Annotated in this window: 66 protein-coding genes (1 of these 66 cut by a window edge); 45 read left to right on the forward strand and 21 right to left on the reverse strand. The window is 61.9% G+C overall.

What is annotated here, in order from left to right; translation table 11 throughout:
• Window positions 1-61: 61 nt before the first annotated feature.
• From AC1Q5B_RS15590 to AC1Q5B_RS15615, 6 genes are all read left to right on the forward strand, one after another.
• Window positions 62-541: a JAB domain-containing protein gene (locus tag AC1Q5B_RS15590; RefSeq protein WP_492632445.1), complete on the forward strand. Its 480-nt coding sequence runs from the start codon at window positions 62-64 to the stop codon at window positions 539-541.
• A gap of 36 nt (window positions 542-577) precedes the next feature.
• Window positions 578-802, forward strand: a complete 225-nt coding sequence (locus tag AC1Q5B_RS15595; RefSeq protein WP_492632446.1) for a hypothetical protein — start codon at window positions 578-580, stop codon at window positions 800-802.
• A 108-nt stretch (window positions 803-910) separates the two neighbouring features.
• Complete coding sequence (locus AC1Q5B_RS15600) at window positions 911-2416, forward strand: site-specific DNA-methyltransferase (protein ID WP_492632447.1); 1506 nt, start codon at window positions 911-913, stop codon at window positions 2414-2416.
• Between the two features lie 2 nt (window positions 2417-2418).
• On the forward strand, window positions 2419-5061 hold the full coding sequence (locus AC1Q5B_RS15605) for a DEAD/DEAH box helicase (protein WP_492632448.1): 2643 nt from the start codon (window positions 2419-2421) through the stop codon (window positions 5059-5061).
• Between the two features lie 191 nt (window positions 5062-5252).
• Window positions 5253-6986: an ATP-dependent nuclease gene (locus AC1Q5B_RS15610; RefSeq protein ID WP_492632449.1), complete on the forward strand. Its 1734-nt coding sequence runs from the start codon at window positions 5253-5255 to the stop codon at window positions 6984-6986.
• A complete protein-coding gene (locus AC1Q5B_RS15615; protein ID WP_492632450.1) occupies window positions 6979-8376 on the forward strand; it encodes a UvrD-helicase domain-containing protein in 1398 nt (465 codons plus the stop codon). The genes AC1Q5B_RS15610 and AC1Q5B_RS15615 overlap by 8 nt, the downstream gene beginning before the upstream one ends.
• Window positions 8377-8415: 39 nt before the next feature.
• On the opposite strand, the gene AC1Q5B_RS15620 is transcribed toward AC1Q5B_RS15615, so the two are convergent.
• From AC1Q5B_RS15620 to AC1Q5B_RS15650, 7 genes are all read right to left on the reverse strand, one after another.
• Window positions 8416-9678: a Y-family DNA polymerase gene (locus AC1Q5B_RS15620; RefSeq protein ID WP_492632451.1), complete on the reverse strand. Its 1263-nt coding sequence runs from the start codon at window positions 9676-9678 to the stop codon at window positions 8416-8418.
• Between the two features lie 39 nt (window positions 9679-9717).
• Window positions 9718-10122, reverse strand: a complete 405-nt coding sequence (locus AC1Q5B_RS15625) for a hypothetical protein (protein WP_435999554.1) — start codon at window positions 10120-10122, stop codon at window positions 9718-9720.
• A gap of 1 nt (window position 10123) precedes the next feature.
• Window positions 10124-10585: a LexA family protein gene (locus tag AC1Q5B_RS15630; RefSeq protein WP_492632452.1), complete on the reverse strand. Its 462-nt coding sequence runs from the start codon at window positions 10583-10585 to the stop codon at window positions 10124-10126.
• Window positions 10586-10699: 114 nt separating this feature from the next.
• Window positions 10700-11272 carry a hypothetical protein gene (locus tag AC1Q5B_RS15635; RefSeq protein ID WP_492632453.1) on the reverse strand — a complete coding sequence of 191 codons (573 nt, stop codon included), beginning with the start codon at window positions 11270-11272 and terminating at the stop codon, window positions 10700-10702.
• Between the two features lie 25 nt (window positions 11273-11297).
• A complete protein-coding gene (locus tag AC1Q5B_RS15640; RefSeq protein WP_435999548.1) occupies window positions 11298-11741 on the reverse strand; it encodes an ankyrin repeat domain-containing protein in 444 nt (147 codons plus the stop codon).
• Window positions 11742-11924: 183 nt separating this feature from the next.
• Window positions 11925-12272 (reverse strand): HNH endonuclease, encoded by a 348-nt coding sequence (locus AC1Q5B_RS15645; protein ID WP_492632454.1) that lies wholly within the window; start codon window positions 12270-12272, stop codon window positions 11925-11927.
• A 147-nt stretch (window positions 12273-12419) separates the two neighbouring features.
• On the reverse strand, window positions 12420-13349 hold the full coding sequence (locus AC1Q5B_RS15650) for an NAD(P)/FAD-dependent oxidoreductase (RefSeq protein WP_435999544.1): 930 nt from the start codon (window positions 13347-13349) through the stop codon (window positions 12420-12422).
• A 149-nt stretch (window positions 13350-13498) separates the two neighbouring features.
• Here AC1Q5B_RS15650 and AC1Q5B_RS15655 point away from each other — a divergent pair, with 149 nt between their 5' ends.
• Window positions 13499-13858 carry a hypothetical protein gene (locus AC1Q5B_RS15655; protein WP_313222305.1) on the forward strand — a complete coding sequence of 120 codons (360 nt, stop codon included), beginning with the start codon at window positions 13499-13501 and terminating at the stop codon, window positions 13856-13858.
• Here the strand turns inward: AC1Q5B_RS15655 and AC1Q5B_RS15660 are convergent.
• Complete coding sequence (locus AC1Q5B_RS15660; RefSeq protein WP_313222303.1) at window positions 13855-14121, reverse strand: hypothetical protein; 267 nt, start codon at window positions 14119-14121, stop codon at window positions 13855-13857. The two genes, AC1Q5B_RS15655 and AC1Q5B_RS15660, sit on opposite strands and share 4 nt — an antisense overlap.
• A gap of 36 nt (window positions 14122-14157) precedes the next feature.
• On the opposite strand from AC1Q5B_RS15660, the gene AC1Q5B_RS15665 reads away from it, so the two are divergent.
• Entirely contained in the window at window positions 14158-15192 is a 1035-nt protein-coding gene (locus tag AC1Q5B_RS15665; protein ID WP_313222301.1) for a magnesium transporter CorA family protein, read from the forward strand.
• A gap of 225 nt (window positions 15193-15417) precedes the next feature.
• On the opposite strand, the gene AC1Q5B_RS15670 is transcribed toward AC1Q5B_RS15665, so the two are convergent.
• Together AC1Q5B_RS15670 and AC1Q5B_RS15675 are read right to left on the reverse strand one after the other, a co-directional pair.
• Complete coding sequence (locus tag AC1Q5B_RS15670) at window positions 15418-15972, reverse strand: cysteine hydrolase family protein (protein ID WP_313222300.1); 555 nt, start codon at window positions 15970-15972, stop codon at window positions 15418-15420.
• A gap of 6 nt (window positions 15973-15978) precedes the next feature.
• On the reverse strand, window positions 15979-16638 hold the full coding sequence (locus AC1Q5B_RS15675) for a DUF6766 family protein (protein WP_313222298.1): 660 nt from the start codon (window positions 16636-16638) through the stop codon (window positions 15979-15981).
• 126 nt (window positions 16639-16764) lie between these two features.
• Here AC1Q5B_RS15675 and AC1Q5B_RS15680 point away from each other — a divergent pair, with 126 nt between their 5' ends.
• The 4 genes from AC1Q5B_RS15680 (at window position 16765) to AC1Q5B_RS15695 (ending at window position 21362) form a co-directional block, all read left to right on the forward strand.
• On the forward strand, window positions 16765-17373 hold the full coding sequence (locus tag AC1Q5B_RS15680; protein WP_313222296.1) for a hypothetical protein: 609 nt from the start codon (window positions 16765-16767) through the stop codon (window positions 17371-17373).
• Between the two features lie 82 nt (window positions 17374-17455).
• A complete protein-coding gene (locus AC1Q5B_RS15685) occupies window positions 17456-19852 on the forward strand; it encodes a catalase (RefSeq protein ID WP_313222294.1) in 2397 nt (798 codons plus the stop codon).
• A gap of 18 nt (window positions 19853-19870) precedes the next feature.
• Window positions 19871-20635, forward strand: coding sequence for a DUF72 domain-containing protein (locus AC1Q5B_RS15690; RefSeq protein ID WP_313222292.1), 765 nt, complete (start codon window positions 19871-19873; stop codon window positions 20633-20635).
• A complete protein-coding gene (locus tag AC1Q5B_RS15695) occupies window positions 20628-21362 on the forward strand; it encodes a DNA-formamidopyrimidine glycosylase family protein (protein WP_492632455.1) in 735 nt (244 codons plus the stop codon). The genes AC1Q5B_RS15690 and AC1Q5B_RS15695 overlap by 8 nt, the downstream gene beginning before the upstream one ends.
• Before the next feature lie 84 nt (window positions 21363-21446).
• Here AC1Q5B_RS15695 and AC1Q5B_RS15700 read toward each other — a convergent pair whose 3' ends face one another.
• Both AC1Q5B_RS15700 and AC1Q5B_RS15705 read right to left on the reverse strand, forming a co-directional pair.
• Complete coding sequence (locus tag AC1Q5B_RS15700; protein ID WP_313222288.1) at window positions 21447-22610, reverse strand: zinc-dependent alcohol dehydrogenase; 1164 nt, start codon at window positions 22608-22610, stop codon at window positions 21447-21449.
• Between the two features lie 9 nt (window positions 22611-22619).
• Window positions 22620-23141 (reverse strand): hemerythrin domain-containing protein, encoded by a 522-nt coding sequence (locus AC1Q5B_RS15705; RefSeq protein WP_313222286.1) that lies wholly within the window; start codon window positions 23139-23141, stop codon window positions 22620-22622.
• Window positions 23142-23324: 183 nt separating this feature from the next.
• On the opposite strand from AC1Q5B_RS15705, the gene AC1Q5B_RS15710 reads away from it, so the two are divergent.
• From AC1Q5B_RS15710 to AC1Q5B_RS15720, 3 genes are all read left to right on the forward strand, one after another.
• Window positions 23325-23564, forward strand: a complete 240-nt coding sequence (locus tag AC1Q5B_RS15710) for a hypothetical protein (protein WP_313222285.1) — start codon at window positions 23325-23327, stop codon at window positions 23562-23564.
• A gap of 62 nt (window positions 23565-23626) precedes the next feature.
• Window positions 23627-24706, forward strand: a complete 1080-nt coding sequence (locus AC1Q5B_RS15715; protein ID WP_492632456.1) for a TolB family protein — start codon at window positions 23627-23629, stop codon at window positions 24704-24706.
• Window positions 24672-25499, forward strand: a complete 828-nt coding sequence (locus AC1Q5B_RS15720) for an alpha/beta hydrolase family protein (RefSeq protein WP_313222283.1) — start codon at window positions 24672-24674, stop codon at window positions 25497-25499. Before AC1Q5B_RS15715 ends, AC1Q5B_RS15720 begins: the two co-directional genes overlap by 35 nt.
• Window positions 25500-25508: 9 nt before the next feature.
• Here the strand turns inward: AC1Q5B_RS15720 and AC1Q5B_RS15725 are convergent, their stop codons facing one another.
• Together AC1Q5B_RS15725 and AC1Q5B_RS15730 are read right to left on the reverse strand one after the other, a co-directional pair.
• Window positions 25509-25862: a response regulator gene (locus AC1Q5B_RS15725; protein WP_313222282.1), complete on the reverse strand. Its 354-nt coding sequence runs from the start codon at window positions 25860-25862 to the stop codon at window positions 25509-25511.
• Complete coding sequence (locus tag AC1Q5B_RS15730) at window positions 25855-27000, reverse strand: ATP-binding protein (RefSeq protein ID WP_492632810.1); 1146 nt, start codon at window positions 26998-27000, stop codon at window positions 25855-25857. The genes AC1Q5B_RS15725 and AC1Q5B_RS15730 overlap by 8 nt, the downstream gene beginning before the upstream one ends.
• Window positions 27001-27111: 111 nt before the next feature.
• Between AC1Q5B_RS15730 and AC1Q5B_RS15735 the strand changes: the two genes are divergently transcribed.
• From AC1Q5B_RS15735 to AC1Q5B_RS15760, 6 genes are all read left to right on the forward strand, one after another.
• Entirely contained in the window at window positions 27112-27351 is a 240-nt protein-coding gene (locus AC1Q5B_RS15735; RefSeq protein ID WP_492632457.1) for a hypothetical protein, read from the forward strand.
• A complete protein-coding gene (locus AC1Q5B_RS15740; RefSeq protein WP_313222279.1) occupies window positions 27348-27785 on the forward strand; it encodes a hypothetical protein in 438 nt (145 codons plus the stop codon). The genes AC1Q5B_RS15735 and AC1Q5B_RS15740 overlap by 4 nt, the downstream gene beginning before the upstream one ends.
• Before the next feature lie 10 nt (window positions 27786-27795).
• Window positions 27796-28770: an SOS response-associated peptidase family protein gene (locus AC1Q5B_RS15745; protein ID WP_313222278.1), complete on the forward strand. Its 975-nt coding sequence runs from the start codon at window positions 27796-27798 to the stop codon at window positions 28768-28770.
• Between the two features lie 74 nt (window positions 28771-28844).
• The gene (locus AC1Q5B_RS15750; protein ID WP_313222277.1) at window positions 28845-29132 is read left to right on the forward strand and encodes a hypothetical protein; all 288 of its coding nucleotides are present in this window, start codon (window positions 28845-28847) and stop codon (window positions 29130-29132) included.
• 98 nt (window positions 29133-29230) lie between these two features.
• A complete protein-coding gene (locus AC1Q5B_RS15755; RefSeq protein WP_407073713.1) occupies window positions 29231-29767 on the forward strand; it encodes an H-NS family nucleoid-associated regulatory protein in 537 nt (178 codons plus the stop codon).
• Complete coding sequence (locus AC1Q5B_RS15760; protein WP_492632458.1) at window positions 29764-30177, forward strand: hypothetical protein; 414 nt, start codon at window positions 29764-29766, stop codon at window positions 30175-30177. Before AC1Q5B_RS15755 ends, AC1Q5B_RS15760 begins: the two co-directional genes overlap by 4 nt.
• A gap of 152 nt (window positions 30178-30329) precedes the next feature.
• On the opposite strand, the gene AC1Q5B_RS15765 is transcribed toward AC1Q5B_RS15760, so the two are convergent.
• On the reverse strand, window positions 30330-31556 hold the full coding sequence (locus AC1Q5B_RS15765) for an HNH endonuclease (protein WP_313222276.1): 1227 nt from the start codon (window positions 31554-31556) through the stop codon (window positions 30330-30332).
• A gap of 398 nt (window positions 31557-31954) precedes the next feature.
• On the opposite strand from AC1Q5B_RS15765, the gene AC1Q5B_RS15770 reads away from it, so the two are divergent.
• Genes AC1Q5B_RS15770 through AC1Q5B_RS15795 form a run of 6 tightly spaced genes read left to right on the forward strand, consistent with a single transcriptional unit; the run spans window position 31955 to window position 36984 of the window.
• On the forward strand, window positions 31955-32161 hold the full coding sequence (locus tag AC1Q5B_RS15770; RefSeq protein WP_254573952.1) for a hypothetical protein: 207 nt from the start codon (window positions 31955-31957) through the stop codon (window positions 32159-32161).
• Window positions 32162-32211: 50 nt separating this feature from the next.
• Complete coding sequence (locus AC1Q5B_RS15775; RefSeq protein WP_313222261.1) at window positions 32212-32442, forward strand: hypothetical protein; 231 nt, start codon at window positions 32212-32214, stop codon at window positions 32440-32442.
• Between the two features lie 56 nt (window positions 32443-32498).
• Window positions 32499-33404 (forward strand): non-homologous end joining protein Ku, encoded by a 906-nt coding sequence (gene ku, locus AC1Q5B_RS15780; protein ID WP_313222259.1) that lies wholly within the window; start codon window positions 32499-32501, stop codon window positions 33402-33404.
• Window positions 33405-33429: 25 nt separating this feature from the next.
• Entirely contained in the window at window positions 33430-33606 is a 177-nt protein-coding gene (locus AC1Q5B_RS15785) for a DUF3606 domain-containing protein (RefSeq protein ID WP_313222258.1), read from the forward strand.
• Window positions 33607-33615: 9 nt separating this feature from the next.
• A complete protein-coding gene (gene ligD, locus AC1Q5B_RS15790) occupies window positions 33616-36180 on the forward strand; it encodes a DNA ligase D (RefSeq protein ID WP_492632459.1) in 2565 nt (854 codons plus the stop codon).
• 9 nt (window positions 36181-36189) lie between these two features.
• Complete coding sequence (locus AC1Q5B_RS15795) at window positions 36190-36984, forward strand: OBAP family protein (protein ID WP_313222255.1); 795 nt, start codon at window positions 36190-36192, stop codon at window positions 36982-36984.
• 2 nt (window positions 36985-36986) lie between these two features.
• Here AC1Q5B_RS15795 and AC1Q5B_RS15800 read toward each other — a convergent pair whose 3' ends face one another.
• On the reverse strand, window positions 36987-37589 hold the full coding sequence (locus tag AC1Q5B_RS15800; RefSeq protein WP_313222560.1) for a DNA-3-methyladenine glycosylase: 603 nt from the start codon (window positions 37587-37589) through the stop codon (window positions 36987-36989).
• Window positions 37582-37782, reverse strand: coding sequence for a hypothetical protein (locus AC1Q5B_RS15805; RefSeq protein ID WP_313222253.1), 201 nt, complete (start codon window positions 37780-37782; stop codon window positions 37582-37584). The genes AC1Q5B_RS15800 and AC1Q5B_RS15805 overlap by 8 nt, the downstream gene beginning before the upstream one ends.
• A 245-nt stretch (window positions 37783-38027) precedes the next feature.
• Here AC1Q5B_RS15805 and AC1Q5B_RS15810 point away from each other — a divergent pair, with 245 nt between their 5' ends.
• Together AC1Q5B_RS15810 and AC1Q5B_RS15815 are read left to right on the forward strand one after the other, a co-directional pair.
• The gene (locus AC1Q5B_RS15810; RefSeq protein ID WP_492632460.1) at window positions 38028-38420 is read left to right on the forward strand and encodes a hypothetical protein; all 393 of its coding nucleotides are present in this window, start codon (window positions 38028-38030) and stop codon (window positions 38418-38420) included.
• 195 nt (window positions 38421-38615) lie between these two features.
• Window positions 38616-38807 (forward strand): hypothetical protein, encoded by a 192-nt coding sequence (locus AC1Q5B_RS15815; protein ID WP_313222249.1) that lies wholly within the window; start codon window positions 38616-38618, stop codon window positions 38805-38807.
• A 263-nt stretch (window positions 38808-39070) separates the two neighbouring features.
• On the opposite strand, the gene AC1Q5B_RS15820 is transcribed toward AC1Q5B_RS15815, so the two are convergent.
• Window positions 39071-39421 (reverse strand): hypothetical protein, encoded by a 351-nt coding sequence (locus AC1Q5B_RS15820; RefSeq protein ID WP_492632461.1) that lies wholly within the window; start codon window positions 39419-39421, stop codon window positions 39071-39073.
• A gap of 15 nt (window positions 39422-39436) precedes the next feature.
• Window positions 39437-39820, reverse strand: coding sequence for a helix-turn-helix domain-containing protein (locus tag AC1Q5B_RS15825; protein ID WP_492632462.1), 384 nt, complete (start codon window positions 39818-39820; stop codon window positions 39437-39439).
• A 110-nt stretch (window positions 39821-39930) separates the two neighbouring features.
• Here AC1Q5B_RS15825 and AC1Q5B_RS15830 point away from each other — a divergent pair, with 110 nt between their 5' ends.
• From AC1Q5B_RS15830 to AC1Q5B_RS15870, 9 genes are all read left to right on the forward strand, one after another.
• Complete coding sequence (locus tag AC1Q5B_RS15830) at window positions 39931-40788, forward strand: hypothetical protein (RefSeq protein WP_313222244.1); 858 nt, start codon at window positions 39931-39933, stop codon at window positions 40786-40788.
• The gene (locus AC1Q5B_RS15835) at window positions 40785-41147 is read left to right on the forward strand and encodes a hypothetical protein (RefSeq protein WP_313222242.1); all 363 of its coding nucleotides are present in this window, start codon (window positions 40785-40787) and stop codon (window positions 41145-41147) included. The genes AC1Q5B_RS15830 and AC1Q5B_RS15835 overlap by 4 nt, the downstream gene beginning before the upstream one ends.
• A 60-nt stretch (window positions 41148-41207) precedes the next feature.
• Window positions 41208-41675, forward strand: coding sequence for a hypothetical protein (locus tag AC1Q5B_RS15840; protein WP_492632463.1), 468 nt, complete (start codon window positions 41208-41210; stop codon window positions 41673-41675).
• Window positions 41676-41943: 268 nt separating this feature from the next.
• Window positions 41944-42177, forward strand: a complete 234-nt coding sequence (locus AC1Q5B_RS15845; RefSeq protein ID WP_492632464.1) for a hypothetical protein — start codon at window positions 41944-41946, stop codon at window positions 42175-42177.
• 45 nt (window positions 42178-42222) lie between these two features.
• Complete coding sequence (locus tag AC1Q5B_RS15850; RefSeq protein ID WP_313222238.1) at window positions 42223-42528, forward strand: hypothetical protein; 306 nt, start codon at window positions 42223-42225, stop codon at window positions 42526-42528.
• Entirely contained in the window at window positions 42519-43016 is a 498-nt protein-coding gene (locus AC1Q5B_RS15855) for an ankyrin repeat domain-containing protein (protein WP_313222237.1), read from the forward strand. The genes AC1Q5B_RS15850 and AC1Q5B_RS15855 overlap by 10 nt, the downstream gene beginning before the upstream one ends.
• A 356-nt stretch (window positions 43017-43372) precedes the next feature.
• Window positions 43373-43603 carry a hypothetical protein gene (locus tag AC1Q5B_RS15860; protein WP_313222235.1) on the forward strand — a complete coding sequence of 77 codons (231 nt, stop codon included), beginning with the start codon at window positions 43373-43375 and terminating at the stop codon, window positions 43601-43603.
• 43 nt (window positions 43604-43646) lie between these two features.
• Window positions 43647-44132, forward strand: a complete 486-nt coding sequence (locus AC1Q5B_RS15865) for a hypothetical protein (RefSeq protein WP_492632465.1) — start codon at window positions 43647-43649, stop codon at window positions 44130-44132.
• A 260-nt stretch (window positions 44133-44392) separates the two neighbouring features.
• Window positions 44393-44833 (forward strand): DUF6573 family protein, encoded by a 441-nt coding sequence (locus AC1Q5B_RS15870; RefSeq protein ID WP_492632466.1) that lies wholly within the window; start codon window positions 44393-44395, stop codon window positions 44831-44833.
• A 207-nt stretch (window positions 44834-45040) separates the two neighbouring features.
• On the opposite strand, the gene AC1Q5B_RS15875 is transcribed toward AC1Q5B_RS15870, so the two are convergent.
• Window positions 45041-46810 (reverse strand): type 4 pilus major pilin, encoded by a 1770-nt coding sequence (locus tag AC1Q5B_RS15875; protein ID WP_492632467.1) that lies wholly within the window; start codon window positions 46808-46810, stop codon window positions 45041-45043.
• A gap of 163 nt (window positions 46811-46973) precedes the next feature.
• On the opposite strand from AC1Q5B_RS15875, the gene AC1Q5B_RS15880 reads away from it, so the two are divergent.
• From AC1Q5B_RS15880 to AC1Q5B_RS15900, 5 genes are all read left to right on the forward strand, one after another.
• A complete protein-coding gene (locus AC1Q5B_RS15880) occupies window positions 46974-47162 on the forward strand; it encodes a hypothetical protein (RefSeq protein WP_313222228.1) in 189 nt (62 codons plus the stop codon).
• The gene (locus tag AC1Q5B_RS15885) at window positions 47159-47677 is read left to right on the forward strand and encodes a hypothetical protein (protein WP_313222225.1); all 519 of its coding nucleotides are present in this window, start codon (window positions 47159-47161) and stop codon (window positions 47675-47677) included. Before AC1Q5B_RS15880 ends, AC1Q5B_RS15885 begins: the two co-directional genes overlap by 4 nt.
• Window positions 47678-47773: 96 nt before the next feature.
• A complete protein-coding gene (locus AC1Q5B_RS15890; protein ID WP_313222223.1) occupies window positions 47774-48370 on the forward strand; it encodes a nucleotide-binding protein in 597 nt (198 codons plus the stop codon).
• A gap of 35 nt (window positions 48371-48405) precedes the next feature.
• Window positions 48406-48975, forward strand: a complete 570-nt coding sequence (locus AC1Q5B_RS15895) for a hypothetical protein (protein ID WP_313222221.1) — start codon at window positions 48406-48408, stop codon at window positions 48973-48975.
• 28 nt (window positions 48976-49003) lie between these two features.
• A complete protein-coding gene (locus tag AC1Q5B_RS15900) occupies window positions 49004-50149 on the forward strand; it encodes an AlbA family DNA-binding domain-containing protein (RefSeq protein ID WP_492632468.1) in 1146 nt (381 codons plus the stop codon).
• Between the two features lie 18 nt (window positions 50150-50167).
• On the opposite strand, the gene AC1Q5B_RS15905 is transcribed toward AC1Q5B_RS15900, so the two are convergent.
• Window positions 50168-51235 carry a hypothetical protein gene (locus tag AC1Q5B_RS15905; protein WP_492632469.1) on the reverse strand — a complete coding sequence of 356 codons (1068 nt, stop codon included), beginning with the start codon at window positions 51233-51235 and terminating at the stop codon, window positions 50168-50170.
• A 767-nt stretch (window positions 51236-52002) separates the two neighbouring features.
• Between AC1Q5B_RS15905 and AC1Q5B_RS15910 the strand changes: the two genes are divergently transcribed.
• Complete coding sequence (locus AC1Q5B_RS15910) at window positions 52003-52401, forward strand: hypothetical protein (protein WP_492632470.1); 399 nt, start codon at window positions 52003-52005, stop codon at window positions 52399-52401.
• A 30-nt stretch (window positions 52402-52431) separates the two neighbouring features.
• Window positions 52432-52923, forward strand: the 5' portion of a protein-coding gene (locus AC1Q5B_RS15915) for a hypothetical protein (protein ID WP_313229671.1). Its footprint extends 153 nt past the window's final position; the window shows 492 of its 645 coding nt (coding positions 1-492); the start codon lies at window positions 52432-52434; the stop codon falls past the right edge of the window.

The raw sequence follows: 52923 nt of genomic DNA on the forward strand, positions 1-52923 counted from the left end.
GGTGCTGATCGCTTCGCCCATCCGTTCCCAGAGGCGCATCCCGCGCCGGTGGAGAAAGCAGATGAAGCGAGCGAACGACATCCGGGCCCAGTATCAACTGACGATGGACGAGGAAGGCATCCTCCTGGCCGCCTCGCAAATCCTGGAGCGCCGCCTGCAGCGCCAAGGCGCCATCACCGACCCCAGCGACGCCGCCGACTTCCTCAAGGCCCGCTGCGCCGGCCTTCCGCACGAGGTGTTCGGCGTGGTCTTCCTGGACACCCGCCATCGGATCATCGCGACCGAGCACCTCTTCCAGGGCACCATCGATGGCTGTGAAGTTCACCCCCGCATCGTGGCCAAGCAGGCCTTGGACCACAACGCCGCGGCGGTCATCTTCTTTCACAACCATCCCAGCGGAAACTCGGAGCCCAGCGCGGCCGACCGCGCCCTGACGGCCCGTCTGAAACAGTCACTGGCACTGCTCGACGTCCGAGTCCTGGACCACCTGGTAGTCGCGGGCACCTCGCACGTGTCGATGGCCTCACGGGGGTGGGTGTGACCGCCCCCTTCACCGAGGAGCGGCTCGAAGCCAGCGTTGGCCGCAGAGATGGCGCGCTCCTACACCCTGACCGGCGCTGCCATCCGGCCCGGCACGGTTGCCACCACCCCGCGGGAGACCACCCAGGTGGGCTTCGATGGGGCGCTCTACCTGCAGCACCCCGAGCCGGGGCAGGTGGTGGAGGTGGCGGGGGTCTGCAAGGCCCAGCTGCCGAAAGACCTTGGCTCTGCGCAAACGGTGGTATCGCTGGCTTGCCAGTGATCCGCCAACCCTTGGAAAACAAAGGGTTGGGCCGTCTCAGGCCTTGCGAAACTGGCCCTGCATCCTTTGGCTGAACGATACTGGGGGCCTGTCTTAGGGGATCACTGGATGCCACTGCTTTCTTGGTTCAACCGCGACGCTGACCTGACACGCGCCGCCCTGGCTCCCTACCGGCTGCTGGAGCCGGTCGCCAAGCTTTCCTATGGGGACGAAGACTCCCCCAACATGCTCATTGAGGGGGACAACCTCGATGCGCTCAAGGCGCTGCTGCCTTACTACGCCGGGCAGGTGAAGTGCATCTTCATCGATCCGCCATATAACACTCAAACGGCGGTAAGCGTTCACTACGAGGACAACATTGGTCATTCGCAGTGGTTGTCCATCATCTATCCGCGTCTTCAGCTGCTAAAAGAGCTGTTGGCGCCGAATGGCTGTATCTGGACCACGTTAGACGACAATGAATCCCACTACTTCAAGGTCATTGCTGATGAAGTGTTTGGGCGCAAAAACTTCATCGGCAACGTCGTCTGGAACCATAGCGTTCAGTCGAAGGGATACAGTGGAAAGCTATCTATCCACCATAACCATTTGCTGGGTTACAAGAAGTCGGATGCATTTGAGCTCTTGAATTTCCCACGAAAAGAAGAGCACAACGTTAACTATTCCAATCCAGATGATGATCCCCGAGGTCCGTGGCGATCGGGAGATGTCAGAAACTCCCTGGTTCGAAAGAACCTGATGTATGACATCAAGACTCCTGGTGGAAAAATCATCAAGCATCCTCCAAAAGGGTGGCGCTTTAGTCGGGATACGTTTGAAGCCGAGTTGAAAGCGGGAAAGATTATGTTCTCCGCGGATGAGACTCGAATTATTCGGAAGATCTATCTAGAGGATCAAGCGGGTCGGGTGCCAGAGTCGCTCTGGTTTCCGCAGGATGCGGGCACCACTCGAGATGCAAAGAAAGAGGTGAGAGCTTTCGTTGAGAGCGATGAGTTTGAAACCCCGAAGCCCGAGAAATTGATAGAGAGGGTGCTCCAGATTTCTACTAAAAGTGGGGATTTGGTGCTGGACAGTTTTTTGGGGTCTGGCACCACGGCCGCGGTGGCTCACAAAATGGGGCGACGCTGGATTGGCATTGAGCTTGGAGAGCATGCCCGAACAATCGCCCAGCCTCGATTGGTGCAAGTTGTGGACGGAGAACAGGGTGGGATATCAGAAGACGTCGAATGGAAAGGCGGCGGAGGGTTTCGCTATTACAAGCTTGGCGTTCCCGTGTTCGATGAAAACGGCCACATCAGAGACGGCATTCGCTTTGAGCACCTGGCCGCGCACGTGTGGTTCGCCGAGACCGGCACCGCGCGTTCGACCCGTGCAGCCAAGAAGCCTTTCTTGGGCGAGCACCACGGTGTGGGCTACTACCTTTTGTTCAATGGGATCTTGGGCGACGAGAGTAAGACCGGCGGTAACGTGCTGACCAAGCGCGTGTTGCGGGGACTGGAGCCGTTCGACGGACCCAAGGTGATTTACGGCGAGTCGTGCGACTTGCCGAAGGAGCGGCTGGAAGAACTCCAGATCACGTTCAAGCAGACCCCCTACGACATCAAGGCGCGTTGAAGATGGCTCTCTCCCTGAAGGTATATCAGCAGCGGGCCCTGTCCAGCTTGGCCCAGTTCCTCGAAGACGCGCGGCTGACTGGTCCCGAATCTGCGTTTGAGAAGAACGTGGATCCGGGCCTGGTTACGACCTACAAGCCCATGCCGGGCATGGAAGCCACACCCTATGTGTGCCTGCGCATCCCCACGGGCGGCGGCAAGACCGTGATGGGCGCGCATATCATCCAAGCTTCGGGTGATGCTTACCTAGAGCGCACGTATCCGTTGGTCATGTGGATGGTGCCCACCACCCAGATCAAGACCCAGACGCTGGAAGCGTTCAAGGATCCCCGGCATCCCTACCGCCAGGAACTGGACGACGCGTTCGGGGGCAAGGTAGCCGTCTTCGATGTGGAAGACTTTACTCACATTAGGCCCGCTGATTTGGGCACCAAAGTGTGCGTGGTGATTTCGACCATGGCCGCGTTGCGCGTGGAGAACCAAGACGGCCGCAAGGTTTACGAGCACCACGAGGATCTTGAATCGCATTTCGCCGGGAGTGTGTCCGATCTGCCTTACTTGGAGCAGAACCCGTCGGGCAAGGCGATCGCCTCGTTCGCCAACCTGCTTAAGCTTCATGGGCCGCTGGTCATCACCGACGAGGCGCACAACGCCAACACCCCTCTGTCCTACGAAGTCTACCAACGCCTGGGTGCAAAGCTGGTGGTGGAGTTGACCGCCACACCAGAAGCCACCAAGAGCAACGTGCTGGTCAGCGTCAGCGCCTTCGAGCTGAAGGTGGCCAACATGATCAAGTTCCCCGTCGTGCTCAAGGAGCACGTGGGGCAGTGGGAGGCGGCGGTGGGCAGCGCTGTGGCCCGTCGCAACGAGCTGGGAAAGACCGCGCTCAATGAACCGGACTACATCCGTCCCATCCTGCTGATCCAGGCGGAGAACGCCAAGGGCACGGCCACGGTGGAGGAGGTCAAACGCCACCTCATCGATAACGAGAAGGTCCCAGAGAAGGCCATCGCCATCGCCACCGGTGACCAGCGGGAAATCGACGGCGTCGACCTGTTCGCCAAGGACTGCCCCATCGAGGTGATCATCACCAAGCAGGCTCTCAAGGAGGGCTGGGACTGTTCTTTTGCCTACGTGTTCTGCTCGGTGGCCCAGGTCAAGAGCGATAAGGACATCCAGCAGCTGCTGGGCCGCGTGCTCCGGATGCCGTATGCCACCCGGCGCAAGCAGGGGACCATGAACAAGGCCTATGCCCACGTCACCACCACCCACTTCAACCTGGCGGCGGCAGAGCTGACCAAGTCGCTCATTGACATTGGCTTCAATCCGTTGGAAGCCGTGGGCGCCGTCCAGCGTGAACCGACACCTGGGCCTGGCTTGGGCCTGCAAGGCGGAGCGAATCCTGTCCCCACACCGCCCAAGACCACCGTGGCGGTCAGCAAGCAACCGGACCTGACCAACGTGCCCGAGCGCGACCAGGGCAACGTGGTGTTCGTGCCCAACGGGGAAGGCAAGGGCGGCACGGTCGAGATCACGGGGGAGGTGGACGATTCCACGGTGGAGGCGATTACCCTTGCCGCACCCGCAAAGGAGCGCGAGGACGTTGCGGCCACCATCGAGCGTCACCAGATCGCCTCCAAGGCCGTCAAGGCTCCCAGCCAGAACGGGGCCGTTTTCAGTGTTCCCCGCCTCTGCGTCATGGAGCAGGGCGAACTGGAGTTCATCGAAAGCGGCGCGGTGCCGCCCGGGTTCACGTGGGATCTGCTGGCGTATCCGCCGGACCTGTCCAGCCTCAAGTTCAACGCCGACAGCCAGACCTTCGAGGTCGATCTGGTGGATGAAAAGGTCACCTACACCAAGATCGACGACGACGTGAACACCTACCTTCCGGGCTTTGCCAAGGACCGGACCGAGGCAGACCTGGTGGGGTGGTTGGACCAGAAGATCCGCGACCCGGCCGTGAAGCAACCCGTATTGCGGGAGTGGGTGCGCCGGGCCATCAGCGGTCTGTCCCAGGACCGGGGCTTCTCCCTGTCGCAACTGCTCAATGGCCAGTTCGTCCTCCGGCGCAAACTGAGTGAGCAGCTCCAGCTCGCCAAGGTCGAGGCACTGAAGGACGGCTTCCAGCAGGCCCTGTTCGGCGATGCCGCCGACGTCGTAGTCAGCGACGAGCCCGACGCGATGTTCACCTATCCGGCGGATATGACGTTGTATCCGGCGCACTCCTACTACCAGGGCGGCACCTACCGATTCCGCAAGCATTACTACCCCTTCGTGGGCGACCTTCAATGGAAGACCGCTGGCGGCAAGGTGGGCGAGGAGTTCCTCTGCGCCCAGGCCATCGACCAGCTGGACGAGGTGGAGTTCTGGGTGCGCAACCTGGTGGATCGCAGCCAGTTCTGGATGCCCACGGCCAAGCAGCGCACCTATCCGGACTTTGTCGCTCGTCTCAAGGACGGGCGCCTGCTGGTGGTGGAATACAAGGGCGGGGATCGTTACTCATCCGACACCGAGAAGGAAAAGCGCATGGTGGGCGAGCTCTGGGCGACCAAGAGCAAGGGCAAGGGGATCTACCTCATGGCCCAGCTGAAGGACGAGAAGGGAAACAGCGTCACCGAGCAGTTGAAGGCGGCAATTGACAAATAGGTTGCGGGCCACAAGCGGAGGCAAAGGAATGGCTGTCTACATTTCGGATTTGGACATCAGGAACTTTCGGTTGTGTGTAGCTGCCAACTTGCAGCTGACCCATTTCACTCCGCTGGTTGGCTTGAACAACCCCGTTAAGAGTAATTGCCCCACTGCACACCCATGGCTCGTTCGTAAGAGAGGATGATGTTATGAGAATCATCAAGCTATGCGTCGAGAACTTTCGTGGGATCGGAAATCTAGAATGGCTGACCGATCGACAGCCGATGTGCTGTCTGATTGGCCCAGGTGACTCGCTGAAATCCACAGTTCTTGACGCGGTTGAGGTAGCGCTCTCTTCTCGATGGTTCTCGTTTGGCGAAGCTGACTTCACGCAATGCGATACGACTCAGGATCTCAAGATTGAGGTCACAGTCGGCGAGCTGTCTAAGCAGCTCCTTTCCGACGACAAGTTCGGCCTCTATATCCGGGGTCTGTCACCGGAGGGCGAGCTGCGTGATGAGCCCGAAGACGGGGACGAGCCAGTGCTTACTGTCCGCCTTTCTGTGGATGCCACGATGGAGCCACTGTGGGAGGTGATTAATGATCGCGCCCAGTATCCAAGGACGATGTCTAATCGCGATCGTGCTCTGTTCCGAGTCGTTCGGCTCACTGGTGATGACGCGCGCCACCTGACATGGGGACAAGGCTCTATCCTGGCCAAACTCACTGAGTCAGGTGACGAAGCGGCTCAACAGCTGGCAGAAGCGTATCGGGCTGCAAAGTCGAGTGCCAATCTCGACGGGATCAAGAGTCTGGTCGATGTTGCGACCGAGGCCCAAAAGCGCGCAGTTGAAGTCGGTGCTCAAGTAGGTGACAAATATACACCTGGGCTTGAGCTCGGCAGAGGTGGGTTCTCCGCAGGTTCTATCGCGCTCCACGATGGCAAGGTTCCGCTTCGGCTTGCAGGAACTGGCACGAGAAGGCTAGCGACGCTTGCTATTCAACGCGCCGCTATCGACGATGGCGCCATCGTGCTCGTCGATGAGATTGAGCAAGGACTTGAGCCGCACCGAATTCTTGGTGCGATTTCGCATCTCAAACGATCTCAAGCGCAGGACCTCGGGGCTGGAAGCCCGACTGGTCAGATCCTTATGACGACGCATTCCGAAATCGCATTGTCGGAGGTCGAGCCGGAGTCCTTGTTCGTGTGCCGTCGTGGCGCTGCGGGACGCCTGAATATCCTGCACCCCTCAGATCAGGTTTCATTAAAGCGCGTGTTAAAGCACTCGCCGCGGGCTTTGTTCGCTCGCCGAATCCTCGTGTGTGAGGGCGACACTGAGCTTGGACTGGCGCTAGGTCTGCGTGAACTGTATCCAGAGCGGCATGGCGGCACATCAATTGAGCAGCGCGGCGCGTCGATAATTGATGGAGGCGGAAGCTTCGCACCTCAGCTCGCCGCTGCCTTGGGAGGTTTGGGCTTTCATGTCGCGCTCTTTAGGGATTCCGATGTGCGGGTGCCCATTGCGCAGCAGAAGGATCTCGATGATGTGCTGGTGACAACGATCACCTACACCTCGGACATCGCTATTGACCAGGCCATCTTCATGGCCGTCTCTGACGATGCCATGATCGACACGCTGTTGATTGTTGCGGAAGACTTCAAGGGCTCCGCTACCGTGATCGATCAGATCAACAAAGCACTTCCCGAGGTTGGGAGCGATGGGGTCAGTGATGTGACATTTGCAGACTGGGAGTTCGACCCAACGCTGACGCGCGCAGAGGTGATTGGTCGGCTCGGTCTTCTGGCGAAGAATAACGGGTGGTTCAAGAACCGATACATATCCCGTGGACTCGCGCCGACGGTAGACATGGCCGTCCAGAAGGCTCCACAAACGGAGATGGCTTCAGCACTTCGTCGCATCGAGGCGTGGTTGTATGCCTAACCCTGAGAACTTGCTTGGTGTTCGACGAGGAAGCGTTGTTGCGCCGGCGGGTCACGGGAAGACAGAGCTCATCGCCAGAGTAGCTGCGCTAGGTCGTAGGACATTGGTCTTGACCCATACGCACGCCGGCGTGCATGCGCTTCGGGCGCGTATAAAGCGCCTTGGGGTCGATCCGAAGGCTGCCGCGATCGACACCATCGCGAGCTGGTCGTCTCGGTATGCGTCGGCGTTTCCCGGAGTGGGTAGGCCGCTCGGCCGTATGCCAAGGGGAGGTGAGTGGTCGGACGTCTACAAGGGCGGTGTTGATGTTCTGACAATTTCAGGTGTCAGATCAGTTCTGCATGCTTCTTACGACAGGGTTCTAGTCGATGAGTATCAGGACTGCGATCTCTTTCAGCATGCGCTTGTCTGTGCCTTGTCTGAGGAGTTGCCAACGATTGTTTTTGGCGACCGTATGCAAGGAATATTTGGATTCCGTGGGAACCCAAGTGTTTCCTGGGCCGACGACGTCTTTCCTCGGTTCCCCTTGGTCGGAACTTTGCTGGAGCCCATGCGATGGCGAGATGTGAATCCTGAGCTTGGGAAGTGGATTGCTGAGGTTCGCTTAAAGCTAGAAAGGGGCGAGGAGATCGACCTTTCCACGGCTCCTGCATCCATTGTTGAGTGCGAAAACTCGTTTGAAGTTAGTCCACTTTTTCACGAGCTTGATAGCGTGGAGGGCACGGTTGCCGCCATACACTGCCGAAGAGATGCGTGTAATCAGCTCGCTAAGTCAACGCGAGGCTCTTACCAAGCGATCGAAGACATCGCCTGCGTGGCGCTTCAGAACTTCGCCGCAGAGTGGGATGCAGGGGCTCCGACAGATCGAGTCGCTAGTCTGCGTTCCTTAGTGAAGTCGGCAGTGACGACCAAGGCCTTAGGAGAAGGAGAAGTTGATAGCCAGGATGATGTAAATATCATTTCGCGAGTTAAGGCAGCATACGATGATCTGGGTGCAACAGGTGACGCTATCCACGCGATCGCAGTGCTTGAGAGCATACGAAAGCACTCGCGTGCTCGGACATTTCGGGGCGAGCTTGTCCGCGATACCTCAAGAGCATTAGCGGGTCTTGTTGATGGGAAGTTCAAGAATCTCTCGCAGAGTGCCTTCGTCGTTCGGCAGCGAGTGAGTCACAGTGGCCGCTTCCTTCCGAAGCGAACCGTCTCAACGCCGCTACTTCTCAAGGGGCTAGAGTTCGACCATGTTGTTGTGCCTGACGCGACGCACTTCCATTCAGAAAGTAACCCCGGCGTGCGAGCGAAACTCTTCTATGTAGCCCTGTCGCGTGCGAGATCATCGCTTGTAATTGCGTCGTCTTCGCCAATAGTCCAATTCCCGGTGCCCGACTAGTCGGCAGGTGAGGGTCGCTCAAGCCGGATCCTTGATCCCTTACTTCACCCGCACCAGCTGATCCCACCGGGTGGTGTAAGCCGGCGACAAGTTTTTCTGGTTCATGGCCCACACGGGCTTGGCCAGCGCCGGCCCCTTAGACCGCCACGCCGACGACGCCATGCCCATGGTGCCCCGGCCGAACTTCGCGTTGGCCTGGTCCATGACCTTCATGAGCGCTTGCGAGCGGGGGTCGATGCCGGCGAACAGGTCGCCCTGGTGGACGTCGCCGTGCGTGAGGTCGAGCAACCCCACGCCAGCTTTCTTGTAGCGGTAGCCGGTCTTCCACATGGCCTTGGCCAACCCTTGGGCGACCAGCAGCACTTCGCGGGTGTCACTCGTCGGCCCGATGAAGTTGAATGCCTTGCTGGGGTGATACTGCGCCGCGCCGGGTTTGAAGGGGTTGGTGTTGAGCCACACCCACACCCCGCTGGCCTGCAGCGAGCGCGACCGCAGCTTCTCGCACGCCCGCTGGGCGAACGTGGACACGGCTTGCTGAAGGTCTTCCAGCGAAGTGACCTCCTGGCCGAATGAGCGGCTCACGACGATCTGCTGCCGCTCCGGTTCCACTTCCTCCAGGTCGCTGCACACCACCCCCTGCAACTCCCGCTGGGTGCGCGCCAGGGTAACCCCGTAACGGGCCCGCAGCGTGTCGGGAACGGCACGTGCTAGGTCGGCCGCGGTGAGGATGCCTTCGGCGCCCAGCTTGGCCGTCAGCTTGCGCCCCACGCCCCACACGTCTTCGACCGGATAGGTTTCAAGCTCGGGCGAACCGGGCAGGGCGGTGACCACCCCGTGCGGCGTCTTCTTCGCCAGCTTGTTCGCGAGCTTGGCCAAGGTCTTCGTGGGACCGATGCCAACGCAACAAGGGATGCCCACCCACTGGAGGATCTGGGCACGCGCTTGGCGGGCCATCGCTTCCCTCTGTTCGTCCGGCACACCGTCGAATGTTACGAACGATTCGTCAATGGAGTAGACCTCCACGCGCGGGAACCACTCCCGCAGCACCGACACCACGCGCCCCGACAGATCGCCGTAGAGACCGAAGTTGGCCGAGAAGATTCGCAGCTGCCGCCGGATGTGGGGCGGCACCTCGTGGATGGGCTGGCCCATCTTCACGCCCAGCTGCTTGCACTCCTGACTGCGGGCGATCGCGCAGCCGTCGTTGTTAGACAAGATGCACACCGGCTGGCCGCGCAACGACGGGTTGAAAACCCGCTCGCAAGACGCGTAGAAGTTGTTCCCGTCCACCAAGCCGAACACGTCAACGTTCCCTCTGATCCATGGAGTGCGGACGGCGCATCACGCCTCCTGGATGATCGATACCCCAGCCAGGGTGTCGCCGTCGTTTTCGCGGCGCCGCACTTGCGACAACACGCCCTCGAACCGTTCCAGTTCGCCTTCATCGGTGGCGGCCCGCCGGTAGGTGTCCCCGTCGTCGTCGAGCACCTCCAGCACGCCGGCCACCCCCGTGCCGTCAGCGGCCATGGTGATTCGGGTTTCGTAGATGCAGGTGCCCGTCCAGGAGAGCCAGCAGCGCAACGTGTCGCCATCCAGATGCAACGCCCAGCGGTCATCCACGCTGCGCGGCCAGAGGCCCTCGCGCAGGCGCACCACATCCTCGGCGGTGAAGACATGGCCACACCGGATGGGCCAGCGCGGGCCCTCCATTGGTTTGAGCTGGCTCCAGCGGCTTGCGTCGTCCATGTCAGCGCCTCAACTGTTTGCGGAAGGACCAGGTCACCACGCCCCACACGTCGAGCTCCACGTCTTCCGGCACGACGATGGGGGCGTTGGCAGGATTGCCCGAGTGGAGCTCGTAGCGCCCGGCGCGCAGCCGCAATTGCTTGACCGTGAAGCCGCCTTCCCAACACACCATGACGATGTCCCCATGGCGGGCGGTCAGGGAGCGATCCACCACCAGGGTGTCGCCCGGGAAGATCCCGAACTCCACCATCGAGGTGCCTGTGTCCGCTTCCACGTAGAACGTCGCTACCGGGTTTCGCACCACGTGCTGGTTGATGTCCAGCACGTCCTGCGAGCCGTAGAAGTCTTCAGCAGGCGAGGGGAAGCCACACGTGGCCCGCACTGGCAGCAACGCCAGGTGCAGCGGCAGGGGATGGAGATGGGCGGCGCCCAGGTAACCGGGCGGAAGCGTGGTGTCGAGCATGGCGGAAGTCTCTACAAGCCAGAATCACCCGGTGAGACGGCACCGGGGAGACAGGCTAGACCGGCCCGAACGGAGCCGCCAATTAGTATTTCGCTGAACGGGCCCAACCCCTTGTCACTGCGAGGGTGGGCGGGGCCGTGAAACCGAGGGGGCGGGGCGCAGCGTCGGTTCCACGCGCAAACGCTCAGGGACGATCGGGTGGTCCGAATGCTCTTTGGTCCAGGAGGTCGAGCAATGTCCGCGCCACGTCGAGGGCGGCACGACCCCATTCGTCGTCGTCGCCATCGAAAGGCTGCTCGCCCGGATCTTCTTTGCCGCCATGGAAGAGGTCTTGCGCACGCGCTTGGTCGCTTCCACTAAGGCGCGGGCGTCGGATTGAACTTCGTTGGGTGGCTGAAGAGGGCGAGGCTCGAAGGTTGCCTCGCGCTGGCCCCCCGCATTGACGACCACCTGAACTTTCGGTCGATCACGGGCTCCCCCAAGCATCTTCTGACGAGTAACAGGCTCCACCCGAAGGACGAAGTCGGCAGGTGGAAACCTGTCCACCTGCGCCTTCACTTCGGACCAGTCCACCATCGCATTGCCGAACCGATCCGCTTTCAGAAATGCATGACGGCGCTTGAGCTGGTATTCGAGCAAGGCGAATGCGCGAAACAATGGGATGGCGAGGTTGTCAGAGACGGGCATGACCACATCGTAGCCCAGCCTCCTGTTACCCCGCAGCCTTCCACGGACGCCCCTGGCGGGCAGCTATATCCGCCGCGTCCTCGACCCCTTTCATCCACCAGTGGGTGTCGTCCAGGTGCGGCAGCGCGCCGCGCTCATCCAGCAGGAGGTCCAGTGCTTCGCACACGGCGAACTCGGCATCCCGCTCTCGGCTGCCCGGTGGGTGCGCGTGCGCCCGACCGTGGCGATATGCGGCCAGGGTCTTGGCGCCCATGTTCCGGCCCTGGGCCAGGTTCGTGCGCACCAACGGATCAGCTCCGTTGTCCAGCAACGCGCGAACGGTCGGCGCGTCCGCGGTGAGCAGGGCGACGTGGAACGGCGAGTAGCCACGGGCGTCGTGCGCGTTGGGTTGGGCCCCTCGTCCGATCGCCGCGGCCACCTGATTGGGGTCGCGCTGTTGGATTGCAGCGAGCAACTCGGTGTTGGCCATGCGTCCTCCTTTTCTTCTGGTTTACCGCAGAAGCGGAAACGCGCAAGGGGGGCAGGAGTTTGAAAAACTGTCGTGCAACCCCAGCAGTTTTTCAGTTTAGTCAGATCGCACGCTTGAATACGAAGCGGCAACGAAGGAAGAGCTGTCACGCTCCCTTCGTTCTTCATTGCGGTGTCTGAGAGCCTATCGGGGTCGCAGCTTGGCCACCCCCGGCGGGTGCCATTTCCCCTTGGCCAGGCGCTTCTGCACGAAGGCGCGGTAGTCCTCTGGAGAGGGGGGGGACTTCCGTTTGTGGCGGCGTTGGTTGCACAACCAACAAGCCGCGGCGATGTTGCCGGCCACGTCCTTGCCGCCGTCCTGTTGGGCCACCAGGTGTTCGGCGGTGCAACGAAGCGGGTTGGCCGTTCGGGCGGGCAGGCCGAAGGGTTTCAGTTCTTCGGGTGAGGCGTTCCACATGGGCAGGCTGCAGTAGCAGCAGCGGCCCTTCTGGGCGTGGAAAGCATCGGTTCTTAGGCGTTGGAGTTTGGGCATGCTTAGTCTCAGGAAATGACAGGAAATAGCTTCCCGACGTCTCTAGGCGAGAACGCTTCGGGCACCTGTTGCCAGAGCTAAGCAGGCAATACACCGGGGGTAAGTCCCCACGCGGCAGGGCTGTTATCGCGCGGGGCGAGTGGGGAGTCAAGCCTGTGCGATGCGCGGATGGTCTTCCGATCCGCGGGCAGGACGTGGAGCCGGCGGTAAGGCGCGATGTATGGCGCTGGCAGCAATGGCGGCATGGCCAAAAGCAACCGCGATCTGGTTGAGATCGGTGACCACATCACCAATGGCGTAAAGGCCATGGCGAGAGGTTTCCATGTGCTCGTTTGTCAGCACGGCGCCTTCGTCGTTGAGTTCGGCCCATGCTTGCCGCGCCAACTCTCCGCGCGCAGGCGCTCCCATGGCCGCGTAAACGAAATCGAAGCGGTGCGTGTCGCCGTAGGCGTCGATAAGGTCCCAGCCGTCATCCCGGCACGCCAGAGAGCGGAGAGACGGCAGGACGACCAAGCCCTCGGTGTCGGTCTGGGAGCCGCTGTCGCCTCGGTCCGGAATTGGCACCACGCTGACGTTGGCCGAGAACGTGCTCAGGTAGCGGGCGTTGGCCGCTGCTCTGGTGAGTGGCCCCACCACGGCGAGGCGGTGATCGGTGGCCTCGAATCCATCGCAAAGCGCGCAAGAGCGGAGCAGCCCGCTCTTAAGCGCTGCTTCGGGGTCTCCCGAAGCGAGCTCTGGGAGTCGATCGACGACCCCCGTGGCCAGCAGGACGGTGGGCGCAGAGAAGACACCGTCCTTTGCCTCCACCTCCCATCCTCCCGGGATGGGGCGCAAGTCACTGACTCGGGTGGGGCGGAACGTTGCGCCGTAGTTGGCGGCTTGGTCCCTCAGGCGCTGGAGGAGTTCAGTCCCCGACACGCCCAGCGGGAAGCCGGGGCAGTTGTGGCTTTCCGGAATCCAACGCGCGCGGCTGCGACCATCATCGAACACGACCACGCGTCGGTGAAAGCGCCTAAGGTAAGTAGCGGCGGTGAGGCCGGCGGGGCCGCCCCCTACGATGATGCAGTCCAGTTCCATGGGTTTTGCCGGATCGGGATGTGTGCAAAGCCTGCCACGAACGATCCCTCCGCGCACGCACGCGCCCTCAATGACGTCGCCATAACGGGCGCCATGTCGTCATAGGGGCCGGGCTGGTCGGACGCGCCAGCCGCCGCTCAGGAGCTCCCATGGGACGTTTCGATTCAGACCACTTCCACCGCTTGGTGGATTATCTCAGCCGATCGGGAGGCGTGGAAAAGTGCCTGCCCTACCCAGGCATGACCCCAGTGCCCGCCGGTTTCGATGAGTTCGCCAACCGCGATTCCCAAGCGACGGAATCGAATTGGTCGGACGTATGCCCTGCTTACGCCTTGGCGTTGTTGACCTCGGGCGGCTACGCGCTGCCCCAAGACGACGCCGACATGGAAGTGCTCTGGGACGAGTTGAGCGGGAACTCAACCCTCCTCTGGCCGGACGTGCGCGACATCGTGGAGCGGGGTTGGGCGTGGCTGGACGCTCACCCCGTGGACACGTCCACGCAGCACTAGGCCTGTGTGCGCTTTCGCTTCCGCCACACCACCCACTGGCCGACCAAGGCGGTGAGCAAGATGAGGCTGTTGGTGGTGATGAACACCCAGTTGTCCAGCAGCCAGCTGTAAATAACGAAGCCCACGGACGCGGCCGTCTGGCCGAGAAAAAGCCATTTGGATACACCGGCCGAGTTGTCTTCCGTGGCGTGCTTGTGAATCTGCCTGATCAAAGTGGCTATCAAGATGGCCGAAGCGGCCCAGCCGATCACATCGGGTGACATAAAAGATCCTTGGGAGCGGATTGGATGAGCAATGGAATGGATACAACGCAAGGCAGAGGGAATGATTTAAGCGGCGGTTCTGCGCCTGATGAAGGCCCGGCGCGGGTTCGGGCGATGCTATTCGATGCAGCCAGCGCTACCCGTGAAATCACGGGCTTGGATGCGGCCTTGGTGATGGATCCATCCAAGGATCAATTGCTGTGGATCGATCTCCACGCGCCCGATGAAACCGAGTTGGCTCGGGTGGCCGAACGCCTTTCCCTGCCCATGGGCGCGGTAGACGGCTACGCGGGCACTGACACCAATCCCGCGTTGGAGAACTGTGGCAAGTGTTTCTGGGTCAGGGTGGTTGCTGTCGCTGACTCACCCAGTCCAGCGTTCAGCGGCACCGTGCTGACCATTGTGGCGGGCAAGAACGTGGTGGCCACCCTTCACCGCCAACCCGTCGAGTTCCTGGACAATTTTCGAGACGGGCAAGGGGGCAGGTCGGGCGTTGGGGCCCTGACGTCGGGCAGCTTTGTTTCAGCCCTGTTGGAATGGCACCTGGGCACCTACTTCAGCGCGGTTTCCCGGTTCGAGCTGGCGGTCGAACGGCTGGAGGTGGACGTGTTGTCCACGGCGCCTCGGGATTGCCTGGAGGAACTTCGGTCGCTGCGAAAGGGGGCGTCCCGCCTGAGGCGAATGCTCGCTCCCCATCGCGGAGTCTTCACGGCGTTGGGTCGCCCAGATTTCCGCCCGGAGGAGGATGAGCAAACCGAGCGGCACTTTCGTGCGTTGGACACCCACTACGAACGCGCCATGGACATGGTGGAGAACGCCCGCGATCTCGTGGTGGGAACGTTCGAATTGTTCAGCAGCCAGACCGCGTTGTCCGCCAACGAAACGATGAAGGTGCTGACCTTTGTCACGGTGGTCGTCGGCGTGCTGGCCGTCATCGGCGGCATTCTGGGCATGAACTTCGAAGCCCCGTTCTTCAAGACCGGAGTGGCTGGATTTTCCGTCGCCGTCGTGTTGATGCTTGTGCTGGCCGCCGGCTCCATCCTCTGGGGCAAACACAAGCGGTGGTTCTAGTTACTCAGGCGCTTTGGCTGGGACGAAAGGCGACACCGGGTCGCTGGCCGGGAACGTCTCTTCCAGCGCCTGGTCCTGGTTGTCACTCTCGTGTTTCTTGCGTTCCCGTCGTTGCGCATGGGTCTCTTCGCACTCGACAGGCTCGCCTGGGGCGGGGGTATCTTTTCGGTCTCTCATGCGTGACTCCTGGTGGGTGGAACGGCCCTCTGTTGGGAAAGTAGAGAGTCATGACGAGGCAAGGCTTCGGGACGCGGTTGCGGTAGGGCGCGTGTCAATTTCCATGGATTCCGACATCAACGCTAACGCCCTCTTGGAGCGTGCAGCGGTCTGAGCGGCGACCGCGTCGGATGGGACCCGAACCTTGTAGCCGCGCATGTGGGCGTCTTGTGCCGTGGCCAGCACGCACGAGTCGGTTGCGACGCCGGTGATGACCAATTCGGACACGCTCAGGTCGCCCAGGATGGCTGGCAATGTGGTGCATAGGAAAGCGGAGTGCCGTGGTTTGAGGACGTAATAATCCTTGGGTCCTGGTTCCAGGATGGTCGCAATGGAGCTGGTCTCACCTCCCCGCTGCCGACATGTGGCGACCAGGTCTGAAAACTCGCGGTTCCAGTCCATGAAGTTGTCGTTGACGTAGAGCACCGGCCAATCGCGTTCAGTAAATGTGGCGCGCAGTGCCGCGATGTTCTTGCAAACCTTCACTGCTTGCGCCGCCAACCGGTCACCCCCGTCGAAATCGAAGAGGTTGATCATGTCCAAGACGATGAGTGCGGGCCGCATGCCAAGTCAGGTGCCGGTCTGACTGTGGGGAGCTTCCACCGGCTTGGACTGGGGTGAGCCCTTCTGGCGAAGCACGATGGTCAACAGGACCAATGAGGCAACGGCGAGAAATTCGCTCTGCCAGTTCTGGAACGACTCGAACCAGAACTGGGCACTGGCCAAGTGTTCCCACACTCCCACCGGTGGCTCGCCCTCCAGCTGGCGCGACGCCACCTCGTGTCTCCAACTTCCGTCCAGGTGGAGGACGAAGGAGAGCAGAAACAGCGCCGTGAACGCGATGGCCAAGGAGTGCTCGTAGAGCTTGAGCCACACACCGCCGACCCGCACGGGCCACGGCTTGGGACCCTTTTCGATGCGCTCCTCTTCTTTCGATGGATCCAGTGGCCGGGATTCCGCGGAGCCCTTTTGACGAAGGGACACGCTCAGCAACACATACATGCCCATCTGTAAGAATTCACTTTCCCAGTTTTCGAACGTGGCCGAAACGAAGTGGCCGCTGGCCAAGTATTCCCAGAGGGATAAGGCGGGCGCAGCGAGGTCCGAGAGCTCGTCGTTGTAAACGACGTGGCCGGTCAGGATTTGCCCTAGCCATGTTCCCAGCATGAACAGGAGAACGACGATCGACAGGCCATTCCGTTTTAGGAATCCGGGATGTGTGCTGGTCATGAAGTCATCCTTTTGCACATTGAAGGCGTGACTTCGTAGAAACGCGGTGAAGAAACTGGTTTTCACAAGGTCTTTGCGGGGTGGGACTGAATAATCAAATTTCTTCCCCAGCTAACGGAGTCAGCAATGGCAAGCAAGGGCTACGATCAAAGCGGCGTCAAGGAGCTGCTGCTCCAGGCGCTGGAAACCGAGCGCGGTGGTATCAAGATCTACACGGCCGCCATCGCCGTGGCCGTCAACGAAGACCTGCGCAAGGAGTGGCAGGAATACCTTGACGAGACCAAGCACCACGAGGAAGTGCTGACCCAGGTGTTCGGGGAACTGGGCATGGACACCGAAGAAATGAGCCCGGGGCGAGAGGTGTGCGCACACAACGGCGCCTCGCTGGTTGCGGCCATCGAGATGGCACAAGCCAACGCTGGTCCAGCGGCTGCCGAATTGGTGGCCTGCGAATGCGTCGTCCTTGCCGAGACCAAGGATCACTCCAACTGGGAGTTGATCGGCAAAGTCGCCGAGGCGGGCAAGGACAAGGTAGCCGAGGTCCTGAAGGCTGCCTACGACGAGGTGGAAGAAGACGAAGACCATCACCTCTACCACACCAAGGGCTGGTGCCGGGAGCTGTGGATCCAGAGCTTGGGCATGCCGGCCGTGCTGCCGCCCCCGGAGGAGGTCAAGAAGGTCGAAACCGCGATCGGTGCGGCCCGCGCAGAGCAGGCCCGCGAAGACATGTTGTAACCGATGAAAGCCCGCCTCCGGCGGGCTTTTCTTCAAGCGTCACTGTTTCCAATCCGTCTGTGATTTTCGATCAGGAAAAGCTATGGCCACCTCGCGCAAGCCCACCAATCCCAAGACCAAGAAAAACGTTGCCGGCGCCTCCGCCGCGAGGAATTCCGACAGCGCCGCGTCCAAAGCACCGCCTCTGGGCTCGGGCGATCTCATCGCCGAGCAGGCGGCAGAAGTGGAAGCCACGGCCGCTGCCATGCCATTCAATGAGAACAAGTCCGCTGAGCATGGCCGAGCAGGAGCCGTGGATCCCCCGGAGGGCACCGAAGTCATTCCGCCTTCCCCCTTGGTCACGGCCAGCACGTTGGCTGAAGGCAACGGTTCGACCAAGCTGGGCACCCAGGCAGCCCCGGGGACGAATCCCACGGTGGGTTCGCTGGACCGCGTGCGCGTGGACAGCTCGGGGCAACGCCTGACGACCAACCAGGGCGTTCCCATCGCTGACAATCAGAATTCCTTGAAAGCTGGCCTTCGTGGACCGGCGCTGCTCAAAGACTTCATCCTGCGGGAGAAGATCACCCACTTCGATCACGAACGCATTCCCGAGCGCATCGTCCACGCCCGCGGGTCAGCGGCTCACGGCTTCTTCGAGAGTTACAAGCGGCACAACAAACTTACCCGGGCCGCTCCGTTCCAGGAGGCCGGGAAGATCACCCCAGTGTTCGTCCGCTTCTCCACGGTGGCGGGTGAGCGGGGCAGCAAGGACACCGCGCGCGATGTGCGCGGCTTCGCGGTCAAGTTCTACACCGACGAGGGCAATTGGGACCTGGTGGGCAACAACATGCCGGTGTTCTTCATCCAGGACGCGATGAAGTTCCCGGATCTGGTGCACGCGGTGAAGCCCGAGCCCCATCATCAAATGCCGCAAGCCGCCTCGGCGCACGACACGTTCTGGGATTTCGTCTCCCTGATGCCCGAATCCACCCACATGCTGATGTGGCTGATGTCCGACCGGGCCATCCCGCGCAGCTACCGGATGATGCAGGGGTTCGGTGTTCACACCTTCCGCTTCGTCAACGACCAGGGACAGTCTCGCTTCGTCAAGTTCCACTGGACGCCCCTCCAGGGCACCCACGCACTGCTGTGGGACGAGGCCGTCAAGATCGCCGGCGCCGACCCGGACTTCCACCGGCGCGATCTGTGGGAAGCCATCGAATCAGGCGCTTATCCTGAGTGGGAACTGGGCGTGCAGGTGTTCACGGAAGAAGAGGCCGAACGCTTCTCCTTCGACATCTTGGATTCGACCAAGATCATCCCTGAAGAGCTTGTGCCCATCACGCCGTTGGGCCGGATGGTGCTCAACCGCAACCCGGACAACTTCTTCGCCGAAACCGAGCAGGTGGCCTTCTGCACCGCGCACGTCATCCCCGGCATCGACTTCACCAACGACCCCCTGCTGGCGGGCCGCATCCACTCCTACGTGGACACCCAGCTCTCCCGCCTGGGCGGACCAAACTTCCACGAGATCCCGATCAACGCGCCCGTCGCCCCGGTCCACAACAACCAGCGCGACGGCTTCCATCGCCAGGCCATTCACCGCGGCAAGGTCTCCTACGAACCCAATTCCCTGGGCGGGGGTTGCCCGTTCCAGGCCGGGGCAGCAGGCTTCGTGTCTTTCCCCGAGCCGGTGGAGCAAGACGAGGTCCGGGGCAAGCCCGAGAAGTTTGCTGAGCATTACAACCAAGCTGCTTTGTTCTACAACAGCCAGTCTCCGATCGAGCAAGCCCACATCGCCGCTGCGTTCCGGTTCGAGCTGTCCAAGCTGACGGTTCCAGCCATACGTCGCCGTGTGGTGTCCATGCTGCGCAATGCGTCCGAGGAGCTGGCAGCACAGGTCGCCGAAGGGCTGGGCATGCCCTTGCCCGATCCGATGCCGCGTGCGTTGCCGAAACCTCCCAAGCCGGAAGTGACAACTTCTGAACCCCTGTCGATGTTTGCCCGACCGGGCGTGACTGGGATCTCCACGCGCAAGGTGGCGATCTTCGTAGGGGACGGCGTCGACGGCGATCAGGTCGCGGTAGCGCAAGCTGCCTTGCTGGAGGCTGGCGCGGTGGGGCGCCTGGTGGGACACCGGGTGGGCGTGTTCACGGCGAAAGATGGCAGTGAAATCGACGCCGACGCGTCGTTCGAAAACGAGCCTTCTGTCCTGTTCGACGGGGTGATCATTCCCGATGGGGAGGGCACCGCCAAGGTGTGGGCGAGGGATGGCCGGGCCGCGGAGTTCGTGAAGGATCAGTTCCGGCACCTCAAGACCATTCTCGCATTGGGTGAGGCCGTCGCGTTCGTAGAAGGGACGGGCGTGCTGCGGGATGAGAACGATCCGGGGTTGCTCCTCCAGAGCGAACCCGAGGAGGATGCGATCAGCCAATTCATGGGTGCCTTGGCCAAGCACAAGCACTTCGGGCGCGAAACCGACCCGCCCTTGCTGTGAGTGCGCGGGGCGCTTGGAATGGCGGCCCCTAAGCCAAGCCTGCGGATAGGGTGTGCGGGGTGGAGCATCCCCTCCGCGCAGCGCAGTCTCTTCGGCGAGGGGGAGACTGCCCTGGAACGCTACGCCACGGTGTTCAACGGGGTGGAAATCAACTCCTCGTTCTACCGGCGCCACGGGGTCAATACCTACGAGCGGTGGGCGCATTCAGTCCCTCGCGATTTCCTGTTCTCTGTCAAATTGCCCAAGTCCATCAGCCACGAAGCGCGACTGCGTGGATGCGGATCACTTTTGGATAAATTCATGGAGGAAACCGCGGGGCTCGGCGAAAAACTGGGCGCCATTCTGGTGCAGTTGCCGCCTTCCTTAATGTTTGAGACAAGGGCGGCATCCACCTTCTTTACGATGCTTCGAAGACGAAGCGCTGTGCCGGTCGTCTGTGAGCCGCGCCATCCCAGCTGGTTTGAGCCATCCGCAGAAGCCACTTTCGAGTCGCATGACATCAGCCGAGTCGCGGCCGATCCCCCGATCACTGACCTTTCTGCAGCGCCGGGAGAAGCGGGTCCCCTGCACTACTGGAGGTGGCATGGGTCGCCGCGCATGTATTACAGCAGCTACAGTGAGGAAGCGCTCGCAGCGCTGGCCAGTGATGTGCGCGCACAACTAAAGAGGCGGGTAAGTGCATGGGTCGTGTTCGATAACACCGCTCATGGACAGGCCGCGGCGAATGCGGCGCGACTGAAGGCGATATTGCAGCCCACTACAAAGGGGGGCTCAGATGCCTGAAGGGCCTTCCATTCTTATCCTCCGGGAGGAGGTTGCTCGGTTTCGCGGAAAAACGGTTCGGTCGGTGAGCGGGAACAGCAAGCTGGCCATTGCGCGCATGGAGGGTCGGCGGATCCTCTCAGTGCGCAGTTGGGGAAAGCATTTCCTGCTAGAGTTCTCGGGATTCAGCCTGCGCATCCACCTGATGATGTTTGGGTCCTACCGCATCGATGAACAAAAAGCTGGGGCGACGCCAAGACTATCTCTTCGCTTTGACACTGGAGAAGTCAATTTCTACACCTGTTCCTTGAAATATATCGAAGATCCCCTCGATGAGGCCTACGACTGGAGCGGGGATGTGTTGTCGGATTCATGGAGCCCCAGAAAGGCAAGGGCCAAACTGAAGGGCGCGCCGGACATGCTGGTGTGCGATGCTTTGTTGGACCAGAACATCTTTGCGGGCGTTGGAAACATCATCAAAAACGAAGTGTTGTATCGCATTCGCGTTCAGCCCAGTTCCCGGGTGGGTTGCCTCCCACCGCGCAAGCTTGGAGAGTTGATCAAGGAGGCGCGCCAATACAGCTTCGACTTCCTGGAGTGGAAGAGAGCGTTTGTCCTCAAGAAGCACTGGCTGGTCCACACCAAGCGGAAATGTCCAAGTTGTGGGGGGACATTGACGAAAGCCTATCTGGGCGCCACGCAGCGCCGCAGCTTCTTCTGTGAACGCTGCCAGCAGCTTTACGTTTGACACTCAATGCTAATGGTCCTGTATAGAGAAAGCGCCCCCAGGAGATGCGTAGGGGCGCTGGATAGGTCGAGGACAACAGGGGAGCTACGGCGTCAAGACAACCTTTCTACAGTCCTCTTCAGCCTGGTCAAAAATAGAATACCCGTGCGCTGCATCGGCCAAGCTCATGCGGTGGGAGATGATGATCTCAGGCTTGAGCAAGCCGTTGCCCACGTGCTCTAGCAGTTCAGGCATGAACGCCTGAGCATGGGTCTGACCCATCTTGAAGCTCAGGCCCTTATCGAACGCGTCACCGAACATGAAGGCGTGGATGAAGCCGGCGTAGACACCCGGCACGCTCACCGTCCCGCAGCGGCGGGTGGCGGCAATGGCTTGGCGGAGAGCGGCGCCACTGCTTCCTTCGATCTTCAAGTTGGTCAGGATGGTTTCGGTCGTGCTGCCCTTGGCTTCGAAACCCACCGCATCCACCGTAGCGTCCACGCCACGCCCATTGGTTTGCTGCATGATCAACTCGGCCGGATCATCGACGTCTTTCATGCTGATCGGAATGACGCCGTAGGCCTGGACAGCGAAGTCCAGGCGATACTGCAACTCGTCCACCATGAAGATCTGCTCTGCGCCGAGCATGCGAGCGCATGCGGCGGACATCAGGCCCACTGGCCCCGCACCAAAGATGGCCAAAGAAGATCCCTTGCCCACACCCGCGTTCAGGACAGCTTGGTAGCCAGTGGGTAGGATATCCGACAAGAACAAGACCTGTTCGTCGGTCAGCGCGTCGGGGATTTTCAACGGGCCGACGTTGGCCTTCGGGACCCGCACGAGTTCTGCCTGTCCACCCGGCACCCCACCGTAGAGGTGGGTGTAGCCAAACAGTGCAGCAGGCGGCTTGATGCCCTTCTGGTTGAGCGCGGCGCCCTTGCCGGTGTTGGTGGTCTCGCAAGCCGAAAACTCGTCCAAGAGACAGTGAAAACACTTGCCGCATGCGATCACGAAGGGAATGACGACGCGGTCGCCCTTGGCGACCTCCGTCACATCCCTGCCGACGTCCTCCACAATGCCCATGAACTCGTGACCCAGGATGTCGCCTTCCTTCAGGGCGGGCATCTTGCCGCGGTAGAGATGCAGGTCAGAGCCACAGATGGCAGTGGCAGTGACACGCAGGATGATGTCGTCCGCCTGGACAAGCGTAGGGTCCGGGACGTCTTCAACGCGAACGTCTTTTGATCCATGGTAGGTCAGGGCTTTCATGGGAATCCTCTAGGGGGTGATCTTTTTGATGGCAGCCTTGAGGCCGGTCTTGATTTCTGCGTGGGTCGTCACGGCTTTTGAAGCCAGCGAAGCCTTCCATTCCTCGTAATGCACATCGAGCTCGGCGCGTTCCTTCGGGGTGAAGAGCTTGCGTGCCATCTTGAACATGGTGGTTTCTTCTTCCGTGGCGTGGTGATCGACCATTTCGCCCAACACCTTGGCTGCCCCCGCAAACTTCGGAGATTCGATGTCACTAGCCTTGACCTCAGGCAGCACTGTCAGCTCTACGGCTTGGTGCTCAATAACAGCCTCGGCATGGGTTTTCAGACCGTCGCGATCAGCCCGCTCCTTGAACGCAGGGTAGAAATGCAGTTCTTCCCATTTCGCATGCGGAATAAGGGCGGCTTCGATGTCCTTGAACAGCTGTTGTCGCTTCTTCTTTGCGCGATCGGTTGTGGTCTCCATTTCCTGGAAAAGTGCGCGCAGGGAGTCGTGCTCGGCTTGGAGGGTGACGAGAATATCGCGTTGCATGGCTGGCTCTCCGGGGTGAGAAAACTACGTTCTACGACTCCCACGTCAATGCAGTGTGATATTCCAGATAAATGATTGCCAACAGAATGGTGTTGACTGTATTACGTAGACGTTGTGATCACGTCGTCGGGAATACGGTTCTAGGCACGACAAGTCCGTCGTAACTCACAAAGGAACGATGACATGGGTAACAACAACCAAAACCAGCAGGGCCAGGGTGGTCAGGAGCGCGACCAGCAGAACCAGCAGCAGGGTGGTCAAGGCGGCCAGAATCGCGACCAGCAGAACCAGCAGCAGGGCGGTCAGGGTGGCCAGAACCGTGACCAGCAGAACCAACAACAGAATCGCGATGAGCAGAACCGCCAGGAGCAACAGAACCGCGACCAGCAGAATCGTGAGCAGCAGAACCGCGAGCAGCGCTGATAGCGTCTGCCGGACGATGTGCCCCGCTCCGGCGGGGCATTTTTTTACGTGGAGGGCATGAAATGGACGCGCTGGACCGCATGTTCGAACGGAAGAACTTATCCAAATTGGTCGGATGTCCCGATGGGAAAGCAGTCGGCTTTCAAGTCGGTTGGATCGATGAGGAGGGGGACAGCAGCCATACGCAGGTCTGCATCTCCTCTGAGCACGGGGTGTTCGCCGTCACGGGCAGTGGTGATGACGCCTCCGGACCCGTCTGGCGATCTGACGGCAGCAAATTTGCCTACTTGCAGGGCCACGACGGGCTGCTACAGGTGTTCGCGCGCGATGCCGACGGCGGCAACCCCCGCAAGCTCTCAGATCTTCCCCACGGCGTCGTGGCCGTCCAACAGTGGTGTGTCAAGCGGCGCCAGCTGTTGGTGGTGGCGTTCCAGGCCAGGCCCGACACGAGCAAGCCGATCGTCAGCGACTACTTGCCCTACAAGATGGACGGCACCGGTTACATCGCCGGCGAAGAAATTTCTCTCTACGTGCTGGGAGAGGATGACGGGTCCATCCAGCGGGTGGAGACACCGGGGGCTGACGTCAAAGAAGCCCGGTGGGCGCCAACCGGTGACCAGCTGGCGATCGTGGTCGAGCGCTGTGAGCGGCAGCGGCACCTGACCGATCTCTGGATACGCTCGAACGATGATGCCGAGTTCGTGCAGGTCACCTCCCAGTTCCCCACCGTCAGTTCCGTTGCGTGGGCGCCGGACGGCAAGGCGGTGGCGTTCGCCGGCTCGTCCATCGAAGGCGATTCACGGATTCGGTTGCAAGGCTGGGACTTGGTGGGTGAGAAGGCCCTCCTGTTCTCGCCCCTGGAGCTGGCCTCTCCCAGTGGCCTACAGTGGCGCGAGGACGGGCAAGCCGTAGTGGCCATCGAAGCGCATCGCTCCACTCAGCGGATCGTTGCATGCGAGAGGGAAGGCGGTTTCAGCGTAGTGGTGGACAAACCCCGAGAGATCACGGAGTTCTGGATGAGCCCCGATGCCCCGATGCCTGCACTGGATCGGCGTGGACATTCGGCAGGGTCCGCGGTTGAGACGGGATTCGTTGGACGGCACTCCGGTGGAAGTGCTGGGAGACTTCAACCAGGGCGATGAGACCAAACGCAACGCCCACTGGCGCAGCTTCACGGTGCCCAACGGCGAGGGGTCCACCGAAGAAGTGGAGGGTTGGTTGCTCACCCCCGACGGGGAGGGCCCTCATCCCTTGCTGGTCGAGATGCACGGGGGACCGCATAGCTACATCATGGTCGATCCCAATGTCCATGAGCATTGGGATCCACTGCTGGAAGCGGGATGGGCCATCTTGGCGCTGAACACCGTGGGCTCGAGCAGCTACAGCGAGGAGTTTGGCAGCCGGCTGATTGGCCGTTGGGGAGAGCTGGATCTCCCGCAATACCTCAGCGCGATCGACCAACTGAAGCAAGAAGGCACCGTAAGCGATGAGGTGGTGTGCTTCGGTCACTCATACGGAGGCTTCTTGGCGGCGTGGGCGTTGGGAGAGCCTGGGCCTTGGAAGGCAGGCATCGTCTCGGCTGGGGTCATCAATCAGATCTCTCACGAGGGAACCTCGGACAGCGGCTACTACGTGGGCTCTTATGCGATGGGCAGGGAGCCGAGCGAAGGGTGGGAGCTGCACACCCGTCTGTCGCCCCTGAGCCGCGCGTCTCGCATCACCGTCCCCACTTTGATATTGCAGGGCTCGGACGATCACCGATGCCCTGTTGGCCAGGGCGAGGAGTTGCACGCAGCACTGGTTCGGGCGGGAAAGGCGCGCAGTCGCCTGATCGTTTATCCGGGCGGCAGCCACCACGTGTCATCCACGGGCAAGCCGAGTCAGCGCAAGGACTACTACGAACGGCTCATCGCGTGGACGGCCTCAATGGGCTAATCGTGCTGATCAAGTTCTGACGTCACCAATCATGTCCAGCAGTTGCTTGGCACGGTAAGGCTTGGACAAGAACTCAACGGCTTTCGGAATGGGCGGGAAATGTGACAATGGATGTCCGGATGTGAGGATCACGCGCACCCCTGGGTGCTGGCCCACGACGGCTTGCGCCACGTCAATTCCGGTGAGGGCTCCGGGCATGGCAATGTCTGACACAACGACGTCGAACGGGCCATGGTCTCTCAAGGCGTCAAGGGCCTCACTGCCCGAGCTCGCGCTGGAAACGGTGTAACCGTGGATCTCCAACGACTCTGAAATTAGAAGGAGGAGGTCTTTCTCGTCCTCCACCAAAAGAACCTTAGGCATGTTGAACACTCAGCGGAAGGCAAATGACGACGGTTGTTCCCTGGCCGGGGGTGCTGCTAAGGGTCGCATGACCTCCGGACTGTTTGGCGAAGCCGAAGATCTGGCTTAGACCCAACCCGCTGCCTTTGCCGATCTCCTTGGTGGTGAAGAACGGCTCGAACACACGCTCCTGGATCTCCAACGGAATGCCACTGCCGTTGTCCGCCACGCTTACGCAAACCATGTCCTTTTTGGATGCGCCCGTATCGGTAGGGTCGGCCACCTTTCGTAGAGCGGATGTGATCACGATTCTTCCGCCGCTGGGCATCGCGTCCCGGCTGTTGACCACCGCGTTGAGCACGGCAGCTTCGAACTGGGGCTTGTCCACCTCCACGAACGGCAAGTTGGGCGCCAAGTCGAATGCCAGTTCGACATTCTCGGGGCAACTGCGTCTCATCAAATCATTCAGGTCCTGAATCGACCGGTTGACGTCCAGAGGCTGGGCGACCAAGTTCTGGCCACGGCCGAACGTTAGGAGCTGACGTGTGAGGAGCGCGCCACGCTCAGCGGCACGCAAGGCGGCTTCCACGTTCCGGGTAACCCGGGGGTCGTCGTTCACACGAATGGCGATAAGATCCAGGGCGTTGATCACCACCGCAAGCAAGTTGTTGAAATCGTGGGCTAAACCCAAAGTCAGCTTGCCCACCGCCTCCAACTTCTGCGCCTGGAGCAGGGAAGCTTGGGCCTCTTCCAACTGACGCTGGGCATTTCGTTTGTCGGTGACGTCTCGCGTGACCTTGGCAAACCCAACGAGTTTTCCATCCGACCAGATGGGGTCAATGGCCACGCTGGCAAAAAACCGGCTCCCGTCTTTTCGCACCCGCCAACCTTCAGACGAATACCGACCCTGCTGCTTTGCAGCGTCCAGCTCGCGCTGCGGCAGCCCCGCCTCAACATCTGCAGGTTCGTAGAACCGCGAAAAGTGAGAGCCTATGACCTCGTCGCGTGTGTAGCCCTTGACGCGCTCTCCCCCATGATTCCAGGTCTGGATGTGCCCGGTCGCGTCAAGCATGTAGATGGCGTAGTCGGTTACGCTGTTCAGCAACAAGCGAAACTGCTTTGATTCGCTCATCCAGGCGTCGTCTATGGAGTCGTGCATAGTGGAGGACTGATCGCTCATCGCTGTTTCCCAGGTCGATCGGTTAACTTAATGATGGGTGCGTGAAGACCGTATTCATTTGTGCGCAGCAGCATCCAAAGAGGAGCTAGCATGGTCAAAAATTTACAAGAACTCGACGACGCGTTGAATGGCCTCCAGCAATCGATCAAGACTGTGCTGAGCAGGTGCGATCCGGAGCACCATAGCGATGCTTTCGCTGGGCTCGCGGACGCGATCATGGATGACACCCCGCCGAACCATCACGACCATGTCTGGAGCCGGTTGCAATGCATCCAGCGTGACGCCGGCCTCATCCCCGGGGACGACGAACCTTGCAGTGAAGAACCATGACCGCGCCGCTTGATATCCCGCACTACGTGAAGCAGATCGAACTCCTGGACGGATGGGTCAGCACCTATCCCTTGACCAAAGAGTTTCGGGAGAAGACCACCTACAGACAGTTCCATGAGCTACTCAAAGCGAAGCAGGCAGAGCTCGGTCTAACGCGCGAGGTGTGGTTGCAGCTGAGCGAGATCGAGGGTGACTCGGATCTGGACAGCGCGTGGATGGAATACGGCATGACCCTGGACCATCGGGAGCTCGTCTGCCCTACCTACATGCTCGATCTGCCGCTCAACGCCTACTGGATGGACGAGTATGAGCCGACGCTCAAGGCAGTGGACGACTACATCGAGCAGCAGCCGCAGGGTCCGATCAGCGACGAAGCGCTTCTGGAAGTGGTTCGAAAGAACATGCCAGTGTCCACCAATATGACCGCCAATTGAGGAGCTGTGCATGTGTTATAGCGCAGAGGCATGGACTCTATATTCGAACTATGTGGATGAGTTCGGTGCCGACATCGACATCCGCGAGTTCTGGGAGGTCTACCTCAAGCGAGACGAGGCTTACCGCGTCCGCAAGCCGGCGAAGTTCACGCCCAAGATCCCCAAGGGCATGGACCTGAATTTCCTGCCGCCGAAGTCCGACCTGGAGCGGCAGATCCAGGAACTCATCTCGGAGTGGAACGGCCGCAAGCTCGCTGAAAGCGAGGCCGAGCTGGATGCGCAGAAGGCGCGCCTGGCCGCTGCCGAAGCGAAGCTGGCGAAGAAGGAGACCAAGGCCGCCCTCAACGATCAGCGAATCGCCGGGAACAAGATCAAACAGATGGAGCGCTGGATCGCCGATGCGAAGCGCACCAAGCTGGAGCCCGCCAAGGACAACCGCATCTTCCCCGACTGGTATGTCCCCGTCCTGATCTCGGAGAACGGGCGCAAGGTCGTGCGGCCCATGCGCTACCACTGCCGCCCCGCCGGCATGGATCCCTCGATCGACTGGACCAAGGATGGGCGCGTGTCGGGCACCTACAACGCCCGGCGCGACAACCTTCAGCGGTTCTGGCGCCATCAGTTCGGTTACACCCACGGCCTGATGCTGGCCGAGACGTTCTACGAGAACGTGGACGACGGGAAGGGCGGATCGAAAGAAATCCAGTTCCGCCCCCGCACCGGCGAGACCATGTATATCGCCTGCCTCTACTCCCACTGGGTGGACCCGAAGGGGGAGGAGCCCGACCTGTGGTCGTTCGCCGCTATCACCGACGAGCCCGAGCCGGAGGTGGCCGCGGCCGGGCATGACCGCACGATCATCAACATTAAGCCCGAGCACGTGGACGCCTGGCTCAACCCGGATCCCAACAACTTGGGCGCGCTGTTCGCCATCTTCGACGACAAGCGCCACCCCTACTACGAGTTGGTCAAGGAAGCCGCGTAGGCCTGATTCATGGCCAAGCCATTTGTTGCTATCGTTTAGAGGCCGCCAGGAAGGCGGTCTACAGGGGATTGCCTATGCACCTGAAAAAGCTGGGTCTGGCCGCCGTGCTGCTGGCCGTGTCCACCACCGTTCTCGCCAAGCAAGGAGAGGTCTGCTCTTCGAAGCCCGTGCTCAAGGACGGAACCCTCACCAACGACACCGTGTTCGAGTGCAAGACCGCCGGCTCGCTCACCATCCCGCAGCTCTACGCCCAGGGGTGGCGGGTCATCAGCGTCCTGCCGCAAGCCAACATGGGGACGGATCCGAACACCGGGTTGCCGCAGGCCAGTTTCGCGTGGACGGTGGTGGTGGAGCGCGACTGATCGGAGGGGCCGGGGACTACTCTAGATTGCGGCCACTATGTGGCCGAAATCTATAGTTATGGGCTATAACCCATGGTTCCCCGTAACGGAGATATCCTTTGGCCCTGACCACCCTGCAGTCGATCAACGCCGAGATCAAGAACTTGGAAGCCCAGCGCAAGCTGGTCGAGAAGCGCGACGGCGAAGTGCCCAAGGCCTTGGCCGTGCTCCAGAAGTTCGCCAAGGTGTTGAGCCCCGCCCAACGTCGCCAGGTGGCCAAGCTCATCGGAGAAACGCTTGACGACAAGCCGGCGCGCGAGCCCAAAGCCGCTCCTGCTTCCCGTAAGGGCCGCAAGCTTGGCAAGGTGGCGCCGAAGTATCGATTGCCGACCGGGGAAACCTGGGCGGGCCGCGGGCTGACCCCCAAGGCGTTTGCCGCGTGGGCGAAGTCCGCCGAGGGCAAGGCCTGGGCCCAGGCCAACCCGGGCGCGAAGTTCCCGCCAGCCAGTGGGGCGGTGAAGAAAGCTTCGGCAAAGGCGGTCAAGAAGGTGGCCAAGGGGGCGAAGAAGGCAACCGGCAAGGCGGTGAGGCCGACCAAGAAGGTGCCAAAGAATACGGGCAAAAAGGCCGTCAAAAAGGCCGCCAAGAAGGCTTGAACGTGCGCGGATTGTTTCCGAAGAAGAAAAGTCGGCTCTCCGCGCAGGGAAAAGCCGTGGTGGCGGCCAACGTGCTTCTCGATGCCGTGGAAGGGAAGATCGACGAGAAGATGGCCGGTGTTCGCCTGCGCGAAGCGATCGGCCTCCAGTGGTCGTTTCTGACCTGTATCCAATACCTGTCAGGGCAAGAAGCCCTGGTGGCACTCAAAGCGTTGCCCAACGACTGGGCCGAAGAAGGACGCCAAAAGCGTCACGTGTTGGCTGCTGCCATCCTTGCGGCACACATGGTGGCCAACTTCCGCTCGAAGGGCCCGATGTTGTGTGCCAGTCACCTGGCGGAGGAACTCAAGGGCAAGACCGTGGAGCAATGGCTGGCGGAAAAGTCCGAAGGGGAGCGGGGAGAAGTCTGACCCCACTTAGCTTGGGCAGCTGATGGCAGGTGGCCACGCGCTGTTGGACCATGGCCCCGTCGTCCTGGCCACTTCACCCGGCAATGGGGGACGGGGGCGAAAATCCCCACTCAAGCGCCGACGACCGAAGCCCCCGTAAGGGGGCTTTGTTGTTAGGTGGCAGCTCGTTCCTTGCAGCGCTTGGCGTGCTCGGCCAGGTGAGCCGGGTTGGGGTGATTCGCTCGGGACGCCGGCAGACGAAGCGCTTGGCCTTGAAGGGACGCGTAGTCGGTGGCCAGGAGAGCGGGGGCGATGGCCACCGTGTTGTCGGCCGTGATCCAGAGCAGTTGGCAGTCGAACAGGGTGTGGAGATCAGCGCGAAGGAGCAGGCCGTTGTCCACACGGTTGGTGTGGTCCCCGCGGTAGGGAAGCACATGGGCCGCCTCCAACACTTCCAGGGCAGAACACCCGGTGATGGCGCACTTGCCATCGTAAGCGTCGAGCAGGCGGGCGCGGAACAGCGGCTGGCCGCGGCGTTGTGCAACGGCGCGCATGGCCCACACGCGGGCGTCGTGCTCGTTGTCGAGCGGTGGCGCATGGTCGAACGCGTCGGCCTGGCCTTGCGCTTCCGCCCGCGTTTGATCGTCCTGAGGCAACGGCACGACCACCCACTTTCCATCGTCACCTTTCTGCAGGTCCAGGTGACCGTGGACCGCTGGGTTGAACGGCACGTAGCGGGTGCTCCGGGGCGGACCTGCGTCCACGATCTTGAACAGCCGGTCGTGGGGATGGCCGCGGTCGGTGCGCCAATCGGATCGGCTGTAGTTGTAGTGGGGCCGGCTGGCGGAGTTCACCGTCAGGTGCTCCAGGTTGGCGCGCAAGTCGGCGATGGGGTCTGAAGGGAAGTGGATTTCCAGCCAATCGCCCACCTCGGCAAGCGTTCCACCGCCCATTGCCTCCACCGCTTCGGCAACCCGCCAATACTTGGCACCGGTCGGGGCGGTCGCCAGCTCGCCGACGTGCTCGAACACCAATACGAAGTTGTCGCCTTCCAGCAACTCCACACGGCCCACCCAGTCGGGGCTGGCCTTGAACGTGTTGCGCGGGGCCTTGTCCGGATTTCGCTCGCGTTCGGCCCGGTTGTGTTGGGTGGCGACGACGGCGCGCAACCGCAGCCCTTCGCGGTAGGCCACACCGAGGTGCTCCTTGAGCAAGTTCTTGCCCGCGCCGTTCCACCGCGCGAGGGAGTCATCGTAGATCCACCGGCCATCGCGCTCGGCGATGTTGTGCTGCCAAATGCTCACCACCACTTCGCGTGGATCGTCGGTGATCGCGGAAACCGCCCATGCGCGATTGACGAGCTGCGCGCCGTAGCTCTGAAACTCCCGTTCGATACCCATGTGTTCCCCCATCCTGTCACCCAAGTATCGCAATGTCCCGGGGTGTCTTCCATCGGCAAGGCGCAGGCCAAACCGTGTGCGAACCGCGGGGCCAATGCAGCCCTTGTCTGGTTCGGGCATCCCGATTTCGAACGCTGATTCGCCAGGACTTTCCTCGACAGCTGAGCGAGGCGAGGGCGGGTGGGAGGGGCCATTGCATGGCTCCGTTGGGCGCGGTTGCTTCATCGCGACAGGATCGGTCGCCTCGTCCCTGCGCAAGTGCGTCGCACTCCTCCTCTGCGTTGCGGCCCCTCTGGGCTCCTGCGCTGCCGCTGCGTCGCTGCCGGGGTGCTGCAAGGCCTGGACGGCTTCCTTCACCGGTCCGCGAGCAATCCGCTCGAACCCCACGGAGAAAGACCATGGCCAAGAAGAATCAGCCCGCCAACGACCGCCTCGACGCCTTCCTGGTCGAGGAATACGAAGTCCAGGGCGACAAGCGCAGCAACTGGTCGAAGATCGGCGCGGCCTGGCCGCACCAGGACGGCAAGGGCTACCGCCTCGTCCTCAACGCGGTGCCGGTGAACGGCGTTGTGGTCCTGCGCCTGCCCGAACCCAAGGAAGACTGACCGCCACGGGGCCCTTCGGGGCCCCTTTCTCTTCCTCAAGGAGAACACCCATGACGACCATCACCGCGACCTGGCGTGACGCCTTCAACGCTGCTCTTCAAGCGCACTTCGCCATCACCATCGGCGACGCTGGAATGACCGATACCGAGCTGTCCCGCTACGCGGATCTGGAACCGAAAGAAGCCGCCCTGCAGTTCGGCGACGACTACGACCTGGACCGGGTCGACCGGGGGTGGGCTGAGCGCCGCCCGCCTTCGGGCCCCCTAAGCCGTGGGAGGTGACATCAATTTCACACTCGCGGCACTACAAAAGAGAATCGCAACCGCTGGAGCCTGCCATGGCCCGCCCGATCTGGACCGGATCGCTGTCGTTCGGTCTGCTCAACATCCCCGTGTCCCTCATGTCCGGCGAGCGCAGAACGGACCTTAGCTTTCGCATGCTCGACTCCCGGGACAAGAAGCCCATCCGGTTCGAGCGGGTGAACGCCGACACGGGCGAAGAGGTGCCCTGGAAGGACATCGTCAAGGCCTTCGAGTATGACAAGGGCAGCTACGTCGTCATCGAGAAAGAGGACATCGCCGCCGCGGCACCCGAGTCCCACGAGTCGGTGGACGTGGAAACGTTCGTGGATGCGTCCAGCATCAACCTGCGCTATTTCGAAAAGCCCTACGTCCTTGTGCCCGGCAAGAAGGCTGAGAAGGGTTACGTGCTGCTGCGCGAGACTTTGAAGAAGTCAGGGAAGGTCGGCATCGCCCGTGTAGTCATTCGCACCCGGGAATACATCTGCGCGGTCATGCCAGACGGTGACGCGTTGGTGCTGATTCTGCTGCGCTACCCGCAGGAGTTGGTCGAGTTCGACGAATACAAGCTGCCCGAGGGCAAGCCGTCGGACTACCGCCTGGCGCCCAAGGAGCTGGAAATGGCCGAGCAGCTCATCGACTCCATGACGTCCGAATGGAACCCGGCCGACTACCACGACGAGTTCCGCGCGCGGCTGTCCGACATCATCAAGAAGCGGATCAAGTCCGCCGGTGCCACCACCAAGTTCGAAGAGCCCGAGCCGCGCGAAGACGCCGCCACCAACGTGGTGGACTTCATGTCTTTGCTCCAGCAGAGCCTGGACACGAAGAAGCGCACGCCGGCCAAGGGCGCGGCCAAGAAGGCATCTGCCAAGGCAGCAAAGTCGCCCGCTAAGAAGGCCAGTAAAGCCACGAAGAAATCCACGGCCCGAAAGGCCTCTTGAGTCACCCAAGCAAAGGAGCACTCCCATGTCTGACGACAAGAGCAAGACCGGTTCCCCCGACCGTGATCGCATCAACCTGAGCGAGGACTACGAGGTCCAATACTGGACCAAGGAATTGGGTGTGTCGGAGAAGGAACTCCGTGACATCGTGCAGGCCGTGGGCAACACGTCCAAGGCCGTGCGCGAGCATCTGGGCAAGTAACGCGTTGCCATGAGCCTGACGGACTACCGCCGCAAGCGCAGCTTCGACAAGACGCGTGAACCGGAACCAGGCAAGGCAGTCCCGAAAGGGCAGCGGGCCATCTTCGTGGTTCAGCTCCACCACGCCAGCCGCCGGCACTACGACTTCCGGCTGCAGGTGGGCGACGCCCTCAAGAGCTGGGCGGTCCCCAAGGGCCCCAGCTACGACCCCAGCGTGAAGCGCATGGCGGTGGAAGTGGAAGACCACCCCGTGGACTACGCCACCTTCGAGGGCGAGATCCCGAAGGGCCAATACGGGGGAGGGCACGTGGCCCAGTTCGACCACGGCGTGTGGGCCACCGACGGCGATCCAGAGGAACAGCTGGTCAAAGGCCACCTTCGCTTCGAGCTGTTCGGCACGAAGCTCAAGGGCGGCTGGCACCTGGTCCGCTCCGGCAAACCTGCCAAGCAACCCCAGTGGCTGCTTTTCAAGGACAAGGACGACTACGCCGGCACACTGGAAGCCGATGATCTGCTCGCCGACGTGGCCCAAGCCCCGGCCGCGGATCTCAAGCGCGCGGGCTCCGGCAAGACAAACAAAATGAAGCTGACGGCGGTGCCGGCGAAGAAAGGACGCAAGAAGGACTGGGCGAAGAAAGCCTCGGCCTTGCCCAAGGCCAAGAAGGGCAAGACCCCCACCGGGCCGTTCGAACCCCAGCTGGCCAAGCTCGGCGAGAGCCCGCCGCAGGGCGAACAGTGGATCCACGAGCTCAAGTGGGACGGCTACCGCATCCTGGCCACCATTGCGAAGGGCGAAGTGAGGTTGTGGTCGCGCAACGCGCTGGAATGGACGGCGAAGATTCCTGACATCCGCGACGCAGTGGCCGCGTTGGGCCTGGAATCGGGTGCGCTGGACGGGGAGCTCATCGCCGGCACCGGCACCAAGCAGGACTTCAACCTGCTCCAATCCACGCTGTCGGGGGAACGCCAAGGCAAGCTGGCCTACGCGCTGTTCGATGTGCTCCACCTCAATGGGGTGGACGTCTCGGGCGCACCGCTCCTCGAGCGCAAAGCGTTGCTCCAGGAGCTCCTGGAAGGCGCGCCAGCCCACTTGGCGTTCAGTTCTCACATTGAGGGCGACGGGGAGGCGGCGTTCAAGCTCGCCGGGGATCGCCACTTCGAGGGCATCATCTCCAAGCGTGCCGACCGTCCTTACCACGGTGGCCGGAGCGAAGACTGGCGCAAGACCAAGCAACTGGCCAGTGACGAATTCGCGGTGGTGGGCTACACGGAGCCCAAAGGCAGCCGCACGGGGTTCGGATCCCTACTCTTAGCCAAGCCTGACCCCGAACACGGTTGGCGCTACGTGGGCCGTGTGGGCACGGGCTTCAACGACGAGCTGATGCGCGAGGTCACCAAGAAGCTGGCCAAGGGCGGGGGCAAGAAGCCCACCGCCCATGTGGGCACCACCGATACCGACCTGCGCACTGCCACTTGGTTCGCTCCGCGCTTCGTGGTGGAGGTCTTCTTCCGCGGCATCGGCCGGCAGGACCTGTTGCGTCAGCCCTCGCTCAAGGCCATTCGTCCCGACAAGGACGTGGCAGATCTGGCCGACAGCGATCGGGCAGAAAAGCCCGCCAAGGCGCCGAGCCTGGCGAAGGCGGCCAAGGCCACCACGGCCAGCAAGAAAGTCACCAAGAGGGGCAAGAAGAGCGCCCCAGCCACTGATCTGCCCAAGCTTTCCAGCCCCACGAAGATCCTGTTTCCCGACAGCCGCGTCACCAAGCAGGACGTGTGGGATTACTACATGGCGGTGGCAGACCACCTCCTGCCCGAAATCGCCGGCCGGCCGTTGTCCATCATCCGCTGCCCGGCGGGCATCGAGCGGCCATGCTTCTTCCAGAAACACCTGACCGCAGGGCTGGAGCGGGTGGACACCGTCAAGCTCAAGGAGGAATCGGGCACCAACGCCGATTACTTGGTGGTGGAAGACCTGCCGGGGTTGATGGAGCTCGTGCAATTCAACGCGCTGGAATTCCACCCGTGGGGCTCGCACGCCAATGAACCCGATAGGGCTGACCGCGTCGTGTTCGACCTGGACCCGGGCGAGGGCGTGCCGTTCTCGGAGATCAAGAAGGCAGCCACGGACATCCGCAAGCTGCTGGAACAGCTGGAGCTGGAATCGTTCCTGCGCGTGTCGGGCGGTAAGGGCCTCCACGTGGTGGTGCCACTGAATCCTGGGTGCGACTGGGATCTGACGAAGCGCTTCGCTCATGGATTCGCCGACGCGTTGGCCCGCTCAGAGCCGGACCGCTTCCTGTCCACGGCCACCAAGAGCAAGCGGAACAAACGAATTTTCGTGGATTATCTGCGCAACGGGCGGGGCGCCACGGCCGTGGCCTCCTATTCCATGCGCGGGCGTGCTGGCGCTCCCGTGGCGATGCCGTTGGCCTGGAGCGAGCTGAGCAAGCTCACCAAGGCGAATGCGTTCACCATCAAAGACGTGCCGGCCAAGCTGAAGCGCCGTCGAAAGGACCCGTGGGAAGGCATCGATCGGGTGAAACAGAACCTGGCGCGTTGGGCGCAGGACGAGTAGGAGAGCCCCGTGGCGAAGACCTCAAGTTGGACAGCTGCATCCATGGTCGCTTTCCTGGTCGGAGGTTGTGGAGGCGGCAAGACGGAATCAGGCGTAGAGCCGCCCGGGGCAGGTGAGAGCGCCAAGACCCAGGTGCTCGATGCAGGCGCTGCCGTTCTCCAGGACAAGCCGCCGATCGATGCGTTGAACGCCTACTTGGAAGGCTTTCACTTCTACAACGGGGACATGGCGGCGCAGATGGAGGCACACCATTACTGCTCGGTCCTCAACGATGACGTCATCCAGTGCGTGATCTTCGACGGCAGTGTGCGCGAAGCGAAAATCATGGGCGTGGAATACATTGTGAGTGCTGAGCTGTTTGCCGGGCTGCCCGATGACGAGAAGGCGCTCTGGCACAGCCATGTCCACGAGGTGAAGTCTGGCACCCTGGTCGCTCCCGGTCTGCCGGAGGCGGCCGAGCACGCACTGATGGAAAATCTGGTGGGCACCTACGGCAAGACGTGGCACACCTGGCACACCGACCAGGATCTTGAGCTCCCCCTGGGGGTTCCTCAGCTGATGATGGGGTTTACCCAGGACGGTCAAGCGGACCCGGCCATGATTGCGCAGCGCGATGAGCGGCTGGGCATCGACAGCTCGGATAAGCGTGCCAAACGAGAAGACATTCCCGCACCTCCCATCGTTCCAGGGGCGGACTCATGGCAGCAAGGCAAGATCATCCAGATCGTGGATCCCACGGGGCAGGTCCACGACCATGCCCAACCCCAGGATCAGACTAAGGACGAGAACGCGACTTCGAAGTAGCGTCAGCGCTTGCTCGGCCTGGGAGGGCGAACCGACACGTGCGCGTGGTCAGGCACGTGCCAGCGCCAAGGGAAGTCCATCGCCTTTGAAATGCCAACGCGGGGTCCAATGATGGGATGGTCGGGTGGTGGTGTCCCATCGCTCACGATGAGCATGCCCCGATCGCCCGTCACGAGGTCGGATCCATCCAGCTCACGGGTGATCCCCATCGCTTGCGACAGCTTGCCGGGGCCACTGGCCACGTCCCGATCGCGCTTGGCCGCGGGCCTGGCTTGCAGCATGGACTGAAGGCCCTGGAGGGGCTCCCCGGCGCGCAGCAGCACGCCCATCCCGTTTCCACACACGGCGTTGCTGCCCCAATGCATCCCGTAGGTGAAGTAGACATACAGGTGACCGGGCGGCCCGAACATCGTGGCATTCCGCGCGGTCTGCCCACGGTAGGAGTGGGCGGCGGGATCTTCGTGGCCAGCATAGGCCTCCACCTCGACGATGCGCAGGGCACGGCCATCGTCCCGGACCAACACTTTGTTCAACAGCTCGGGCGCCACCAGGGTGGGGTGCCGATCGTAGAACGTCCTAGGGAGCGCGGCCCACTCGTTAAGCATTGATGCCAGCACGCTCGATCATCGCGTTGAGCTCGTCGAGCACGTAGTCCTGGCACGCAGGATCCACTTCGCAGCACAAACGATCTGCCCGGTCCTCGAAGGCGCGGTAGAACGTGTTCATGTTCTTTCGCAGGCGAGGGATCTCTGCCTCGATTGCCTTTAGGCGGGCGTCGATTTCTGACTTGTGCAGCATGGTCGAGACCTCCGGGGAGGAGGCCTATTGTGCGTGAGGACGTGTAGTCAAGCGATGAAAAATCCCGAGGGAAAACAGTGGATTCACGCCCTTACCTAACTAAGAACTTGGCGAGATTTCAAAGTAATGAATTTTAGTCTGCATCACCCCCTGGCGTCTTTGTCGTGCAGGTGTATCCCAAAGGTATGACGAACGGGATACGAGCGTCATACACCGACAAACGAAACGGGTGGGGAGGAAAAGACATGTTCATAGGTTTCAGAGTGACGCGCCGATTGGTCGTTAACTTTATCGTTGCAGCCATCTTGGCCCGTCTGTTTTTCATGGGCATGGACGGGGTCGATCGATTCTCCAGCGACTGGAATCGCGTGACGGGAGCCAGCATGCCTGGTTCAAGTGGGGTGCTCGGTTCCGTCTCCGACATGCGCTCCGCCTTGCCCAGCGAGCTGGACGAATTCCTGGCGCGAGCAGAGGCCGATGCGAATAGAAGCCGGTCGCTGTTGGACGTGCTCAAGAACTTGCCCGGAGTGCCCGGCTTGCCCGGCTTCGGCATCGACGCGTCCACCACCCCTGATCAACCCTTGCCTTACGGCGACGCCCAGCAATTGGAGAGCCCTTATGACCGTTATGCCGAATGAACTCAAGCCTTCAGCCAGGCCGTGGTGGTCCATTCCATTGGAAGGCTGGGCACTGCTAACTTGGTGTGGGCACACCGTTGCAAACAAGCACGCCCCATTTTCCCAGCGGCGTGACGCATCGCTGGGTCTGGTTGGTGCTTACGTGGTCCTCGCCTCCTGGATTGTGTTCCCGACAATGATTCTAGCAAGTGCCGCATGATCACCTTCGGTGCCATCGTCACCACCGCCTGGGTGGTCCTCTTCCTCTTCATCGTCTTCTGCATCGCTGGCATTCATTGGAAGAGCGCGAAGCGACAGAGGGGCGTTGCCCGCCGCCGTTCGCTCCTGAAAGCCGCGATCATTGCGGGCCTGGCCGTGGCGGTGGTGCTGTCCTTGGCGATGCCATGACCCGGCCGGCTTACGTTCAAATGGCCGTGCGCGTGCCCAAGGACCTGAGAGCGCGGATGGAGCAGCTGGCAGCCGAGCAGAGCAAGCACGTCAGCGAACTCGTCCGTGAGCTGCTAACGGAGGGCATGAAGGACAGGGGAGCCCCCATCAAGTCGCAGGTGACTTCACGATCCGGTGGTTGAGCAGGGGGCGAACGAAGTTCGCGGGACCCGACTTGTCCAACGGCTGCGCCCTGACCTGGTATTGCCCGGCTTCGCTGGCCGCTAGAAAGTGGGTTGTCTAAGGGAGCGGTTAAGATCGCTTCGAAGAAGCTCAAACTCGCCGTTGAGTAAGCGGGCTGTTCGCCGAATGGCCTCCCAGTCGGGGGGCTGCGCAGGGATCGTCCGTGCTTGATCCAGGAGCGCGTCAGCGGTGCTTGAAAACACAACGAGGCGCTGACGGAGCCGGTCCGGCAACGCGAGGTCCTGGGCGAGCAATGCCCGGGCTTCGGCCGCATTGAGCTCGACCATGTTCAGATCAACGAGTGCGGCGAGTTCGACCCTGGGGGAGGGTTGCGCCTGATCGGTGGGGGTGGGGCTCAGCAGACGGGAAATCCATTTCCACATCGGGATCATTCCTTGTTGTGACTGCTATTCCTCGGTGAGATGTGACAACTGCTCAATGAGCACGTTGCGCTTTTTCGGTGGCAACTCTGAAAGCTTCTTCAAAACCTCCGCCAACCGGACTTGCTGGGCCTCGTTGTGCTCGCCCAGGGCCAGGATGGCGTTGGCCATGGCCGGAGAACTGGCCAACAGGTAGGCGGGTGGGACGTCCAAGGCCAAGGCCAGCTCGAACAGCGATTCCAGGCTGATGGCCATGCTCTCGCTTTCATAACGGCTGATCCGCGCGGACGCGGTGTCCTTGTCCAACCCCATGCGCACCCCGACCTCGCGTTGGCTCAGGCCTCGCAGCTGGCGGGCCTGGCGCAGGCGCGCCGCCACAACAGCCCGAGGGACAGGTGGGGGAGTGCTCACGGGCTGAACGGATGCAATGCAGGCATGCCGACAGGATGACCCAGGCCCTACGCCCCGGGTAGACTCTACGCACCACGTAAGTTCGTGGCAAGGAGCCAACAGGGGGTTCTATGGCAAGCAAAGGGTGGGCCAGCGCGCTGATGCTGGCCTTGACGTTCCAGGCCCAGGCCGGGGACGGGAAGGGGTTACTGGAGACCCTCGGCAGGGCGCTGGGCAACACCCCCCGGGTGACTGCTGAGAAGGCACGCAGTCCCTACCTGGATCCTGCGGGAACCTACTGGGATCTGGACAAGGAGAAGCTGGAGGGGGCCCAGCACCTGCGGGTGGGCCCGACAGCGACCGGAGGGGCGGGTTCGGACATGTGCGATATGGATCTGCTTGCGATGGCGCACTCCAACTACCGCCAGGACGCCAAGCGGCGGCAATGGTGTCTGTATCAGTGGTGGGTGGCCGACACCAAGATCAACGGCCCCAACGGGATCGAGAAGACGCAGAAGGACGCGATTGAACGCCGGTATGGGCCGGCCTTCGATGCACGGCTGGAGAAGTTCAAGACCACGCGCCGGTTTGCCGTCCGCCCCCAGTTCGGGGCGCTGGGAGGCATCGAATACAACGCTGGCCGAGGTGTCATGGAGGTCTACGTCCCCATGCCGCAGATCTCCGCCTCCGGGTTGTCGGTGACGGGCAAAGGCTTCGTGCCCTGGCATCGGGTCACCCCCACGGGTGTCTCCAGTCCACCCCACGCTGGGCGCTACGAGCTCTTGATCCGCATGGACTCGGCGGAGGCCGCCAACCTCGCCCGGCAAGGCCGCGACGCGCGTGATGACCTGGTGGTGTTCACCGTCAACCGGGTGTGGGTCGAGAACACCGTGCCGAAGATGGACGTGACTGTCGAGCGGGTGCGCATCGGCTACCGCAACGAAACGATCGAAGTGGACCTCACTCACAAGCAGGGAGCAGGCGCATGAAGAACGCAGCAATCGCAGTGGCACTACTGACGCTGCCGCTGGCAGCGTGCGGGAGCAAGGCAGACATGCCCACGGAAGAACAGGTGGCCAAGGCCTACGAAACACATCTGAATGCAAACCTGATCGCCCAGTTGGGGCAGCGGATGGAGGTTCGCGGCTGGGACGACTTGACCGTGAATTGCGCGAGCAGTGGCCCCGAACGGGTGACCTGCGTGACGGGTGGCACGCTGGACCTGGTGGGGTTCCATGGCGGCGTGCAGTTGAAGCGCGAGCCCGTTCCGGTGCCGGCGGAGTTCGACATCACCTTCGCGAAGCAGAACGACGCGTGGGTGCCTATCAGCGCGCAGAAGAAGAACTGACCTTGCCAGTTCGCCAGGACGCGGTATGAGTAGTGGAAGCAACCCATCACGGAGGTCCACATGAATATGAAATCGACGTCGCAGCAAATGAACTGGGGCGCCTTGTTGCCCGCCTACGTCATCCTGGGCGGTGCCGCCTTGCTGATGCTGGGTGGGGCGCAGGAGATCAGCCAGAACAATGGGCACCCCTTCGGTGTGGCCCTTGCGCTGCTCGCGAGCGCTGCCCTTTTCGGTGTGCTGGCCGTTCTGACCTGGATGAACTGGCGGGCGGCACGCTTCCGCGCCTCGCGCTGGGGCCTGTATGACCAGACCGGCCAGAAGGGCGGCTTTCTCAAGGGGTTCCTGTTTGGGCTGCTGGGTGTCTTCGGGGTCCACGTGGCGCTGTTCTTCGCTGCGTTCTCGCCTGCAGCACCAGAAGCGGTGAAGGCCATCGCGTCCATCGCGCTGCTCCCGTTTGCGGTCCTCTACACAGTGGTGCCCGTCGTGACCGGCTACCTGACACGCTTCGTGCGGGCCACGCGCATCTGAGAGAAGAAGAGCCAGTGAGCAAGTTGAAGCCCCCGAAAGGGGGCTTTTTTGTGCCCAGCAAAAAGCATCTGAAAAGCACCACCTGGCCGTGGAAAGCACATCGCCTTCGGTGCGGGTTCGATGTTAGGAATATTTGCTTCCCAAGGCCGCAGATTTGCACTTTAGTCGAGAAAAGATCCGTGAATCGCATGGACAAAATCGCATGGCGATCTACCTTGAAATTATAGGGAGGCAATCGCGCCGGCCTAGATCTCACAAGGAAATCGCAATGTTGAATCAAACTTCACTTCGTCGTTCTTCGTTGGAAAACCGTGCACATCGGCTTGGTCTCACCCTTTCCGAAGCTGGGCGTCACACTCGTGCTGCGGCCGCTGGACAGAACGAGCCACTGCCACGATGGGAGTTGTCTGACGGGAAATACCAAGACAGCATTCGCGGGTATCGCTCTCTCAAGGAAGTGGCTCATGCGCTGCTGGAACATGAGATCAACGCTGAAACCTGAGAGTGCGAGATGCTGCCTCTACGCAACCCCCGCCTGGACAACCCCATGGGGCGCCTGCCGACGTCCTTCGTCAACGCCGGCGATGCCGACGAGATCCGGCGGTTGGCCGAGAAGCACGGCATTCCGTTCAACGAAGCCGTGCGACAGATTGTGGCGCTCTACTTCCGTCAGCCGTTCCCACTTTCAAGTAAGCGGATGGGCGACAGCAAGACGGATCGGCTGCCCGAAATGGTGGCCCCGCGCCACGTTGTCGAAGGCATCGGTGTTCTGGCGTCGTCGTTGGGCCACACCCGCGGAGAAGTGTTGCGTCAGATCATCCGGGGGCACGCTGAGGAAACGGCGTGGCCGTGATTGATCGCTCTCCGCCACCGCCCGGCAGCCCCAGCGCGGAACTGATTCACGCGTGCATCGAGGGCAACCTGGTGGGGGTGCTTGAGGCGCTCCGCAATGGAGCGAACCCCAACGCATGGCGGGAGAACGAAGGTCCGGCCATCCATTCCGCGCTGGCCTGGCCTCGCATCGTTGAAGCCCTGATTGAGGCGGGAGCGGAACCTCACGCGCGCAACTTCTGGAGCGAAAGGCCGCTGGAGAAGCTCGCAGCCGACTACCAGTCCAGCGAGCATCCGGTGGAGCGGGGGCGCATGGAGCAGACCGCGCGTCTGCTGATGAGGCTTGGCGGCAACGCCTACCGCGCCAGCCCTTTCTGGCGAACAGGAACCCTGCGCGATGCGATGCCCCAGGTGGTGGCGAAAGTGGAAGCCGAACTGCGGCAGGAGCTGCTGCAGGAAAGGCTGGTGACCGTGGCCGACACGCCGACGGTAAGCCGGCCGCGTCTCTAAGCAAGAGCAACAGCACAACGCCGCCACCGGCCGCTGCGCGACCGGCGATCTGGAAGCACTCAATGGAAGAATGGCAGCAACGCCTTCGGCGCATATTCGATGTTAGGAATATTTGCGTGAAATTACGCAGTTTTTGATTTTAGTCTTGAAAAGATCCATTGCAGCCATGGACATTTTCATGTGGCGATCTACCTTGAATGTATGGAAGGCGCAGTGCTTTCCACTCACTGGACCGACAGCCATGACCCTCTCCACTCTTGCCACTCTCTCTCCATTCATGCTCCCCTTGAGCATTCTGATCGGGGCTCGCATCTCAGACGCGAACGAAAACGCCACCTGGGCGTCCTGAGGCCGCCATGGCAGCACGGCACTACTACTACGCTTACGAGCGCACAGACGGCGAGGTGTGCTACCTACCGAAGCTTCTGCACGAAGGCATTCAGCGCTACCCCCACACCATTGGCCATTACCACTTAAGGCAATGGCTGGGCGTGAGCAAGCTCCTGACACCCGAGCAATACAAGGCCATGGGGTGGATGGGCACGAACCGCCCGATGGCCAAGCGTGCCGCCGCAACAACGGCCTGATGTCGTCTCACCGACTGAAACACGCGCAAGGCAAAATGGCGGCATGAATCAGTCTTCCTCTCCCGACACCGATCACACCTTCCTCCACGCCCCGGCCTACGGCCTCCTGCTCGGGCAGACCACTTGCCATTTCTGCCATGCCAGCACGCACGCGGCGGCGGTGTGGGTTCCCTCGTTCGAGGAGCGCGACGAAGAAGGAGTGGTGGACCAGGGGGAGGGTGCCTTGCTGCGCTACATCGAGCACCTCGACGAGAGCGCCATCGCTTTCGTAACCGGGCACGCTCCCTGGCTCCGCTTCGCATCCACCCGCACCTCTGGCCAGACCTACTTGGCCCACCACTGCACCACCTGCGGGGCCCTCCAGGGCGACCACTTCGTCTTTTCCCCAGATGGCCCGTATTGGCCCGAGGGCGACGTCCAACTGGCCTCCCTTCGGTTCATCCGCGGCCTGGGCCAGCTCACCGCGCAGGCCTCCGCTGAGCAAAGCGCCTGGATGGACCGGGTGCCTTTGATCTGCACCCAGGTCTGACGTCTTTCGCATTCCAACCGCGTATCGGTGTGCCGTTCGGCACGCAATTGGGGCCCTTTGCGCTTCGCGCGGCCCCATCGCCCGGCTTCTCCGGTCAAGGGCCATTCCAGGGCCCGTGTCCTCGCTTCACTGCGGGCCGCGCCAGCCCTTCCATTTCCTCCCTTGACCGCTCCGAGCGGTGGGGCAGTGGGTTTCCCATTCCAAGTCATCCGGACCGGATGCCCTGGACCGGGCCATTACTCACCAGCGAGGAGCAGCGCATGTTCGAACCTTCCGATCTCATCCATTCCTACACCCGCGCCCAAGCGATTGAGGACGGCGTCCTGGTGGACGTCTCCGACGTGGCCAAGGAAGCAGGCTTCAAGCTGCCCGTGGCCATCACCCACGCCGCGTGGGCACGCTACGTCGAAGTGCCCGCGGGGCTGGAGATGCGTGGGCAGTCCGTGGAGGGCCGGCTCTGGGACGTGCTCTTCATGCTCCATCTGGCAATCCAGCGGGAGAGCGGCAACACGACTGAGATCCACTACCAACTCTTGGTGGCCATGCCCGATGTGGGCGACTGGCAGGCGAACGAAGCCTTGCCGGATGATCGGTCAGGCCTGACCCGGTCGACGCACCGGCTGGTCACCCTGAAAGCGGTGTGCGGGCCAGGGGATGACCCTGCACCAGTGGTCACGATCATTCTGCCGAACGAGGATTGACGAGGGGGGCCGGGCAACCGGCCCTCATCTATTTCCCGCCAAGGTCCCGCGGCTAACATGGCGGGACGACAAGGGAGGGGTTGGGGATGGAGAAATTCGATTGGTCGAAGGTTGAGTTCGCGCGCACACCCTGGCGAAGCCGGGTCATCCCGGACGCGCTGCCCATCCTGATTGAAAAGGGCATCGGCTTGAACGGCAAAGAGCTCTTCACTGGTTGGAAAAATCGATCTCGACCACGTTGTCGTGTAGCAAGGCGTTGTCCGAGCGGCGATACACTCTGACCCGCGTCCTTGAACGGCCATCGCCGGTGGACATGTTGGGGTAGACCACGCAGGCCGACGCCGAGCAGTTCACGCCATCCCATAACGACGTCATCTCCACCCGATACAACGTGATATCAAGCACCGGATATCCGTTCGAATCGAATGTGTTGCCCACCATGACCGTTGCCAGATCCTGCCAATAGGGGCTTGGATCCCAATCGCAGTAGGTGTCCTGAAATCCGGTGCGGCCGTAGTAGTAATGGCTGAAATCGCAACCGGACACGAAGGGGGCAGAAGGAGGCGTCACACACGTGTCGCTGGTCGTCGCCCACCCCGTGGTGGGCGTCCATGCCGTCCATGCCGACCACCCACCCCAGGTGTAGGACCCGGTTGGGGCGGGGCAGGAGGCCGTGCGGGTGCGCGTGCGTTGTTCTTGTCGAGATTGGTAAATGTCGCCTGCCTGGCCCACCGGACAATCCAGTCGTTGCGTGGCGGTCTGAAACTCATCCTCGGTCTGAGAGCTGGGGGTGGGCAACACGCACGCGGGCGCGCAGGTGTTGCTTGTCAGTGTCCACGCGCCCCAGCTTCCTAAACCTGCGCACACATACGAGCGTTGCTCCTCGAGCGCGCCGAGTTGCCCGACGGGGCAGGCCAAGGTGCGGCTTTCAGGCCCTGGGCAAGGCGAACACGTGTTGCTGGTCTCCGTCCACGGGCCCGCCGTCGTCGCTCCAGCCCACGCTTCGTAAACCGAGGGGTCGGGACCGCAATGGTGCCGGCGCGTTTGGAAGACCTGGCCCACCGATCCAGAAGGGCAGCTCACCGTGCGGTTCTCCGAACTCTCCACGCACGCTGCCACGGTGGTGGGCGGAGGGAGTGGAGGTGTCGCCGGAGGCGGAGGGGTGGTGATCGGAACAACGGGGGGAGGCGTCGGTGGCACCACGGGTGCCGGCGGCGGTGGGGAGAGGGAAGGAGCGGGGTTGATGGGGCCCACGGGAGCAGCGGGGCCCACTGGCCCAGCAGGACCCACGGGGCCGCCCACAGGAGGAGAGGCGGGAGGAGTGATTGAGGTCGGGGTGGGGGGAAGCTGCAGCGGAGAAGCCGTTACAGCAGCCCCCGCCACCAACCCGGTGTGGTAGACGAATGCCACGCGGCCATCGCCATTGGCGCACGCATCCGTCAATGTTTGAAGATCGAGGCGCCCGCCGTGGTTGCGGATCACGGACACGTCGGACACCTGGACATCCCACGGATCGCGCGCATTCACGGCCACGAAGTCGGCGCAGGAGCGTTTGGGCACCTGGTGGTGGACGACGGAGAACCCATCCCCGAAGCGCGTCACCGTGTAGGGCTCCACGGTCACCCGGCCGCCCCAGGCGTTGGTCAGCCAGCCGTCCCCGCGGGTCAACCGTTCGGGGGCCAGGCCATCGCGCACGATCACGTTGGCGCTGACCCCGGCGAACGTGCCCAGCAGGCCGAACGAATTTTCAACCCGAGTGGACAGCTCGCGCAGGTTCTCCGATTCGTCGGAAACCTTCGCTTTCGCGGAAACGTGCTGATAGCTCGCAATCGCGACGACGGAGAAGACGGTCAGCCCAGTCAGGGTGAGTAGCGTTTCCAACATGCCGAAGCCCAGCGCAGAGCGAACCCCGCTGGACAGACGGGATGGGGAAGGACGCATGCGCTGGCTAGGAAGGTTCGTCATGCACTTCAGCATGCGATGCACCGGTGGTTTGGCAAGCCCCTCTTTTTAGTCTGACTTTCTGCCGTTTACCCCCTTGACTCGACCTGTCGGTGTGGTTGCATGGGGTTAAGCCGAGTAAACGAGTGGGACGACCTACTCATAAAAGGCCAACCCTCAACCGACAGGAATCGCCCCGATGTATGAAATCGCATTGCCCGCGCCCCAGCCCCGTTCGGGCCTGTTCATGAACGCCGCCAACGAAGCCTGCCGAGGCTTTGTGGAAGCCGCCCACATTCCCCTCTCGAAGCGCCACCGGCTCGTTCGCCTGGCCAAAGAGAAGGCCCACTTCGAGCAGAAGGGCCGGAAGGAGGCGAAGTGGAAATGAGCACCCTCAACCCCAGAGAGCGCTTCGCCCGCGAACTTCACGCCGCGGTCCAGGCCAACAACCCTTTTCTCCTGCGCCACCTGGTGCGCCGGATACATCAAGCCCGTATCGACGCTTGGAGGTCCGGAGACGACAACACCGACTTTCCATCCCTAGATGTTCCGGTGTGCGCCCAGGGGATCACGGCATTTCATCTGGCTTGCATGGGGTGGAAGGCATATCGCGGTAGTCCCCACTTGGCTTACGGGTTTGACCAGATGGTTCTCATCCTGGCCGCAGCGGGCGCGGACCCCTTCGCCGAATACCGTATTGGCAAGCAGCGCCGGACCATCTTCGAGGAACTCGGCCGCGAGCTTCCCCCGTCGTTGAAAGCCTGGATGGCCGAGCAGCCCTTTGATCTCCACGCCTCACCTTCGGAAACGGTGATGACCCAGCGAACGCTTCCCCCCATCAGGGGCGGATTGAGGTCGGCCCATAAGTGTGCCGAGTTCAAAGAAAGGAGTCTGGCGGCTTAACCGCTAAAAGGGTTGCAAAAACATGCACTTGCGTTGCGGTTGACTCTCTGTAGAGTCGGTTGGGCTACCCCTACCTACTCACTCTCGGAGTTTCTTATGCGCTTGTGCTGCTTTTCCCTGAAGGGCGGTGTTGGCCGCACCACGTTGGCCCTCAACCTGGCCGGGTGCTACGCCCGCGACCCAAGGTTGCGCGTCCTGGTCAACGACCGGGATCCCCAGGGCGGCGCAAGCGCCTTTGCGGCTCTCTCCGATGAAACCCCGTTCTCGGTGGGCCGTTCGCGCTCGCCAGGCTTCCACGTCGAAATCACCGACACCCCACCCAGGCTGCCTGACAACGAGGTCATCCCCGAGGCTGACCTCTACCTCGTCCCCACGCTGCTGGACGGGGCCAGCTTCCTCATCTTCCTACGAACGGTGGAGGTGCTGGAGAAGAAGGGCAAGCGCTACCTGCCGATCGCCAACCGGGCCAACACGAATCGAGCCTCCCACCGTCGCCGCCTGGACCACCCCAAGATGGCCGGGGCGATCGTGGTGCGTGACCGGGCACTGATCGCGGATTGCTACGAGCAGGGCCAGACGGTGTTCGACGCCGCGGACCGCTGGGCAATCAAAGCCCAGGAAGAAATCCACGGGTTGGCCGTGGGGGTGCGCAACACGCTCCAGCGTGACGGCAAGGGGAGGGCTGCGGCATGATGGACCTTCCACTGGTTTCCCTGCCTGACCTACCCATGGCCACTCGCAAAGCTCCCGCCAAGAAGGCGGCGACGAAGAAGACTGCCAAGCGCACCCTGGACGACGTCAAGAACGTCACCCATGCCAAGCCGTCGCGGATGACGACCAAGGCCGAGCCGGCAATCGGGCGCATTCCCGAGCACATCCTGTTGGGTCCGGGCGACTACCCGGAGCGAAAGTCCTACTTTGACTACGACGACAGCCAGCGGGCGGGCACGGTGGGCGGCAAGCGGGTTCACATGGTCATGCCGCGGTCGGTCACCCTCCATGATTACCGGCGGCGCGAAGATGGATTGCGTCACCACCGGGCCATGGTGACGATCCCGCCCAAGCTTCGGGAGAACATTGCCAAGCTGTTCGGTTACGAGGACTCCGAGGACGCAGGCCGGGAAGTGGCCCTGACCACCGCCATGGTGGCGCTGGCGGACTATGCCGCGGCGACGCTCATCAAAGAGAAGACCCTGTTGGTCGTGAGCTCGCCGGCAGACGCGCACGCTGAGGACCGAAAAGCTGCAAGGGTGGCCGTGCGGAACCGGGGCAAGGCCAAGAACGGGAAGATCTACTGACCCTGGCTCCGGTCGAGAGAGGACACGCATGCTTCCCGATTCACTTTTGGAGGAGCTTCGGAGCGCCGGGGAGGGGTCTACCCTGGACTACAAAGCTGAGCGTTACAAGTTTGCAAAAGCTTCAGAGGACGAAAAGTCCGAGTTGTTGAAAGACATCCTGGCGATGGCCAACACCCAACGTCAGGGTGAGGCTTACATCTTGATGGGGTTCAAGGAGAACGCCCCGCATCCTGCAGAAGTGGTGGGAGTGCCCGCCCAGGGCGCGATCGACGATTCGCGGGTGCAGCAGTTCGTCAATGAAAAGCTGGAGAGCAAGCTCAACTTCAAGTATGAGGAGCAGCTCTTCGATGGCAAGCACATCGCGGTCATCACCATCCCCAAGCAGTCCCGGCCGTTCTACGTCACCAAGACCTACGGCAAGGTGGAAGCCAATACGGTCTACCTGCGCCGCGGCAGCGCGAGCGGAATCGCCACCCCGCGCGAGATCTACCGGATGGGGGTTGCCGATCAATCGAAAGGCGAGGCGCTGTTCGACCTGCTGGTGCTTGACCAGGACAACCGCCCACTGGGCGATCACTTTGAACGGGCGTTCCTGACCTTCGACGAGCTGCCCGATTACCGGCGGGAGCAACCCTCGGCGTTCATGGCGGCTCCCAACTTCAACAGGGAAAATCGCCACTACTGGAGGGAAGGAGCGGACTACCTTCAGTCGAAGAACTGCCTCATCCGCATCCGACTGGCCCTGACCAATCGCTCCACTTTCGCCCTGACCGACGCCAAGCTCGAAGTCACCTGGACCAACGACGGGGGGCAGCCGTTCAAGATGTTGACCGCCGACGACTTGCCGGATCTGCCGGCCGAGGAATGGAACATCCGGCCTTCGTTCTCTGGCGACAGCCGAACCGAAGTGGACGAGGAAGGACCCGAGCCGCTCTATCTGTCATTGCTGGGAACTGTCCGCCCGGGTGAGACGCGGCGTGTGGGGGAAGACCTGGCATTCCTTCCGATGAAGCCCGGTGCATACACCATGAAGGTCAGGGTGTTGGCGAACGAAATTTCCCAGCCCGGCACGAGCGAACGTGTGCTGACGGTTGATGGCGAATGCCAGCAGCTGAGCATTGAGGAGTTGCTGGAGCGCCTGGATGACGACGACGAGCAGAGCGACGGCGATTAGGGCCGTGTGGTCGTATCGTCAGGCCTGGATGGGCGGCCCTTCGGCGCCCAAGGAGGTCAAAGGCTTCCGCGCCGCCACCCAACGCCCTGCCAGCTCGTCCACGTCCGCCTGAAGAGCGTCGCGCTCCCCTGACAGGTAAGGCCGCAACCGGCCAGCGTCAACGTCCTCGTCCCGTTTTGCCAACCGACGGCGGGCGTCCAGCCACCGTTCCTTCGTTTCCTGCTCGCGGGCGGCCTGGCGCTTGGCTCGCATCCGAACCGCGCTGGCCTTGGTGCTGAATACCAAGGGGCTGCCTTCCCGATGGGAGGGCCAAGGTTTCTCATGCGGGAAAGTCCGCCGGCGGCGCACTTGGTGGAAGCTGGGGTAGCGCACCCTCCAGCTGTCCTGCCAGGTTCGATCGCCGTCGGCGGCGCTGCGTTCGGTCAGGTCTACGACCAACGCGTGGTGCTCGATGAGCTGCCAGACAGCCGTTTGAAAAACTTCCTCCGACACGTCAAAACCCACCACCTCTTCGTGTTCCAGCCACCGGGCCCGGTGCACCTGACGCAGCAGGGCGGCGGCGCTGTTGCGTGAGGGTTGATCGCGTTGGGCCAGCGGCCAGCCCACAAACCATCCGCCCCCATGCCGTTCCACGTGGACGAGAAACCTGGGGTGCTTCCAGCGTTCCTGGAGGAGGGCAAGCACGGTTGAAGGCTTGGCGTAGTGCCCTGCAGAGGTCAGGTGGTTGTCCGAGCGTTTGAGCATCTTCAGGCGTTCTTCCTTCAGGGCGTTGAGATGGTCGGCGGGCACCCGGCCTGCCAGCTCTTCCCAGGCCAACAGGTCGCGCGCGCCCCGTTCGGCTGCACACGCCTTGCAGGCCATCCGCAGGTTTGACGGTTCGACGGGGCCACCCTGGGTGAACGGAACGAGGGGTGAGAGCCCCCACGATTGCCGCCGGGTCACGTCGATGGGCGAGCAACAGAACGCACACGCCGGGTCATCTTGTCGCCGCAGGAGGTCTAGCGCCCACCGGGGGTTTTCAGCGGCACGGGCGCGGTGCTTTTCCAACACACGTTGAGCGAATGAGCCGAATTCGTCAGTGCTCATTGGCGGGTCTCCGGTGAACGGTAGTGGGTTGAAGACCACGATGGTTGGCGGGTGTGAGGCGACGAACAAACCCCCTCACTCGATTGACTAAAACGAAAAGTCGCGCGGAATTCCGAACCACGATTCGGTTTGCGAGGGCGGCTGCTCCCGTGTGACTAAAACGACCCGCGCGGTGCATCCAGCGTCCCTCAACTGGTTTGACTAAAACGAATGCCTCAACCGTTTTCGAGTGCAACGCTGATGGGTTGCGGGGGTCACTGATGAGGGTTGGCCGGCGAGAAGATGCGGGTGGCCGAACGAACGCAGCTGTCTGTCCGTGCGAGGTGCGACGGAGGGCGAGAGGGGTAGGGGAGCGTGGGGTGAGGGAAGGCATGGCGTGAACGTGGGGAGAGATGAACCTTGGGGGGATGCACTACCAATACCTCTGCACTGGGGAATCGCAAGGGGTGGCGAAAAGCAACGGCAACAGCTCCGCGTCGGTTGAAGCAGTGTCGGCCCAGGCACCAAAGCAGAAGCCTGGAGGGTGTCCTGGACTCGTCATACACATGACGCACTGAAGTGGGTGTGCGCTTCGCGCCCAAAATCTGCCTCACGAACGGCGAAAGCTCAATGCAATCAAGCCCTGACCGTGTCACAAGCATGAGGAGACAAGGTCAGCGGTTGTTAGCTCATTTCGCCCTTGTTTTTCAGGCTCCTGCGATGGGGCCTTGCCAAGTCGCAGATTCCAGGTATCGGTGGAGTAAGCCCGAAATGGAGTTACTCGACCGATGGCGTTCGTTCGTCAAAACGTAAATCTCGAACGCGAGCAACTGAAGCTGGCTCGCCGTCTTGCCCGCGAGAACGGGGTGGCGTTCAGTGCTTACGTGCGCGATGCTCTGGAACGGCACAACGCGGGCGTCACATTGACGGCGGTGCTAGAGAACTCGAATGCCCACCTGGAGTTCCTGCTCGATCAGCTGCGGGAGGAGAACGCGACGCTGCGCAGCTCTCTCCAGCAGGACCACCAACGGTTGCGCGACGAGATGAAGGCCGAGCAGGCCCAGGCCATCGAACGCTACGAAGAAGCGCTTCGCCGTGTCCTCTCCGCTGCGATCGCTCCCACAGCACCCAGCAAGGCCTCGGCCAAGACGCCCGCGGCCAATCCCATGCTCTCCCCCCGCGTCTGACCCTTCCCCCACCACTAGGAGATCCATCCCATGAAACGTCACTCCCTCCCCCTGACCGTGTGCCTGGTCGCCTGCCTTCCGTTGTCAGTCCCGCTGCAGGCCCTTGCCCAATCCACTCCATCTCAACTCGGCAACAGCGAGGACGCCAAACCGAGGTCGGACAAGAAGCGTCTGTTCAAGGCCGGTGGCATCGGCTGCGTGGCCGGCGGTGCACTCGCTTTTGTCACCGGCAAGAAGGACAAGGCCCTGGCCGCTTGCGCTGCAGGTGCAGCCGTGGGCGCCACCGCGTCTTACGTGAAGCAGCAGCGCGAGCACGCCGAAGAGACCGCTGACGCCGCGCGTGCTGCTGGCATGAAGGCCGAGGTCATGACGAAGACCGAGACCGTCGAAGGCAAGCAAGAGGCGGTGCTGGATTCGCTGCGCTTGAACTACGACCCCACCGACATGAAGCGGCTGGACCGCAACACCCAGGCGTTCCTCGACAAGTTCGCCGGCCTGCTGACCAAGTCGACCAACGGGCTC

The sequence above is a fragment of the Pseudoxanthomonas sp. GW835-FHT14C01 genome (assembly GCF_058793715.1).

Excerpts from the sequence above, each read along its gene's own strand:
- AC1Q5B_RS15890 (WP_313222223.1), top strand. The coding sequence starts at position 47,774 with ATGCGCTTGTGCTGCTTTTCCCTGAAGGGCGGTGTTGGCCGCACCACG.
- AC1Q5B_RS15895 (WP_313222221.1), top strand. The coding sequence starts at position 48,406 with ATGGCCACTCGCAAAGCTCCCGCCAAGAAGGCGGCGACGAAGAAGACT.
- AC1Q5B_RS15830 (WP_313222244.1), top strand. The coding sequence starts at position 39,931 with ATGGCAAGCAAAGGGTGGGCCAGCGCGCTGATGCTGGCCTTGACGTTC.
- AC1Q5B_RS15690 (WP_313222292.1), top strand. The coding sequence starts at position 19,871 with ATGGCGGCCCCTAAGCCAAGCCTGCGGATAGGGTGTGCGGGGTGGAGC.
- AC1Q5B_RS15640 (WP_435999548.1), bottom strand. The coding sequence starts at position 11,741 with ATGGCCAACACCGAGTTGCTCGCTGCAATCCAACAGCGCGACCCCAAT.
- AC1Q5B_RS15820 (WP_492632461.1), bottom strand. The coding sequence starts at position 39,421 with ATGATCCCGATGTGGAAATGGATTTCCCGTCTGCTGAGCCCCACCCCC.
- AC1Q5B_RS15670 (WP_313222300.1), bottom strand. The coding sequence starts at position 15,972 with ATGCGGCCCGCACTCATCGTCTTGGACATGATCAACCTCTTCGATTTC.
- AC1Q5B_RS15845 (WP_492632464.1), top strand. The coding sequence starts at position 41,944 with ATGTTGAATCAAACTTCACTTCGTCGTTCTTCGTTGGAAAACCGTGCA.
- AC1Q5B_RS15725 (WP_313222282.1), bottom strand. The coding sequence starts at position 25,862 with ATGCCTAAGGTTCTTTTGGTGGAGGACGAGAAAGACCTCCTCCTTCTA.
- AC1Q5B_RS15590 (WP_492632445.1), top strand. The coding sequence starts at position 62 with ATGAAGCGAGCGAACGACATCCGGGCCCAGTATCAACTGACGATGGAC.
- AC1Q5B_RS15660 (WP_313222303.1), bottom strand. The coding sequence starts at position 14,121 with ATGTCACCCGATGTGATCGGCTGGGCCGCTTCGGCCATCTTGATAGCC.
- AC1Q5B_RS15680 (WP_313222296.1), top strand. The coding sequence starts at position 16,765 with ATGGCAAGCAAGGGCTACGATCAAAGCGGCGTCAAGGAGCTGCTGCTC.
- AC1Q5B_RS15885 (WP_313222225.1), top strand. The coding sequence starts at position 47,159 with ATGAGCACCCTCAACCCCAGAGAGCGCTTCGCCCGCGAACTTCACGCC.
- AC1Q5B_RS15770 (WP_254573952.1), top strand. The coding sequence starts at position 31,955 with ATGGCCAAGAAGAATCAGCCCGCCAACGACCGCCTCGACGCCTTCCTG.
- AC1Q5B_RS15775 (WP_313222261.1), top strand. The coding sequence starts at position 32,212 with ATGACGACCATCACCGCGACCTGGCGTGACGCCTTCAACGCTGCTCTT.
- AC1Q5B_RS15710 (WP_313222285.1), top strand. The coding sequence starts at position 23,325 with ATGGGTAACAACAACCAAAACCAGCAGGGCCAGGGTGGTCAGGAGCGC.
- AC1Q5B_RS15615 (WP_492632450.1), top strand. The coding sequence starts at position 6,979 with ATGCCTAACCCTGAGAACTTGCTTGGTGTTCGACGAGGAAGCGTTGTT.
- AC1Q5B_RS15745 (WP_313222278.1), top strand. The coding sequence starts at position 27,796 with ATGTGTTATAGCGCAGAGGCATGGACTCTATATTCGAACTATGTGGAT.
- AC1Q5B_RS15625 (WP_435999554.1), bottom strand. The coding sequence starts at position 10,122 with ATGGACGACGCAAGCCGCTGGAGCCAGCTCAAACCAATGGAGGGCCCG.
- AC1Q5B_RS15840 (WP_492632463.1), top strand. The coding sequence starts at position 41,208 with ATGAATATGAAATCGACGTCGCAGCAAATGAACTGGGGCGCCTTGTTG.
- AC1Q5B_RS15865 (WP_492632465.1), top strand. The coding sequence starts at position 43,647 with ATGAATCAGTCTTCCTCTCCCGACACCGATCACACCTTCCTCCACGCC.
- AC1Q5B_RS15735 (WP_492632457.1), top strand. The coding sequence starts at position 27,112 with ATGGTCAAAAATTTACAAGAACTCGACGACGCGTTGAATGGCCTCCAG.
- AC1Q5B_RS15800 (WP_313222560.1), bottom strand. The coding sequence starts at position 37,589 with ATGCTTAACGAGTGGGCCGCGCTCCCTAGGACGTTCTACGATCGGCAC.
- AC1Q5B_RS15750 (WP_313222277.1), top strand. The coding sequence starts at position 28,845 with ATGCACCTGAAAAAGCTGGGTCTGGCCGCCGTGCTGCTGGCCGTGTCC.
- AC1Q5B_RS15655 (WP_313222305.1), top strand. The coding sequence starts at position 13,499 with ATGGGACGTTTCGATTCAGACCACTTCCACCGCTTGGTGGATTATCTC.
- AC1Q5B_RS15645 (WP_492632454.1), bottom strand. The coding sequence starts at position 12,272 with ATGCCCAAACTCCAACGCCTAAGAACCGATGCTTTCCACGCCCAGAAG.
- AC1Q5B_RS15815 (WP_313222249.1), top strand. The coding sequence starts at position 38,616 with ATGATCACCTTCGGTGCCATCGTCACCACCGCCTGGGTGGTCCTCTTC.
- ku (WP_313222259.1), top strand. The coding sequence starts at position 32,499 with ATGGCCCGCCCGATCTGGACCGGATCGCTGTCGTTCGGTCTGCTCAAC.
- AC1Q5B_RS15715 (WP_492632456.1), top strand. The coding sequence starts at position 23,627 with ATGGACGCGCTGGACCGCATGTTCGAACGGAAGAACTTATCCAAATTG.
- AC1Q5B_RS15635 (WP_492632453.1), bottom strand. The coding sequence starts at position 11,272 with ATGCCCGTCTCTGACAACCTCGCCATCCCATTGTTTCGCGCATTCGCC.
- AC1Q5B_RS15705 (WP_313222286.1), bottom strand. The coding sequence starts at position 23,141 with ATGCAACGCGATATTCTCGTCACCCTCCAAGCCGAGCACGACTCCCTG.
- AC1Q5B_RS15905 (WP_492632469.1), bottom strand. The coding sequence starts at position 51,235 with ATGAGCACTGACGAATTCGGCTCATTCGCTCAACGTGTGTTGGAAAAG.
- AC1Q5B_RS15835 (WP_313222242.1), top strand. The coding sequence starts at position 40,785 with ATGAAGAACGCAGCAATCGCAGTGGCACTACTGACGCTGCCGCTGGCA.
- AC1Q5B_RS15785 (WP_313222258.1), top strand. The coding sequence starts at position 33,430 with ATGTCTGACGACAAGAGCAAGACCGGTTCCCCCGACCGTGATCGCATC.
- AC1Q5B_RS15700 (WP_313222288.1), bottom strand. The coding sequence starts at position 22,610 with ATGAAAGCCCTGACCTACCATGGATCAAAAGACGTTCGCGTTGAAGAC.
- AC1Q5B_RS15765 (WP_313222276.1), bottom strand. The coding sequence starts at position 31,556 with ATGGGTATCGAACGGGAGTTTCAGAGCTACGGCGCGCAGCTCGTCAAT.
- AC1Q5B_RS15605 (WP_492632448.1), top strand. The coding sequence starts at position 2,419 with ATGGCTCTCTCCCTGAAGGTATATCAGCAGCGGGCCCTGTCCAGCTTG.
- AC1Q5B_RS15730 (WP_492632810.1), bottom strand. The coding sequence starts at position 27,000 with ATGCACGACTCCATAGACGACGCCTGGATGAGCGAATCAAAGCAGTTT.
- AC1Q5B_RS15650 (WP_435999544.1), bottom strand. The coding sequence starts at position 13,349 with ATGGAACTGGACTGCATCATCGTAGGGGGCGGCCCCGCCGGCCTCACC.
- AC1Q5B_RS15805 (WP_313222253.1), bottom strand. The coding sequence starts at position 37,782 with ATGCTGCACAAGTCAGAAATCGACGCCCGCCTAAAGGCAATCGAGGCA.
- ligD (WP_492632459.1), top strand. The coding sequence starts at position 33,616 with ATGAGCCTGACGGACTACCGCCGCAAGCGCAGCTTCGACAAGACGCGT.
- AC1Q5B_RS15860 (WP_313222235.1), top strand. The coding sequence starts at position 43,373 with ATGGCAGCACGGCACTACTACTACGCTTACGAGCGCACAGACGGCGAG.
- AC1Q5B_RS15880 (WP_313222228.1), top strand. The coding sequence starts at position 46,974 with ATGTATGAAATCGCATTGCCCGCGCCCCAGCCCCGTTCGGGCCTGTTC.
- AC1Q5B_RS15900 (WP_492632468.1), top strand. The coding sequence starts at position 49,004 with ATGCTTCCCGATTCACTTTTGGAGGAGCTTCGGAGCGCCGGGGAGGGG.
- AC1Q5B_RS15600 (WP_492632447.1), top strand. The coding sequence starts at position 911 with ATGCCACTGCTTTCTTGGTTCAACCGCGACGCTGACCTGACACGCGCC.
- AC1Q5B_RS15740 (WP_313222279.1), top strand. The coding sequence starts at position 27,348 with ATGACCGCGCCGCTTGATATCCCGCACTACGTGAAGCAGATCGAACTC.
- AC1Q5B_RS15870 (WP_492632466.1), top strand. The coding sequence starts at position 44,393 with ATGTTCGAACCTTCCGATCTCATCCATTCCTACACCCGCGCCCAAGCG.
- AC1Q5B_RS15630 (WP_492632452.1), bottom strand. The coding sequence starts at position 10,585 with ATGCTCGACACCACGCTTCCGCCCGGTTACCTGGGCGCCGCCCATCTC.
- AC1Q5B_RS15610 (WP_492632449.1), top strand. The coding sequence starts at position 5,253 with ATGAGAATCATCAAGCTATGCGTCGAGAACTTTCGTGGGATCGGAAAT.
- AC1Q5B_RS15695 (WP_492632455.1), top strand. The coding sequence starts at position 20,628 with ATGCCTGAAGGGCCTTCCATTCTTATCCTCCGGGAGGAGGTTGCTCGG.
- AC1Q5B_RS15810 (WP_492632460.1), top strand. The coding sequence starts at position 38,028 with ATGTTCATAGGTTTCAGAGTGACGCGCCGATTGGTCGTTAACTTTATC.
- AC1Q5B_RS15665 (WP_313222301.1), top strand. The coding sequence starts at position 14,158 with ATGGATACAACGCAAGGCAGAGGGAATGATTTAAGCGGCGGTTCTGCG.
- AC1Q5B_RS15875 (WP_492632467.1), bottom strand. The coding sequence starts at position 46,810 with ATGCTGAAGTGCATGACGAACCTTCCTAGCCAGCGCATGCGTCCTTCC.
- AC1Q5B_RS15850 (WP_313222238.1), top strand. The coding sequence starts at position 42,223 with ATGGGGCGCCTGCCGACGTCCTTCGTCAACGCCGGCGATGCCGACGAG.
- AC1Q5B_RS15910 (WP_492632470.1), top strand. The coding sequence starts at position 52,003 with ATGGCGTTCGTTCGTCAAAACGTAAATCTCGAACGCGAGCAACTGAAG.
- AC1Q5B_RS15675 (WP_313222298.1), bottom strand. The coding sequence starts at position 16,638 with ATGACCAGCACACATCCCGGATTCCTAAAACGGAATGGCCTGTCGATC.
- AC1Q5B_RS15685 (WP_313222294.1), top strand. The coding sequence starts at position 17,456 with ATGGCCACCTCGCGCAAGCCCACCAATCCCAAGACCAAGAAAAACGTT.